Source organism: Streptomyces sp. NPDC020489 (assembly GCF_044386545.1).
Taxonomy (GTDB): Bacteria; Actinomycetota; Actinomycetes; order Streptomycetales; family Streptomycetaceae; genus Streptomyces.
Window position 1 is genome coordinate 284,206 of sequence record NZ_JBIRUZ010000004.1, and the last position, 55,990, is coordinate 340,195.

The following is a 55,990-nucleotide window of genomic DNA, read 5'->3' on the forward strand; positions in this document are numbered from 1 at the left end:
GCGAGCCGGAAGTCGAAGAAGGAAGGAGCCGGAGGCCACCGCGAACGGCGTGGCCGAACGGCTCACCTCAGAGAGCGAAGCGTCACGGCGGGCAGGCGGCGGCGATGGGCGTCATGGGCTCGCGCACGCTCTCTCCTGCAAGAATCGGATCTTCGCCGGGGGCACCGTCGGCCCCGGTACGGCAGTGGCGGGGCAGCGCGGGCCGCCCTCGTCATCAGCAACTCTACCCTAACGTTAGAGTAGAGATCGGTGGGGCCGCACGGGACGCGGCCCGCCACGACGAGAAGGGCCAGGACCACGGGCGTGGACGACAAGCACATGCAGATCGGCGAAGTCGCCGCGCGGACGGAGCTGTCCCTGCGCACCATCCGGCACTACGAGGAGACCGGCCTGGTCGCCCCCTCCGCCCGTTCCCAGGGCGGCTTCCGCCTCTACACCGAGACCGACGTACAGCGGCTCATGGTCATCCGCCGCATGAAGCCCCTCGGTTTCACCCTCGACCAGATGCGCGACCTCCTCGACGCCACCGACCGCCTCGACGCCGACAGCGACCTCGACGCCGTCGAGCGGGAGAGCCTGCTGGACCGCGTGCGTGAGTACGAGCAGGCAGCGACGGAGCAGGTGGAGAAGCTGCGCGTCCAGCTGTCCCGCGCGGAGGACTTCGCGGCCACCCTCCGCAGCCGCCTGGAGCAGGCCGCCCCTGTCGTCCGGTCCTGACCTGGTCTGACTGAGTGTGTATTGCGGTCTATCCGAGCCGAGTTTGGCCGATCTCAGGCTATGGGGCTTCCCGGCGCTCTGTCCGCGAGCCGAGGCTGCATGGGCAGGACACGCAGGACGGCGTCGGGCGAGACCCGTTGCTCGCGAAGCTGACGGTTCTCCCTCTCTGACACATGGAGCGCTGCGACCAGGGCTTCGACATCGGCACGTAGCTGCTTGATCTCCTCCGCGTCCGCCGCTCGAAGCTCCTTGAGCTTGACGACTTGCTTGCGGAGCCGCAACTCCCGGTCGGGGGTGCCTCCTCGAGCGCGGACTTTGTCGTAGAACTCGTTCTTCAGATCGAGGTGCCGCTGGGTGAGGGCGTTGCGGGGCACACCGGCTTCCGTGGCCAGGGCGACGACGGTGAGCGCCCCGTTCGACTGCTCTGGCGTCCCGGCGAGGATGCGGTCCATGGCGGCCCGGATGCGGTCGCGTTCGTCGTGGGCCGGGGTCATGCTGTGGTCTCCTCCAGGTCGGCGGCGCGGTTGCGGTGGTGCTGGTCTGCGAGGTTGCGCAGGCTTTCGGCGCGCTGGCGAAGGCGGTCGGCGAGCGGAGTCGGGACCAGCTCGGAGGCTGCCTGTTTCTCCAGGTCCTCGGCCTGAGCGCTGAGCTGGGCGGCGTGCTGGTCGGTGCGTGCGATGTTCGCGCAGGCGGGAACGCAGCGGTCCAAGGTGGGTGTGTCCCTGGTGCCGACGCGGTGGCAGAGGGCTTTGTCACGGTTGTAGACGCACATCAGGAAGGCGTGCGGGTTGTCGTGGACGGCCAGGCTGGGGTTGCGCAGGATGGCCTTGGCCTGGCGCGCGCTGCGGATCGAGCCGACGAACGTCGGAGCCTGGGCGGCAGCATGGATTGCCCGCCGTGCGGCCGGCCCTGACACCCCGACGCCCGCGGCGAGATCGTCGTGAAGGGCGGCGAGTGTGTCGGCCGTGGCGCGGGCGGTCTCGACGTCGAGGAGGTCGTGGATGCCGTCGCGGCTTCGCGCGGCATAGCCGGCGCTCACGGCGGTGCGCATGTGGCCGTACTGAATGGCCAGGGCGACGAGCCCGCCGGGCCGCCGCGCGATGTGCCAGGCCAGGGTTCGGCGGAACCGCTCGGTGCCGACGGCGCCGTGCGGGTCTTGGGGGATCACTTCAAGGGGGCGGCCGGATCGGACGGCCAGAGCGGATGCCCAGGTGATGAAGTCCTCGATCCGCCGGTTCATGGTGGGCCGGTTCAGCGCTCCCGGGTAGGTGCGGTGCTTGGGGAAGTCGTGGGCGGTCGCGCCGAAGAGGAGACTGTCGGCGGGCACCATCCGTTCGAGGACCTGGATGGCACGCCTGGCCGGCGGGATAGCGACCCAGGGAACATCGCGCATCTGGCCGCGGGAGAGATGGTTGCCGTCCTCGTCGCGGGCGGTCTTGAAGACGTGTCCGTAGATCAGCGGGCGCCCGTCTCCCGGGTCGGGGCAGCAGCCCGTACGCAGTCCGAGGGCCTCTCCGGGACGCTGGCCTGTGAGGTAGGACAGGACGATGAAGCAGGCGGTGCCGAGGTGACGCATCAGGCCGGCGGCTTCGGCGAAGTCGATCGCCTCGGCCCAGGGGCGGCCGTCGATGCGGCCCCAGATCGGTATCGACAGCGGGCAGGGTCCGGGATGCAGGTCCCGGTACCGACTCCAGTGCGGCAACCGGATCCGGTGATTGACCTGGGTAGGCGGGGCTCCGGTGAGCCCGGCGATGTAGGTGCCGGCGGCGACCACCCGGTGGGGGTACTGGATTGCGGGCAGCGGAGCCCCGCGGGCAGCGAGGTCGTTCAGGTAGGCGTCCAGGGCGGCCCGGGTCCTGGCCGTGGCCCTGGCGTGCTGGGCACGGATGTGCAGGCGGCGGTTCTCCGCCCAGGCGGAGAGGATGTCGGGGGCGAAGTCCTCGACCGTGCGAAGGGCCCAGATCAGCAGCGGGCCCATGGTGGCGGGACTGATGGGTTCGGTGCCGTTCTCCCCGCCGCCGGTTTCCGCTGGCAGGTAGTCGTCGATGCCCTCATGACTCCAGGGCGGCTCACAGATCCCGATCGGGCGAGGGCTGGCTGCGTCGAAGACCCAGAGCCGGACCAGGGCGATGAGGTAGTGCTGGACGCTGTTGCGGGTCAGGCCGTGTTCACGGACCAGTTGGGCGCTGTACTCGCGGAACAGATCCGGGGTGCAGGATGCGAGCGTCGGTATGGACCGAGCGGTCAGCCAGTGTGCGAAGTTGGCCCACATGCGGCTGGTCCCGTAGATGGAGCCGGCGCTTTGGCGGGTCCGCCAGGAGGGGTGCCGGCCGATCAGGAACTTCTCTGGAAGCTCCGTGTTGATCATGCGGTGGGTGAGGAGCCGAAGCTCTGCCTCCATGGCCTGGGGAAACGTGGCCCAGTAGATGCGACGGGTTTCCGCGCTGGGGTTGGCGATCAGCGGGTCCAGCGGCCAGACCGGCTCGTCGTAGCGGGCGACGGGTCCGGCGTACTCGGCGACGACCCGATCGGGCTGGATGCTCGCCGTCTCCGGGGACGGCAGAAGAGGAAGGGCGAGGGGCAGGGTCACAGGTCGTAGTGTCCGTTCAGGAGCTGCTCGGTGGCCTCGCGGTCGGCGGCGGTGACGCGGGAGAGGGCCTCTCGCCAGACGTGCGGATTGAGCCGGTTCTTCAGGTCCTCCAGGCGGGCCTGGGCATCGCCCCAGTCGGCAGACCAGATGGCCGGGTCCAGGACGGCCCGCAGACCTTCGATGCCCTGGTGGAGATGGGCGAGCCGGGGATGGTGGGCCGGAGTGACACGGGCGTTCGGGCAGGCGGTGCAGAGCAGGAACGAGGCCCGGCAGCCGGAGCCCCTGCCCGTGAAAGGACTGTGGTGGTAGTCGGTGCAGGCCGCGGTCACCGTTTCCAGATCACCGGGCTCGGCCGCGTCACTAAGCCGGGCCCGCAAGGTGCGGTGAGCATGGTCGAGGGCGTCGGTGATGCCGTCGGCGATCACATCGGCGGCGGCCTGCTGGGCCTGCGGCTCGGACAGCACGTAGACGCTGTCGTGGGTGTCCTGGGTGTTCTGCCCGGGCTCACGCCGGTGCAGGACGTTGACCGTCTTGCGTAGACGCCGCATCGGCGAACCGGACAGCCCGACCAGCTGTCCCCAGACGTAGGGGGCGGTGTGGTGCAGACCGACGCCGATCACGCCGACCCGGAGTTCGTCATCCCGCTTCCCCTGGTAGGGCCTGTTGGTACGCCAGAGGAGCAGCCGGTCCAGATCGGGAGCCTGTTCGGCCACCAGCGTGCGGGCGTGGGCCGTCGCCTCCAGAGCCTTCGTGATCAGCCGTCCAGGCGAGTCGGCGCCGAAGTCGGTGATGTTCCTGGTCTCGAAGTGCTGGCCCGAACCGCGGCGGCGCTTTTCCAGCTCTATCCGATAGACGGGGAATCCGCCCTCGCCCGAGTCAGGGGTCGCGCGAGGAACGGGCAACTCGGACACGGTGGTGGCGTTCAGCCCGTGATCGGTCACCAGCAGCACGGCCGGAGCGACCGCCTCCATGCGGTTCAGAAAGAGCCGTTCCCACGTCGCTGCGGCGTTGTCGCCGCCCAGAGCGAACACGTAGCGCGAGATCACCCTGCGTCGACCTCCGCCGGACCCCACGTACTGAGGGACGTCCCCCGTTCGAGCCAGGCAGTCCAGGGCCTCGCCGATGAGCCACTGGCGCGAGTCGGGCTCCACGGCGCCGGCCCGCCACCGGTGCAGCAGCTCCGTGTTCTCACCAATGCGCAGCCAAGCGGCGCGGAACATCCGCTGTGCGGCAAGGCGGAGCTGCCGGAACTCCTCCGGCGTGAACGCCGTCTCCGCCTTTTCCACCCGAGGGACACGCTTGGCCATGGCCTCACGGACCGGCTCAGACAGATGTGCGTCTTGCCGCAGGAATGCGGCAATCCTCAGGATCTGATTGCGGCCCGACACGCTCCGCGGGCGGCTGATCCGCCAGGTGTTCCAGAGCGCCACCGTCAGCCCAGCGATGTCCTTGGGCGGATGGTCCTGGGCGGCGAGGAACCCGGCGAAGGTCCGCAGTTCCTTCCACGTCGCGCGGCTCGAAGTCAGCGAATCCCAGCCGGCGCCAGGCGCGCATCTGGCGGCGAACAGTGCAGCCCAGGCGTGCTGCATCGGTGGCGCCAGCGGGAGCAGGGCGAAGTCGTAGTCGGCCACCGAGCCCTTCGCGCCGCGGTGGCGGACAATGAGGCCGCTCTGCTCGCGGACGAGGGGGCGGTGGTGCGGCGCATCGGGCAGCGCGGCCGAGCGTCCCCGCCGGCTCACGTGACCTCCATCCGCTCGTCGAGATCCTGGATGCCCTCGCTCTCGCGTGCGATCCGCGCGAACAACGCGGTCATCCTCTCCTGCGTCAGCCCGGCAGCGACGGTCACATCCGCGACAGGCTCGGCCAGCAGCGAGCGCAGCTGAAGATCCGCGACCGGGGCGAGATAGATCTGCCGTGTGGTCTCCAGCTCGGCGTGGCCGAGCAGATCCTGCACCATCCGCCAGGGATCGCCGTAGAGCAGCCGGAAGTCGCGCCGCTCCTCGGCGGTCAGCCCCATCCGCTGGTCCATCAGGTGGTTGAGGACCACGAGCATGTAGAGCGCGAAGCTGTGCCGGGCCATGTGCGGGGTCGCGAACGGCGGCTCGGCCATGACATCCGTCAGCACTGTCTCGCACCGCTGGGAAGCCGTGCGGAAGACGTTCTCCCACGACGCCGGACGAAACGGCAACCCGGACTCGTTCAGCCACAGCCACAACGGCTCGGGCCCCTCCGGCCCTTCGGTGAAGTACCTCATCCGCTCCGCGACGGTGGCCTCGCTCAGCGGTGTCTGGCCGACGACACCGTCCCGGTCGTGCCAGTGCAGCATCCGCCGCAGCCGCCCGCTCTGGTGCGTCACCAGCCGCCACTCGGACAGCCGGTCGTAGCGGCCCCGGACCTGAGCACGGCGTACCACGTCCGCCCGCGAGGACTCCACGTAGCCCTCAACCTCGCCCAGCACCACGGCGGAGGCGTAGTACGTACGGGCCTTCTTCGTCTTCGTCACTGCCCGGGCCAGCCGACCGCCGGAGTATCGGCTCCCCTCCAGCCGCGTGCGGGGAACCTCGAACGTCAACAGCGACGCCGCCTCGGTCAGCCGCATCCCCGACGACAGCAGCAGGCCCGCATAGGCGGCATTGCGATCCTCAAGGCGCCCCACCCACCTGGGATCCGGCCTGCCGTCGGCTCTGTGCCCACGCAATCCGACGTCCATCCACAGCCGGAAAGCCCGGGGCGTCAACCAGCGGACGTTGCTGGCCCTCGCGTGCTTCGCACGAGCAGCCGGTACCGACACGACCTCGCCGTTTCGGCCGATCACCGAACGCATCACGACCGGGTTCACCAACATGTACCCACGGTCGACAGCCCACCCGTAGAGCCTGCTCAGGGCGGCCAGACCGCGGTTCCACCGGGCGCCACCGACCTTGCGGGGGTTGCGCGGTGACCTGGTTCGCCAGTCCTCGAAATCCCACAGGTCATCCGCGGTTGCCTCGTTCCAGTTCTTGCCACGGCCCCACAGGAAGTTGAAGAACACGCAGTAGTCGCCGGTGTAGTTCCGCTTCGTCTCGTGCTCGAGACGGGAGAACGACGAGCGGCACAAGTACAGACTCAGGACGTCGTCGACCCGGTAGTCCGGCGACAGCAGAATCGGATCACCGGGGTGGATCCCAGACCACTCCTCACGGTCTGCCAGGTCCTCCCAGCCCGCCAGGATCGGTATTCGATCAGTCACCACCCGGGTCTTGGATACCCAGTACGTACGCCAACCTGGCACAGAACCACCCCTGTTGCATCAGCTTCAACACGCTGATTCAACAGGGAAGGTGCGCTACTTCTCCCAATCGCCGTGTGCATCCAGGAAGGAGTCGAGCAGGGCGTCGTGGTCGCCGGCATCGGCCAGATAGGCCGGAACCACCTCCGGCTCCGCGCCGGATGATGCGGGCTTGGCTGCGGTGAGGTCGAAGGTGGCGCGGGCCTCGGCGGCGGCGCGTTCGGTGTCGGTCAGGGGCGCCGCGCCGGGGCACATGTCGGCGCCGTGGACCTTCTCGAAGGCGAGCAGGGCCTGGGCGGGTGAGTCGAAGGTGTCGGCGACCTGGCGCAGGTGGTCCTCGCCGTGGAGGTAAACGGACTTGCCGTTGCGGTGGAGGTAGGTGCCGACCGCGACGGTTGTATGGCCGTCGTGGGCGTGGGCGTGGATGAGCAGCTGGCCGTGGCGGATGTCGTCGTGGATCTTCTGGGCCTCGGCTGAGACCTCGCGGATTTCGCTGCGGGTGCACCAGGGCATCGGGTAGTTGGCCCAGGTCCATTCCTCGTCCATGGCCTCGCGGAACCGAGGGGTGATCTCGACGGTGATGCCTTCGGCGGACAGCTGCTTGGCTGCGTCCTCGGCCCAGTAGGGCTCCTCGTGGTCGATGCGGACCAGGATCAGGACGTTCTCGGCGACGACGGTCCAGTCGGCTGCCTCCAGACCCATGAGAGCGATGCGGGCCTGGGTGCCGGTCACGACGGCCGTCACGGCGCTCGGGTGAGTGGGGTGGATATCGAGGTGGACGTGGGCGTCGATGGGGGGAGTCACGTTGGGGTGTCGTCTCTTCTGCCGGTGGCCGGACTTTCGGGTCCGGCCACCGGCGTATTCCGGGTGTTATCGGGTTGCTCGCGCGGTGCCGGCGGTGTGCGCGGCCGTGGTGGTCGGCGGGCCGGCGCGGGTGGTGGGCGCCGGGCGCCGTCGCTGCGGCGGGACCATTCCGGTGGCGTGCTGCCAGCGGGTACGAGCGGCGCCGATGTCGGCGAGGGATCGCCGGGCACCGACGACGAGTTGGAACGGGGTGTTCGCCGGGTCTCCGGCGTACGCCTCGATGCGCCGGCCGGTGTGGTCGGCGGTGGCCAGGAGGGAACGCTGCAGGGCGCGCTCACCCCAGTGCTCTACGGAACCAGCCGGTTCGGCCAGCAGGCGGAGCACTTCGCCCGGGTTGCTTCCGTCGTCCAGCACACCGCGCTGCTGGGCCTCCCACAAGACGGTGACGGGGTCGACGGGCTCGCCGCGACGGGCAAGGGTGGTCAGGCACTGCCACAGACCGGCGTGCAGCGGCAGAGTGAGGTCGTCGGGGAGCAGCCACCGGACGGAGTCGATGTCGGCGGGGTGGGCGGTGGCGGTCGCGAGCAGCAGCTGCTCCTCCTCGACCGCCTCGGTTTGGTCGGGCGCGATGGCTGGCGGCGGTGCCGGGGTGCGGGGCAGGACGCCGGCGCGCGGAGGGAAGCGGCTCGCGATGTCGTCCACGACCGCGGCGAGTGCGTCGGCCTCGGCGAGCACCGTCTGGACGGGGTGCGGGAGGGAGGCATCGTGGACGGTCTGGACGAGGAGTTCGGCGGCCCTCTGCAGGCGGCGGCGGGCGTGTTCTGCCTCGACCATCCGCGCGTAGGCCGGTGTGTGGCGCGGCCAGGGGCAGACCTGGACGAGGGTGTGGAGGTACGAGGCGGTCAGTCCGCGCGCCTGCCCACGTCCCGAGGCGAGCACTTGGTCGAGCCATTTGGTGTTCTTAGCGTGTTCGGTGGGGTCGGGAGGCGGCAGGGTGCTGATCGCGGCGAACAGGGCGGCGTGGGCGGCAGTGGAGAAGGAGTCGGCGGCGATGCCGGTCACGTCGCTGAGACGGTGCGGTTCGAGGAGGAGGGCGCCGAGGAGGGCCTGCTCGACGTGGAACACCGGCTGCGGCGGTGCGATGGCGTCGAGGTCGTCTTCGTCGGGTTCGGGGCCGTGGGGCATCAGGCGGCGAGGGTGAAGTCGTCGGGATCGAGGGTGACGCCGAGGTGCGGGGCGAGGAGGTGGCCGGCGAGCAGCGGGGGTACGGCGTTGCCGATCTGCGAGAACTGCTGGCCCTTGTTGCCGGCCCAGGGGTAGTCGGCGGGGAAGGTCTGCAGGAGACCAGCCTCGCGGGCGGTGATCCGGATCGGCTCCGGCACCGCGGACGCGTCCGTGTCCTTCTCGTCCGTGTCCCTGGGCGGAGCCGAGGCCGGTTCAGCGACCCAGGTGCACTCGTTCGCCCGGTGACCGAAGAACAGCGTGCCTGCCGGCTCGGACAGCGGCCGGACAGTGGCGTTGGCCTGGTTGTTGCTGCGCAGGGACCAGGACCAGCGGTGCGCCTCGGCGGTGAACGTCGGAGCCGGAGCGTCGACGGCCCGGTTCTCGCGTTTGCCATGCCGGGCCTTCCAGCCAGCTCCTTCGCGGCGGGACTGCAGGACAACGTCGTCCGGCCGGGGCATCCAGGTGCCGCGCTCCCGGGCGTCGGAGAGTGTCTTGCGGGAGCCCGACGGGAACGGTTCGGGTCCACCGCCGGGCCCGCCGCCGGCACAGACGGTGGGAACGGGCCGGTCGGTTGCCCCCCACCCGAGTGCCTCGGCCATGCTGACCCAGCGGGCGCGGCCCGGCCCGAACAGTGATTCCGGCTCGGCGACTCGGGAGTGCGTCGGTGGGGGAGGCTGTGCCGTTCGGACCCGGGAGGCGAGGAGGATCGCCCGCCTCCTGGTCTGTGGAACGCCGAAGTCGGCGGCGTTGACGATCCCGTACCAGACGGAGAATCCCCATCCGCGTAGGACGGCCGCGTACTGCTTCCACAGGGGCAGGACGTCCGGCACCTCCTCCATGGCGACCCAGTCGGGCTCGCCGACCGTGTTCAGGGCGTGCAGGTAGCGCATGGGCTCGGCTGCGAGCAGGGAGCGCTCGTCGCGGCACGCGGCGAGGAGGCGCTCGCGGGTGTCACGTCCGACGGCAAGGTCCTCGACCGCCGCGTGCACCAGCGGCTGGTCCACCAGGCCGAGGCGTTTGCCGGCCATGCTCCACGCCTGGCACGGAGGGGACGCGATCAGCCCGCGCGTGCGGCCGATGAAGGGCCACGTCGGATACATCGCCACGTCGGTACGGACCGTCAACTGCCCAGCAGCAACACGGGTTTTGCATGCCCACTCGTCCCATTCCAGACCGATGTCGCGGACGCCGAGGACATGTAGTGCTCTGCTCCAGCCGCCCGGCCCCGCGAAGAGGTCGAGTATCACGTGGCCAGCCCGAAGTCGGACTGCGTCGGCGCGTGCTTCGCCACGGCGCGGGCGGTGATCGCCTTCGAGGCGCGGGCGGACGCTGCGGACAGCGCCTCGGCTCCGGGCTCCAGGTACCAGGGCCGGAGGTCGAGCATCGCGGCCCTCATGCCGGTGGCGAAGCAGAGTGCGGTGCCCTTGGGGAGGGCGCGGATCGCGTCGGCGGGCAGGATCCGCTCCTGCCGCATGCTGACCGAGGTCGACTTGCCGGACTCCGAGTGCGAGGTGGATGTGGTCTCCACGTCGTGGTCGCCGATCAGCCGGGACAGCTTGTCCGCGAAGTCGGGGTCGTCGATACCGGACCCGATCACCTTCACGGTGGAGGCAGACCACATGGCGTCCATGCCCGCATCCCCCCAGACTTTCTGGCCCTGGCGGTAGCTCTGGAGGATCGTGATGGGGATGATGCCGCGGCTGCCGAGGTGGGAGTACAGGTCCGGCAAGTCGCTGATCTTGCACACGTTGGCGGCCTCGTCGAGGATCGCCAGCATCGGCGGGTCGAGACGTCCCCCGGCGCGCTCGGCCTGGGCGGTGGCGGCGCGCATCACCGAGTCCGCACACGCCGCGATCAGCGCCGAGGCCCCGCCGCCACCGTCCTTGCTCAACAGGAACAACGTGTCGGTGGAGGTGACGAAGTCGGCAGGCCGGAACTCGGCGACGTCCTTCTGCGGCGTCACCCACGCGGCGATCTCGGCGTTGAGCAGGGCGGCGGCGTACTGGCGGGCGGTCTCGTAGATGCCGTCGCGCGTCTCCGGGGGGCCCTCGACGGTTCCCTTGAGCTGGGCGGCGACAGCGGCGAAGCCATGGTCGCGGAGGATGTCGAGCGGAGTGCGGTCGGCGGGGAAGGCCAGCCACTGCATGATGTCGGTGATCGGCCGCTCGTCGAGCGCCGCGGCCAGCAGCAACTGGGACAGGATGTTGCTGCCGGCCTTCGACCAGAAGTCGCCCTGCTGCGAGGCGTCCACTGAGGCTGCGAGGAAGTGCCCGGCGAGCCGGTTCGCCCCGTCCAGGGTTCTCGCGCTGGCGAGAGGGTTCCACCACATCTCGCGTGCGGCGTGGGCGATCTGCTGCGGATCCATGATCCACACCGCTCCCGCCTCCGCCCGTGCCTCGTAGGCAGTGGTGAAGGCGTCTCCCGCGGCCTTGTTCGATGTCAGCAGGACCGGGCCGGGCGCGTTGAGCATGGAGGGGATGGCGAGCGAGGTCGTCTTGCCGGACCGGGGCGCCATGATCGCGACGGCGACGTCCTCGAACCCCATCCGTACCTCGTGGCGGCTGCCCTGCAGGTTGCCGAGGAGGATGCCGGTGTCCTTCGCGTCGATGCGCTTGCTGTCTTTCAGGCTTGGGCGCAAGGAGCGGGCTTTGTCGGTGATCGCCTTGGCCATCAGCGGCTCGATGTCCCGGGCCTTGGCCATGTCGGTGATCTTCTTCTTCCGGCCGTCGCTTCGGTTCTTGTGCTGGGTCCACAGGAGGCCCGCTCCGACCCCGAGGGCCAGGAGCAGGACGACGGGGACGATGCGGGCACCGATCAGCAGGGACGTTTCTCCTGCGTCGGGCCAGACCTGCTCGGGATGGAGCAGGGCGTTGGTCGGCTGGTAGGGGGCCCAGGCGGCGCCGGTGAGGTAGGCGGTGATGTTGCCGGACAGCCAGGCGAGGTGGGACAGGGGAACGACGACGGCGAGTACGCCGAGGAGGAGGCGCAGGACGAGGTCGTACCCGTCGGTGTTGCTGTTGGAGGAGGAAGGGGGCAAGGGCTACGTGCTTCCGGGCGGGGACGAGGGGATCAGCGGCGGCGGTTGTTCTTGGTCGGCGGCTGCCGAGAGGGGATGGGGCTCGGCGGCGGGGGCATGTTCACTTCCGTGCCGCAGATCGCTGGACGCGTGAGGGGGCCGGTATGGGCGCCAGGGGTGAACGGGCTCTGTGAGCGGCGGAGTTGATCTCCCGGAGCGCCTTGCCGTGGGTGGCCCAGTCGTCGAGGTAGCTCCACGATTCGGCGTGATGCTCGGCGAGGGCGTCATCGAAGTCGGGGGTCCCGGGCTTGTCGGCGGTGGGGAGAGCGTCTCGGGTCTGGAGCCACTGCTCGTGCAGTTCGTCGAGCCGGTCGAGGGCGGCGTGCAGAACGCCCAACTGGTAGACCCAGCGGCTCTGCACCGTGTTCTCCGGCAGCAGCGCCAGCTGTGTCTCGGCGGTGGCCAGCAGGTGACGGGCGCCGTAGCGGAGCGGCTCGAACGCCGTGAGGGTGTCGGCGTCGCGCTGGCTCGCGCGCATGCCGTAGGCGTGGTCGTCGTGGGGCCAGCCGTCGAGGTCGGTGTGCTCGTCGGAGTAGGCGTCCCAGGCGTCGAGGATCTTCTTGCTGTCGCTCAGGTAGTCGTCGAGGTGGCGGAGGAAGTCGCGGTGTGCGTGGTGGTCGGTGGAGATGGGGTGGAGTCCTGTCGGTTCAGCGGCGAGCGGCCGGGTGGGCTGGGCCGACGCTGGCCGGGGTCGTCGCGGGTTTCGTCTGCTGCCGGCGGGCGAAGCGTGCTTGCGCGCGGAGCGACTTGAGGCGCATGGCGTGGGCCTCGACCACCTGCTGTGGGCGCAGCGGGCTGGGCTCCTGCACGGCGCTGTAGTGGCCGGTGCGGTCGTACATGCCGCGCTGGAGCGGGCTACGGTCGGCCAGTGCGGTGAGGAACGAACCGACCAGGTGGGCGGGGGTGCGCTCGTCGAAGTAGGCGTGCCAGATGCGCGGGCCGGAAAACTCTCCGTGGCCGGGCTCACGGGTTTCGACGTGCCAGGACGGCCGGTCGCGGAATTCGCTCAACGGGCGCAGTTCGATGTGACACATGGAGTCCGGCGAGCGCGCTGTGCCGTCTGAATCGCGGTGCCAACCCGCCGAGGTCACCGGCTGCCACGGGTCCGGCTGCTGTGGCGGCGGGACGATGAGAGCGTCCGTGAAGCCGGCGAGGACCTCGGCGGGCACGAGTTCGCCGAACTCGGCGTACCAGCCGGCCTCGGTATCGGTGGGCTCCGCCTGCAGCCGCCACCACGCGGAGGTGGCGGACTGCGGGTCGAATTGGAGGCGGTGGCGAAGGTCAGGGCTGCGCAGGACGATCTCGGCGCTCAGGGGGTCGGAGACGGCGCGCCATCCGGCGGCGGCCAGACCGTGGGTGACGTGGCGGGCATCCCCGGGGCCGGCGAGATGGCGGGGACTGGTGACGAACGGGATCTGCCAGGCGTGCTTGTCGGCGAAAGCGGCGAGCTGTCGTTCGCTCAGCGGCACCAGCAGCACCCCGGCTCGCTCGCGACGGCGCTGCCGTACAGGTCGCGGAGGTCGTCCACGACGTAGTGGAGGGTGTGCTGGTCGGCTTGCTCCCACGCGGCCGTGCGCAACTCGGTGATCAGAAGGTCGCCCTGGGCGGTGCGTGGGACGTCGGGGTGGTCCTGCAGCGCACGGGCGAGGGCACGCAGGGTATCGGCGAGCTGTACGGGCAGGCCCGTGTACTCGTCGAGAAGGGGCTCGACGAGGGCGAGGGCTTCCACGGGGTCAGGGTTCTCGCGCAGGTAGTCGGTGAGGTCCGACAGCGTTTCGGTCAGGGTGCGGATGGTGTCCGGGGTGAGTGCGGGCATCGGGCTCCTTGGTACGGGGCGGCGGTCAGCGGCGGGTCCGGGCGCTGCCGGTCGGGGTGTAGGGACGGGCGCTGGTGCGCGGCCGGGTACTTCGGGCGCTGTTGCGGGCCCAGGTAGCGGCGCGGGCGGCCGTGATCCGGGCCTGCTGCCACGCACTGAGCTGGGAGGGCTTGACGGAGACCGACCAGGTACGGATCTGCGCGCTGTGCGGAACGCGTTCGCGCAGGCGCATGACGGGGTCGGGGCCGGCGAGTTCGGTGGTGAAGGCTTGCACCAGGTGCATCGGCGTGTTCGGCGTGAAGTTGGCCGTCCAGCCGTTGCCCTGCTTGTCCTGTGCTCCGGTCCACCACATCGCCGAGCCGTCGGCACCCTGGTGGTACTGCATCCACGCGGTGCCGTCGGGGCTGGTCGCCATGTAGTGCTCGCCCTCGAAACGCGTGTGCCAGTTCTGCTCCTGCAACGGCGCCCAGACGTTGGGGGCGTGGGCCTCGCGGGGACGGGTGAGGGCGTCGGTCAGGCCGGCGACGATCTCCACCGGGGTCTGCCGACCCAGGTGCGCCGACCACTCGCCGTTGGGGCCCTTCGCTTTGCCGTGGATGGTCCACCCGCCGGGGAGGACGTAGGGGTCGTAGGCAACACGGACGGTGCGGTCCGGGCTCTCCATGAACAAAGGGCCGCCCGACTTGGACTTGTCACGCCAGCCCGAGGCGCGCAGGAACTCCGAGACGTGCCGGACGTCGCCGCCGCCGGCCAGGGCACGGGGCTGGACGAGGTAGTGCTGCTCGGCCTGCTCGCCCGGCCCCCAGCCCTGCCACTGCTTCTTCTTCATCGGCGCCGCCGGATGACGAGCGGTGCGGGGGCCGGGGGCTTCGCTGCAGTGGTGGCGGGCTGGGTGCCGACGTGCTTCAGGGTGTCTTGGTGTTCGTCCAGGTCGAGGGTGATGTCGTGCAGTTCGTTCGAGGCGCGGCCCAGCGCGAGCCACACCTCTGCGGGGAGTGCACCTCGCTCGGCCTGGTCCTTGGCGAACACGCTGCCGGTGGCGACGAGGTGGGTGACGCCGCCGAGGACTCCGGCGTCCGGGTCGAGGACGCGGGCGATGACCTGGGCGGCCTGGGGCGGGGGGAGCTGGGAGAGGTGATCGGCGAGCTGGCCGAGCTGGCGGGTGATCTCGTCGGCCAGTCTCACCGGGTAGGGGGCGGGGTGGGACATGCTCCTCCGGGTCGGTGGACGGTCAGTGGTGGTGGCGATGCCCGACGCGCTGCGTCTCGGCGAGGACGGCCTCCGGGCGGGCGCCGGCCAGCGGTGAGGCGCGGTCGGGGCCGGTCGGGATGCAAGCGCGCAGGTAACGGCGGAACAGGGCTGTCGCGAGTCGGGGTTTGAGCCGGTTGCTGATCGGTGGGGGTGTGCGGGCTGCTACGGGTTTCTCCGGGGATCGAGCGGTGCGGTGGGCGGCCCCGGCGTGGTGCCGGGACCGCCTTGGCGTCTTACGTGGTGCGACGGGTCGGCGCGGGGCGCGTGCGGGTGCCGACCGGGGCCGGCGGCATGGAAGCTGGGGTGGAGGTGGGTGCGGTCCGGCCTGCGGGGTGCTGCAGAGCCGTGCCGATGCCGAGCCCGTCAAGCTGCGGGCCGATCTCGCGCATGACGCGGGCCTGGGTCTGGGTGTCGTCGCCATTGAGGCGGTAGATGCCGCTCTGCGGGTCCCGGACGAAGCCGTTGGCCACGAGGACGGCGCTGGCGCGGTCGTCGACGGGTGCAGTGGCGACGCTGCCGTCTGGCTGCCAGGTCAGGACGAGCCGGTCCGGCTGGGAGGGCTGGATGCCGCCCAGGGAGTTGTGCCGGACCTGGGCGAGCGCGCTGTCGTAGCGGGCGAGCAGGTCGCCGGCGACCTGCGCGGCGCCCAGGAACGGGTCGTCCGCCAGGGCGATGCCGTTGGGCTCGGGGACGGCGCGGTACGCCTCGTCGGGCAGGGCGCGAGGGGCGACGGCGGCAATGAGGAAGCCGTCGCGCTCGTCATGCCTGTTAAGGACGACGAGTTGGGCGCCGTCCGGGCGGCTCAGGACGGCGGCCTGCTGGAGCGGGTGCTCGGCGAGGGAGGCGGCGACCAGGTCCAGATCCCAGATGCGGTCGGCGAGTTCGGCAAGATCGTCCTTGGCATCGGCCGGCAGGTGGGAGCTGGACCAGCTGTCGGGGAGTTCGCCGGCGAGGACGTCGGCGTACGAGGCAAGGCGCTCGGAGGTGTCGTGGTCGTGCATGGTGTCCTTGGGCGAGGTTGGGAGTCAGCGACGCAGTCCGGCGGCCACCGGGGGCGGCGGAGCCGGTAGCGTGCGCCGCGGGGGCGGGCAGGCGCACACGGCGGAGCGCTCGCGTTCGATGGCGGGGACCTCCCCGCCGCAGGTGCTGCGGCCGGGGTGGGGTGCGTGCCGGTCGGCGAGCGTGTTGCGGGTGTCGACGAGGTCGGTGCGGATGACGCGAAGGTGCTCGTCGGCGAGGTAGCGCAACCGCCGTGCGATGTAGGGGTCGGCCGCCTGGCCGAGCCCGTCGTGGAAGTCGGCGGTGGCGGTGAGGACTTCGTCCAGCGCGGCGAGGATGCCGTCGTGGGCGGCGGTCATCTCGATCAGTGCATCGGCCGCCTCTTCCGTGGTGGTGGCCTCGCGGATCCGGTCGGCGATATGGGCGACGGAAGAGCCCAGCGGCAGGTAACTGGCCGGACGAGAGCCGGTGTTGAAGTCCTCGTCGCAGTCGACGTGATACCCGGTGACCCGGAGGCGGGCGACGGCGTCGGTGGCGAGACGGGACTCGTCGTCCTCGGTGAGGCCCGTGGGGGCGCGGTGGTAGGTCTCGTGGACGCGGACGACAGCGATGAAACCCGCGCGCTGCAGGACGCTGTGCGCCTCGGAGTCACCGCCGCGGGCGAGGAGTTCGTCGGAGTGCGGATCGCGGCGGATGTCCAGGAAGCGGTCGGTACGGGGCAACGAGACGTTTCTCCTACGGCGATCGGTGGGCGGTGTGCCGGGCGGCGGGCGGCACGGTGGCAGCCCGGGGCTGGACCAGGTGGGCTGCGGTGGTGTCCAGGTCCTGCTGGATGGCGTGGAGACGCCGGGCGATCAGCTCCAAGCGGTGCGCCGTGTCGATGCCAGCGGCGCCGGGCTGGCGGGCGATTCGGTGCGCGGTGTGCTCGACCAGTCCGCGGACCGTGGCCAGCGGACCGATCTGCTCGTCGGCGAGCTGCGTGAGGACGCTCGCGAGCTGGGTCGATGCCGTGGGCGCCGGGCGGATGGCGGGCCGTGAGGGGCCGGTGCGGACGGGGATCAGGTGGAGGTCCTGCTTGATGCGGCGCGCCTCGTCCGAGAGGCGCCGCAGGATGTCGGCGGGCGGAGCGTGCCACGAGCCGTCGAGGTGGATCAGGTTGGCGATCACATCGATGCGTCCGGGCTGTGCCTGAACGGCAATCCACCGGCAGCCGTGCTCCTTGCCGGGAATCTCGATACCGGCGGCCCGCGCGAGCCGGTGGGCGACTTCGGCCCACTCGGGGCCGGTCAGCTCCCGGTCGTCCGGGTGAAACCGGACGTCGAGGTGGAGGATGGCCCGCCGGTCGTCGTCCGGGCTGGCGGCGAACGGATGCTCCAGATACGGGTCTTCGAGGTGCTCGGCCCACTGGACGGACGTCCAGATCTTCTGCTCGTCGTCCAGGGTGAAGTAATCCAGGCCCGGCCAGTGGGCGACGATCGTGTATTCCGTCAGGCCCTCGTGAGGCGAGACCGGCCGCCCCAGCGCCTCGGCGAGCGAGTCGTGCGGAGTGTGGGTCCGCTCGTGTAGGCGGGGAATCACCGGCCGCCCCGGATGTCGGCGATGTGCACGAGATGGTTGAGGGCGGTGGTGGTGTACCAGCCGCAGTCGATCAGCTCGTTGCGGTCGGCGTACCGCGGCAGGAGTGCGTCCTCCATGGCTCGCAGGTAGATCAGGCAGTCCGGGCAGTGGCGCGAGAGGTGTACGAGGTAGCGGGGGTGGCCGGTGACGTAGGACTGGGCGCCGCCGGTCGCATCACGCAGCCGCCATCCGTCCTCGTCGGTCGGGGTGTGCCAGGACGGGGCGACGACGCGCATCGCGTCTCCCCACAGTTCACCGCCGGCCACCCCCTTGAGGACGACGACGGTGTCACCGGCCTGGAAGTGCTGGTGCGTAATGTCCCGGTCGGGGGTGAGCGGGTCGGGCGTCGGCGCGAAGGCCGAGGTGGGCGGGGGCTGGGACACGCGGTTCCTTCCACGCAATCGGTGGCGGGGTGGGAGGAACAATGGTCCGGAGGAACGCCGGTTTGGCTAACCGGCGTTTCCCGGCTATGTTCCGCCGCGATCAGCGGAACGGGTTCTCCGTGCCGCGGTCCGCCTCGGTGGCTGCGTCGAGGAGTTCGAGCAGGTCAGTGCCCTCGGCGTCGCGCTGGTCGATCCACCACCCGGCGCGGGTGATGGTGCGAGCCTTCTCTTCCAGCTCCGCCCAGTCCGCCTCGTCCCAACTCCCCTCCATGACGAGCGCGGTGTGCGCGGCCGTCATCAGCTGGTGGCGGGAGCGCTCGCCCCAATCCAGGGCCTTCTCCGGGCCTTCCAATGGCGGCATGTCGAACTGCTTCGCCCACGCAACGGCCGCCTCCTGCTCGGCGGCGCGCTTGGCGGCGAGCCACTCCTCCTTTGACTCGGTATCGGCGTCGCGCGCCCCCTTCCAGCAGTCGGTGCAGTCCTTCGCCGCGAGCCAGCGGGCGAATCCGGCCCGCTTGTCGGCAGGGCGGTTGGACAGGTCATGAACCACCTGGTGGGAGCAGGCGTGCTCCACGGTCCACTGCGTACGGACGGCCATAAACGGATCTCCTCAAAGGGTTGGAAAGTAGGGGTGTTGCGCCCTGATCAGGGCGTCTTGTGCCGGCCTCGGAGCGGGCGGCGATGCCGGCCGCACTGCCGTTGTCCAGTGGGGCCGAGACGTCGGCGCGCGGCGAGAAGGACGGCCAGAGCGAAGGCCGCGCCAGCGGCGGGGAGCGCAGCGCTGGCGAGAGGCTGTTCGGCGAGGCGTCCGGCGAGGGCGGTGCCGGCGGACTGCCCGGCGCCGATCGCGAGGATCAGCCACGCGTACGCCTCGCTGGTGCGGCCGGCTGGAGTGAGGGCGTCGGTGGTGACATAGGCGCAGGCGACGACGATGGTCAGGAACGCACCGGGCACGGTGACCGCGGCGGTGGCCGCGTACGGGCCGGGAAGGGCAAAGGGCGGGAGCCACCCGGCCAGGAACGCGGCTGTGGCGATGATCAGTCGCCTGGTGGTGGTGCCCGACCAGGTGCGGCTTCCGTAGATGAGGCCGCCGAGGAAGCTGCCGGTGGAGAACGCAGCAGGGATGATGCCCGAGAGCATGTCCTGGTGGTGGTGCTCGGCCATGGCGATGGACCACACGTTCATGGCTCCGATCGCGAACCCGATGCCGGTGAGGGAGACGAACAGCAGCAACACGGCGGGAGTGGCCAACTGCTGTGTCTGGACAGCGTCCTGGCCCTCGAAGCGTTCGGGACGCCAGCGCCACGATGGCGGCGCGAGGGCGACCGCGGCGGTGCCGGCCAGGCCGAGGGCGGCGGTGACGGCGAGCGCGACGGCGGGGTTGTACGCGGAGGCGAGCGCGGCCACGAGTAGGGGGCCGACGATGTACAGCAGGCCCTGCGTGCCGGTGTCGAGGGCGAGCGCGGCGTGCCGCAACCGGGGCTCGGGCAGCACGCTCGGCCACAGCGCCCGCAGCCCGGCCTCCAGGGGCGGCGTGGTCAGACCGCCGGCGACGACGATGGCCGTGGCGAGGCCCGGTCCGCCGTACGGTCCGGCCAGGGGCAGGGCCACCAGGAGGGCCGAGTTGAGCAGGGCGGCCGGAAGGTGCACCGCGCTCTGGCCGTGGCGGTCCATGAGGCGTCCCTTGACCGGCTGGGCCAACGCGGACGACAGCCCGTACAGGGCGCTGAGCAGTCCGCCGAAGGCGATGCTGCTGCCGTTCGCGGTGGCCCACAGGAGGATGGCGACGGGTGCCATGCCGTAGGGGAGTCGGCCGGTGAGGGTGCCGCCGAGGAGGCGGGCGACGTACGGGCTGCCCAGCACCGCGCCGTAGGTGATGCGCGGTGCTGGGGCCGGGGGTGCGGTCAGGGACAACGGGGGGCTTTCTCGGTGCTTAGCGGTGGCGGGCTGGCGTGCTCGCGCGCGGCGGCGTGGGTGGTGCGGTGACCACTGCGGGGCGCGGGCGGGCGCGCAGCACGGGGGTGCGGTGTGGCGGCAGGACGGCGACGGTCGCGCCGAGGTCCTCGGCCGCTTCTTCGACTTCGCGGGTGAGGAACTCGATCTGCCGGCCGAGCGCCGAGAGGCGGGTGGCGACCTGGCGGCCCTGCACGGTCTCCAGTGCGCTGGCGAACTGACTGCTCGTTTCCAGGAGTTCCTGGAGACGGACCAGCGGCCCTGCGTCGTAACCGCGCTGAGTGGCGCTGAGGAGCGCGTTGGACGCGTCACCGGCGTGCTGGGCCTCGACGACGTCCCGGGTGAGTTCCTGCAGCGAGATCTCGGGGGCTGGCTCGGGCCGGTTGAACCCTGAGACGTCGGCGCGCAGCACGCCGGGCGGGACCGGGGCAGGCAGGACCTTCCCTGCCTCGTATTCGTGGGCGTAGTGCCCGATCACCTGCCAGCCCGGTGCGTCCGGGTCGCCTCGCAGCGCGACCAGCGTCGAGTCGTCGTCTTCGACCAGGTGGGCGAGGGTGATCGGCTGCCCGTCGGCGGCGTACCACGACTCGGTCAGCTCCAGCTCGCCTCGCCTCTGCGCAGCCTGAGCTAGCTCGGTCCACATCCGCTGTTCCTCTTCGGTCAGCGGAGCCTTGTGGTGCTGGCCATCGCTCTGGTCGGCGAGGTTGCTGGCGATGAAGCTGTGATCCGCCCATGCGGTGAGGTGCGGCCACAGGGCCGAGCGCTGCGCGCGCTCGGCTGCGGAGCCGGGGGCGGCCGGCCAGTCGAGGGCTCGGCGGATCTCGGTGGCGGAGGCGGCCAGGCCGTCCAGCACGGTCCGCCACCCGGCCAGGTGCCGGGCAGGCGGCAGCTCGTGGAGCGCACGGCGGGCGGCATCGAGCAGAGCGTCAGTGTGCGGGGCGAGGTGCGTGGTGTACGCCTCCACCGCCGCCTTGTCGCGCTGGGCTCGAGCCGCTGCCGCGGCGCTTGCGTGGACGGTGCGGCCGTAGCGGTCGCGTGTCATGTCGAGCGCGGTTTCGGTCTCGCGGTCGATGACCGCCATCCGCAGCCGGAAGTCACGTGCAGCGTTGGCGAGCTCGGGTGTCACCGGCCGGGGCCCGTCGGGGGCCGGGTTGCTAGCGGGTGTCATCGGGACCGTCCGCCGCCCGAGGCGGCCAGGTGGACGGTCGGTGCGTAGGTGGGCTTCGGCGGGATCGGCCGGGCGGCCGGCGCGGAGGTGGTGGGCGGTGTGGCGCGACGCTGAGTCGTTCGGCCGGCAGCGGCCTCGGCGAGACGGCTGCGGCGCTCCAGGAGTCCGTTCGCCCGGACCTGGCGTGGTGGGCTGGCGGAAACGGCCGGGTCGAGGCGAATGTCGGCCTGCACAGTGAAGCCCTGGCGACGAAGATCGTGGATGGCCTGACGGGTCCGGCGGGGACCGTCCCGCTCGGACTCGCTGAGCCGGTACAGCCCGGGTTGATCGGGGACGGGCTCGAACTGCTCGCGCTCCAGGTACCAGTGGGCGAGGTGCGTGGGCAGGGAGCAGGTGAAGGAGGCGACGAAGCCGTGTTCCTCGTGGTCGCCGAAGGCGAAGTGGGTGCCGGGTTGCAAGGGGGTGGCGTTCTCCTCACGTTGTCGGGGTGGGGCGGTCAGTGGTTGCGGTGCGCGGGACGGGCCGCGGCAAGGGGGCGGACCGGCGCGGAGACGGGGAGGGCCGGGCGGTGGTGAGGTGCAGTCACGCGGGCCTGGCGCAGGAAGATCTCACCGTCGGTGAGCCAGGTCTCGATGGCCGGCCACGCGCGGGCATTGCGCTCCTGCGACGGCACAGGACCGTTGTGGACCACCTCGTCGAGCAGGGCCTCGGCATCGGTCACGGCGTCGACCAGCTCGCCAAGAGCGGCAGCCCGATCACCGTGGCCGCGGTCGCCCGGCAGGCGGACGTCTCGCGTATCTTCCTCTACGAGCACACCGACGCCCGGAGCATCGTCGCCGCACGCTCCTGACGACGATCCGCCCTCGTGATCGGACTGGGAGGTCTGGACGAATCCCCAGAGGCCACCCGGTCCCTTCCCCTGAACGTGGGGCTGCGCCGTAGCGGGCAAGGGCGGCGACCAGCGAGGATTCCCGACATGACCACCGACCAGACTCTCCATCCCCTGCGCTCGACGCACTCCCTGCCCGTCGTGTTCGGCGCAGGGGCGGCCATCGGCGTGCTGGGAGGGATGATCGGACTGGGCGGCGCAGAGTTCCGACTGCCGCTGCTGATCAGCCTCTTCGGCTTCGCCGCGCTCTCTGCGGTCATCCTGAACAAGGCGATGAGCCTGGTCGTGGTCCTGACGGCGCTGCCCGCCCGCCTGACGGCCGTGTCCGCCTCCGAGGTGGCCGGACACTGGCCCATCGCGGTCAACCTGCTCGCCGGGAGCCTGCTGGGCGCCTGGGCCGGAGCATCCTGGGCGGTCCGCATGCGCTCCACCACCCTGTACAAGGTGCTGGCCGCCCTGATGGTGCTCATGGCCGCCGCCCTGCTGGTCACGCACATCTCCACCCTGGGGACGCTCGACCTGCCGCTGGAGGCACAGGTGCCGCTCGGGGTAGTGGCGGGCTTCGGCATCGGGGTGGTCGCGGCGATCATGGGCGTGGCCGGCGGCGAACTGCTGATCCCGACGATCGTGCTGCTGTTCGGGCAGGACATCAAGACCGCCGGAAGCCTCTCCCTGCTGGTCTCCCTGCCGACCATGCTGGTCGCCTTCGCCCGCTACAGCCGCGACGGCAGTTTCGCGGTGCTGGGCGCCAACCGCCGCTTCGCCCTGGTCATGGTTGCTGGCTCGATCGCCGGGGCCGTCCTGGGCGGCCTGCTGCTCGGCGTGTTCCCCGACACGGTGCTCATCCCCGCGCTGGCCGTGATCCTGCTCATCTCCGCCGTGAAGCTCGCCCGTCACGACTGAGGCTGCGGCCGGCCGCGCGAACTCGCCTGCCTCGCTCACGCGGCTGACGCGCATGTGCACGTCTCCTTTCGCAGCGACTCCAGGTGCTTGCCGTGGTTCCAGGCGAACCGGCGGGCCTGCAACTCCATGGCCGGATACTCGGGCTGGGCCGTCATCTGCTCCGCGTGCTTGCGGTAGTGGTAGACCACGGTCGGCAGCAGAGCACCGCGGGCAGCACCGGTGACGCCGACGAAATAGGCGTAGTCCTCCCCTTGGGGCAGGGCTGCATAGCCACCGCTCGCGCGGACAATCTCGGTGCGTGCCAGGAGCGTCGTCGGGCCGATGGGAATGGTCGAGTCAGGGGACGCCCAGTGGCGCCAGACATCACCAGGTGCATGGAATCCGGGCGGAGTTGAGCAGCGCCAGGTGGTGACCGAGCGGTCGGGGCGAAGGTCTGCAGACCAGCCTGCACACCAGCCCAAGTCGTGCTTCTGCGCGTAGTGGAGGCGCACGGACAACGACTGCGCGGGGAGTACATCGTCATCGTCCGACGTGGTGAGCCAGTCGGCGGTCACCTCGTTCACGGCGAAGTTGCGCGCGGCGCCGGCTCCCACCGGCCTCGGAAGCGCGATGAAGGCCGGAAAATTGCATCGACTGCATGGGAGGTATCGGACCACGTCACCCATCTGCGGTTCGCACGGGCATGGAGGCATAGCGGCTTCACCTTTCTGAGCTGGGCACTTGATCACCGTCATGCATCTGATGCAGGATTCAGGCACCAGGTGCAGGAGGTGTGGGATTGGTGCGACGGGGCTTCGAGGCGCCCGGGTCGGCGCGGTTGGAGCTGGTCTCTGGCGTGCTTCTGCTGCATCCGGAAGATGCCGTCCTGGATGGCATGCTCGACGGCTGGGAGAAGCAGCAGCTCGGCCGGCGGCTGGAGCCCGACACGATCCGCGACCGGCAGTCGGTGGTCCGGCGGTTCGTCGACTTCAGCGGGGAGTACCCGTGGAACTGGACTGCTGGTCATATGGACGATTGGTCGGCAACGCTGATCTCCGAGGGAGGTCGCGCCAAGTCGACCATTCGTGCCTACCAGGGGGCCCTGCGGCTGTTCTGTGACTTCATCACGTCACCCCACTACCGCTGGCCCGAAGTCTGCGAAGAGCGGTTCGGCACCCATCCCGTGCAGGTCTGCCATGAATGGAACACTACGGCTCACCTCGATGAGTACGAAGGCGACGCGGACCGCCGCCCCATGACTCGGGAAGAAATACAGGCGCTCTTCGACTACGCAGACGATCAAGTGGACAGAGCTGTCCGCCTGGGCAGGAAAGGCGCCCTGCCCGCCTATCGCGACGCCACCGTCTTCAAAACGATCTACGGATGGGGCCTGCGGGTCCGGGAGGCATCCCGCCTGGACGTCGCTGACTTCTACCGAAATGCCAAGGCGCCGGAGCTTGGGCGTCTGGCGCTCATGCACGTGCGCTACGGGAAGGGCACCAGAGGATCGGGGCCGCGACGGCGCATGGTGGCCAGTGTGATGCCCTGGGCCGTGGAGTCATTGGACGACTACCTGCAGAACATCCGCTCCCGCTTTCCGGATCGCACCGGCAGGCAAGCTGTCTGGCTCACGGAACGCGGCGGGCGACTGCAACCACGCGAGATTGAGGACCGCTTCGCCACCTACCGGGAGGCGCTCGGCTTCGACAAGAGCCTGGTCCCGCACTGCCTACGTCACTCCTACGTCACGCACCTGATCGAGGACGGTGCCGACCCGAAGTTCGTCCAGGACCAGGTCGGTCACCGTGTCGCGTCAACGACCGCGATCTACACAGGTGTCAGCACGGACTTCACCAACACCATGATGCGAAGAGCGCTGGACCGGGCCTTCCAGGCGGACGGACAGGAGAAGGTATGACATCGAAGCTGGACTACAACTGGCACCTGCGCGAGCTCATGGCCCTGCGCGGCATGTACTCGACGACCGACTTGCGACCGCTGCTCATCGAGCGGGATGTGAACCTGTCAGCCAGCCAGGTCTACCGGCTCGTCACCGAGAAGCCCGAACGACTGAGCATGAAGACACTGATGGCGCTGATCGACATCCTTTCGTGCCGCATGGATGAACTCATCGAACCCGTTGCAGCCGCCGCACCGGTACGCAGGGCAGCTGGTGCCTCGGACGCCGGGGCGGACCTGGACCGCGGCGTCGGGGAGTTTCGCCCGCGCCGTGCGCGCGTCACCCGTGATCCGAAGTGACGTCTGACTCGGCCGACATCCCGACGTTCGTTCTCCAGCCGATGGAGGCCATCGTCGAGGCCGTAACCGGAGCGGAGCCTGAGCTCCCTGTAACGACCATCGAGCAGGTCGCCGCTCAAGTGGCCCCGGCCCGTATGCAACTGCGCCGGCTGGCTCAGGCCCTGACCACGGATCCCGAGCTGCTGACCAGTGGCCGGGGCGAAGGCCCACGTCACGTGGAACTGCTGATCCGCGCGTTGCTTCCTCACGGAACACGACGCCTGGTGTTGCCTCGATGCGCCGGGTGCGGCCGGACGACGTCGCTGGAACACCGGGACGGGACACGCCGACTCTGTTCGCACTGCAAACGCAAGACGTCAGGAGGTGAGCCCCGCGAGCCGTGTGCGGTATGCGGAAAGTCCCTCAAGGTCTTCTGCCACGACCAGGACGGCTTCCCCAGATGCCAGAAGCACCCTCCTGCCGAGGACGGCACAGACGTCATCCTCAGGGTCCTGAAGCAGCTCGACACCGGTCTCGATGAACGGACCGCCACAGCGGCCATCAAGAAGTCGCTGCCCCACGCCCACCAGCGGCGGAAGGCTGCCTCGCAACTCCGCCACCGTCCCAGCTTGCTCACCGGCGAGGGTTCCCAAGGCTCCCCGGCAGTGATCTCGCTGATCAATGGCTTGCTCAGTGCAGGCGCTGCCCAGATTGCCCGCCCTCCGTGCGCCGTCTGCGGGCGGGTAAAGCCCCTGAAATGGCGCAGCAATGACGGTCGCTGCTGCCGAGGCTGTTATGAGGCCGGCCGCCACGAGCCGTGCAGCCACTGCGGCCAGAACAAGCACGTCGCCACACGCACCCACGAAGGCGGGCCTCTGTGTCTCCCGTGCATGCGCCGCGATCCCGCCAACATGAGGACCTGCTTCCTCTGCGGTCGCCTGTGGCCTTGGACCGTCAAAGACGCCGACGGCCGCGCCATCTGCGGATCATGCTGGCGCCCGCCGGTCACGACCTGCTCGGTCTGCAAACGGCAGAAGCCATGTTACTACTCCACGACCGAGGCTCCTCGCTGCGCAGCGTGCGGGGCACGTGGCGCACATGCACCGTGCTCACAGTGCAGCTTCGTCCGAGCCGTGTTCGTCCGTCTGGACAACGGCGACGGGCTGTGCGAATCCTGCGCCCGCCGCCGGGAACCGTGTGTTGACTGCGGGCGAACTATGCGGGTCTACGGCCGTAACGACGCAGGGCCCCTGTGCACATCCTGCTACCGCAAGCACCCCTCGTCGCGACGCCACTGCGTTCAATGCGGAACACACGAACGCCTGCACCACTTCGGGCTCTGCGCCGCCTGCGCGGCCCCACGGCAGCTGTGCGCCGCCCTGGCGAACCACAGCGGAGACTTGCGTCCGGAACTGGAGCCTGTCTACTCGGCGCTGGCCGACTACAAGGCATCGTCGCTGCTGCTCTGGCTCTCCCACCAGCAGCCGAAGCAGATCCTGCGCACCCTGGCGCAGGGAACGGGCCCGGTCACACACGCCACCTTGGACGAGATGCCGGCATCGAGTGCCGTGACCTACTTGCGAGCCGCTCTCGTGGCCACCGAAGTACTGCCCGCCCGAGACGAGCAACTCGCGTCGCTGGAACGCTGGCTGAGTGCGTTCCTCCAACGAGTGGAGGACTCGCAGGAGCGAGCGCTCATCAGCCGCTTCGCCACGTGGGTACACCTGAGGCGTCTACGGTCCCGAGCACGGCGTCGCCCCATCACGCACGGTCAGTGCCAGACCGTGCGGCACGACATCTATGCAGCAATTGCTCTGCAACGCTGGCTGCGTCAGCGCGCAAGCAGTCTGTCGACCTGTGATCAGGCCCAGATCGACGAATGGATGGCTCAGACGGGCCGCAAGCACATACAAGCCCGGAGCTTTTTGATGTGGTCCGCGGCGCGAGGCCACATGCCCACGGTGCACGTTCCCCCGCGCGGCACCTCACGCGGCGCTGAGCTACTCGCTGAAGAGGACGAGCGCTGGCAGATCAGCAGACGCCTTCTCCACGACGCAGATCTCGCCCTGCCCGACAGGGTGGCTGGCTGCCTCGTCGTGCTCTACGGCCAGCCGGTATCCCGCATGGGTCTGATGCAGTTTCGGGTGACAGGTGCGGTCACGCGGCTTGGAGGGCCGGTGTGGTCATGACGGTCTCGAACTCGATGGGGGTCAGCCGACCGAGCGAGGCCTGTCTGCGGCGCCGGTGGTAGGTCCGTTCGATCCAGGTCACGATCGCGATCCGCAGTTCTTCACGGGTGGCCCAGACACGGCGGTTGAGGACGTTCTTCTGCAGCAGGCTGAAGAAGGATTCCATGGCCGCGTTGTCGCCGGCGGCTCCGACCCGCCCTATCGAGCCGGCCATCCGGTGGCGGTCGAGGGCCCGGACGAACTTCCGTGAGCGGAACTGGGCTAGTTCAATTGGTCGTTGCAACACCGGGCTGTTGCAGCAAGCGTAGCTGCTCTTCGAAGACCTCGGCGGGTGTCCGCCAGCCGAGGATCTTGCGGGGCCTGTTGTTGATCGCCATGGCGACGGCTTCGAGGTCCGTGGACGACCACCGGGAGAGATCAGTGCCCTTCGGGAAGTACTGACGCAACAGCCCGTTGGTGTTCTCGTTCGTCGGTCGTTGCCAGGGCGAGTGGGGATCGGCGAAGAACACCTTCGTCCCGGTATCGAGGGCGAACTGGGCGTGGCCGGAGAGTTCCTTCCCGCGGTCCCAGGTGAGGGTTTTGCGTAGCTGCTCGGGCAGCTGCGTCATCGAGGCGGTGAGCGCTGTGTTCATCGCGATCGCGCCATAGCCTCCGAGCGAGGTGCCGTTCTTCACGGGCGGATTCTCGCCCCAGCCCTCGAGCCGGGGCAGGTGCACCAGGAGCGTGGAGCGGCTGCTGCGCTCGACGAGCGTGCCGATCGCGGATCGGCCCGTTCCAATGATCAAATCTCCTTCCCAGTGTCCGGGGACCGCGCGGTCTGCGGCCTCGGCGGGGCGTTCACTGAGGATGACGTCCGCGGTGACATGCCCCTGCGGTTTGTTCTGTGACCGTGCACGGGGAGTCCGCAGCGCTCGGCCGGTGCGCAGGCACGTGACCAGTTCCCGCTTGAGCGCGCCACGGCCCTCGATGAACAGCGCCTGGTAGATCGCTTCGTGGCTGATGCGCATGGACTCATCATCGGGGAAGTCGGCATGGAGACGGTGTGAGATCTGCTCCGGGCTCCATGCCGTCGCCCATCGTCTGTCCTGCCGATGCGGCTTGTTCAGCCCCTTCCACGCGGGCGTCTTGGGACCGGGGACGATCGTGTTGTCGGGGCGGCGGACGCTGCCGGCGAGCCGGTCCTGTACGTACTCACGCAACCTGTCGTTGCCTGTGAGCTTCGCGGTCTTCGGGCGCTTGGCGGCCTGCTGTGCTTTCCACTGGGCGACCGTCGCGCGGTACTCCTGCTTGCCGCTGCGCGTGGCGGCGTTGCGGCGCAGTTCGCGAGAGATCGTTCCGGGGTCACGCCCCAGGGCGCGGGCGATCTCGCGCACGCCCTTGTTCATCGCCCTGAGGATCGCGATCTCCTCGCGCTCCTCGAACGCGAGGTACCGGCCCGTGGGCTCGGCCAATGAGATCGGAGGCATGCCGCCAGCGTGACGAAACCACCTCGCACCCACCGGCCACGACACGCCGACCGCCAACGACGCCTCCACCGTCGTGACCCCCGTGGCGATTAGCCGCCAGAACTGGCGCTGCACGACTCGAGACGGATCAGGCCGCCCCGGCGAACGCATCGCCGGCCGCAACGCACGATCAGCGCGCCACTGCCGACGCCGACCCTCCGGAACATCGCTGGTCTTCAAACTCCAGTCCGCCGTGGCCACGTCGCACACCTCCGAGATCAAAGTGTTGCGACGACCAGTTGAATTCACCCTGCGATCCGCGATCGCTGTGCAGAATGCAGCCGTCGACGTTTCCACGCCTGGCCACGGCGTTTTCCAGGGCGGTCACCGCCAGGCGGGACTTCATCCGCTCGTCGATGGAGTAGCCCACGATCCTGTTGCTGTAAACGTCCTTGATCGCGCAGAGGTAGAGCTTGCCTTGGCCCGTGGCGTGCTCGGTGATGTCGGCGAGCCACAGCCGGTTCACGCGAGTCGCGGTGAAGTCACGGCGGACGAGGTCGTCGTGCACCGGAGGGCCTGCCTTCTTGCCCCGGGAGCGTCTCTTGCCGAACACGCTCCACCAGCGGTTGTCCCGGCAGATCCGCCAGGCAGTCCGGTCCGCCATCACGGCCCCGGCGCCGCGCGCTTCGTCGGCCAGGAAGCGGTAGCCGAACTCCGGGTCGTCACGGTGCGCGTCGAACAGCGCGTTCGCGCGATACGCCTCCTGCAGCATGGCGTCGGTCACCGGTTGGTCCAGCCAGCGGTAGTAGGGCTGTCTGGCGAGCTTCAGCACCCGGCACGTCACCGTGACGGGCACCCCGTCCCCGGCCAGCTCCTTCACGAGCGGGTAGATCCTTTTCCCGGCAGATGGGCCTGCGACAGGTAGGCCGCGGCTCGCCGCAAAACCTCGTTCTCCTGCTCCAGCAGCTTGATCCGCCGACGCGCCTCCCGCAGTTCCGCGCTCTCCTGGCCGGTCGTTCCGGGCCTGGTCCCGTCGTCGATGTCCGCGCGGCGCATCCACTTCCACAACGTCATCGGATGAACTCCGAAGTCGGTGGCCACCTGCTCGACCGTCACACCCGGGTCCCGGTTCCTCGCGACCCTCACGACGTCCTGACGGAACTCTTCCGGATAAGGCTTGGGCACAGCGACATCCTTCCCACCCGCCCCACAGGGCAAGCCAGTTCAGATGTCACCCGATCGTGCGGCAGACCCCTGTACTGGGACAAAAAGCGCAAGGCTCGTGGCTCTTCCGGGGCGGCCGCGCCGGACAACCCATGACCGCAAGCCACCTGACAGTACGGCTGAACAGGGTCGGCATCCGCGCTCGTGCCAGCCGCAACACGGCCCTACTCGACCTCGCAGCTCAGATCCCGGCGTCGGTGCTGAGTGACGTACTGGGCATCTCTATCACCTGCGCCGTGGCCTGGTCCCACGACGCCGGCAACACAAGGCTCGGCTATGCGGCGGACGTAGCACGCAGGAAACGCTAACGATCACGCAATATCCTCCGGGTCTGTGGTTGCAGTACGGCTTGGACTCGCAGTCAGTCAAAGCGGCACCGGCCGTCGGAAAGGACTCCCACAGTTACGACCCGGACGCGGAGATCAACGGACGCAAGCGCCATCTCGTGGCCAGAGCCCAGCGGTGCTGATGGCCATGGTCACCTGGGCTGACCTGGTGACACGCCGCTTGATCCTTCCGGGCAAGAATCCACTGGCCTTGTCCACGAGAACGGCGGACAGCAGACGTTCACGAGATCGGGAGGCGTCTCGCCTGTGACGGAATCGAACTAGCAGGCGGTGGCCTGCCTGTCTTCCGTGGGGTGGAGCTGGCTTGTGCTGAGCTCTCCAGGTCTGGAGGCGGGGCCGGCCAGATACCTGGGCGGCCCCGCGGCGGCCCTACTCGTTGGGAGGTTGACCGTGCCTTCCGAGACAGGCAGGTGCGTGCTCGGAGACCTTTGCCGCCGTCAGCGCGCCCCACGGCAGGTCGCGCCGCTCAGCGCCGCTGACAGTGTTCCGTGCACTACTTAGGAGTGCCGTTGCTGAGGAGCCCTTTTACGATCCCGATGATCCCGTTGATGTTGAGAGTGTCGGCAGCGGACGAGGTCATCCTGCATCGAGGTCCAGGATGTCCGCGAACGTCTTGGTAATGCCGTACTGCCGCAGAATGCCTTCCGCGATCGAGACGAGATCGCTGAGCCCCGGGCTCACCGGGCCCTCGGCGGCGATCTTGTGAGTCGGCAGGGGGGCGGTTTCGGCGGCCTCGGCGGGAGTCGCCAGGAACAGGGGCATAGTCGTGAGGGCGAGGGCGCCCAGTACGGTGCGTGTCTTCATGCCGTGATCAACGGCCCAGCGGATCATGAGACACGCCTTCCGGAAGTTCCTGGCGCCCGCGCCTCGCCCTCCACCAGGCTGGTCCCCGCATGGAGCAAAGAGGCTGCGGCCGCCATACGCCAGCTGATGGCCGAAGGGCTGCTTGTGGGGCGCGGGCAGTACCTCAACCCCTACAGCCCGGAGCAGCATCGCCGGTGCGTGAAGCAGCTGCGCGAACGCGCCAGCGACCTGCGCCGCGACGTCCTCGAACTGATGAGGACAGCGGGGGAGATTGAGCAGGAGCTGCCCCACCGGTGGCGACGCGCAGGCGTCGTAGCAGCCAGCCGACTCGGGCCCGCGACCCGTGTCACGTCACCTCGAACCTGTGACAGCGTGTTTGTAATCCTCGATCGCCTACCTCTCACTCGTATGAGGGGGAAACGGCCGCCTCTTCTCCACAGACGTTCTAGGAATCCCCATGATCGGTGCGTCGTCTTGCACTCACTTGCCTGGAGGCACTGTGCGCATCCGTATTGCGGCTGTCCTTGTCACTTCCGCTTCCATCACCGCGCTCTCCCTCGCGGCGGGCGCGCCCGCTCTAGCTGCCGACCCTCCGGTAGTGGTCGCAGGCCCTGTCTCCTCAAACGGTGGAATCTCTCGCGCCACCTGCCCAGCGGGCACGACGCTCGTCGGCGGCGGTTACGACGCCCGCCACGACATCAACGGCGTCAACAACGTGATCGACGGCCTGGATCTTTTCGCCCCTGACTGGCAAAACGCAAACAGTTGGGTGGCAGCGATGCACACTGGGCAGGTCCGGGCCGTCGCCATGTGCGCCAAAGGCAGCGGACCGGCGCCCCGTGTCGTGGTTGGCCCCGCCGTCAAGGCCGACTACTCCAAGGCCACCTGTCCTGCAGGCACGCAGTTGCTCGCCGGTGGCTACACCTCCACCCCGGCCACGAACGGGCTGGGCCAGTACGTCGACGACGTCGACACCAACTCACCCAACACCGACAACAGCTGGCTGGCCAAGATGGCCATCGGAACTGCGCAAGCATTGGCCTTGTGCGGCTCCTGAACCGCCTGATTCCCGTTGTGATCGGACCAGGTATCTAGCCTGGGACCAGGTGAGCCTCGGACCAAGCTCACTGTGACTCTCCGGTGAACGCTGTTTCCCACGGCCTTCGTACTGGTCGAGTGCCTCTTTAGTCGGAGCAGAGGATCAGACGGAGGCCGTGTTCACCTCGCCGGTTTCCTTGAACGAGCGATTACGTGCGGGACGTCACTCAAGGGCCGGCCATAAAGAACAGGCTCAGGTGCACGCCACTACGGATCAGGGCTGAGGCTGGAGGTTGGTGACGACCCCGCCGCGGGACGTGCCAGGTGGCCTGGAGCTTCCCTGCCGTCTCATCCGGCCCTGTCGACACACCCTTGGCCCTTAGGTATTCCGCAAGTTTCAATAGCCGCACTTGCCAGTAACCTTCACACGGGCGTCCATGCGCAGGACTTCGGGCACGTCCTCCTCGGGCACGCCGTCGAGAGCCAGTACCCATTCCCAGCTCACGTCCTGATCGCACAGGCTCGCATAGAGCGTCAGCAGGTACGCGATTCGGTCCGGGCGCAGCCGCGTGGGCGTGACGACGGCGACTTCGGCATCAGGTGCGGAATGCACGGGTGATCTACCTTCCAGAGCCGCGACGGTTCGCGCGGCGTTAGGCAACTGGTCTTCCACAGCACCCGATTGAGTGGAACGGGGACCGATCAGGCGTGCCGTCACGTACATGTCCGCTACGTTCAATCCCAGGTCACTGGCCACGGAGCGCCTCCGTCGGCCGGAAAACGTCTTGGTACTGGTCCTCGCTCCAGCCTGCACACCAGCCGACCTGGGTCGATTCCAGGGTGTTCAGCCGGACGGACATGGCGTCGTCGGTGAACTCGTCATCGTCGTCCGCCCAGTTCGTATATCGGATTCGAACGTGCGCGCGGGCCAGATTCCGGGCGCAGGCGGCGCCGACCGGGCGGGGCAGAGCAAGCGTACGGACGCGGGGATCCTGTGCGAGCGGGGCAGGCAGACGATCGGGTGAGGCACCGTCGAGCGCGATTATGGCCTCCCAACCCACGGACTGCCGGGTGAGGCTGGCGTGCATGGCGGTCAGGTAGTCGAGCCGGTCTTCGCGCAGACGGCTGGCGATGACCACGGTGATCAGGGGGGTGGTGTGCGGGGGCAGCGAAGGCTCCAGGAAGACGAGGGAAACTAGCGGCGCGTGGCGGGGCGCGGAGCGCCGGCCTTCGCCGGGGATGCGGCGGGAGCGCTCTGGGGCGGCGTGCTGCGCGATGTCCGGATGGCCGGCGCGGGGTCGAGGGAGGACCAGGCTGCCGGGTGGTCGCTGAAGGCGGTGCGCGGGTCGGTGGCCCAGTCCACGACTGGTCCGATGTCCTCGTGGAGGAGGCTGATCACCTCGATTCCCTGCTGGTGCAGGACGTATCCCCACTGCATGTCCTGCGCGTCGGCGGTCTCGTCGGTGACCGTCATACGTACCGGCGGGGAGCCGTCGGGGGTGACCAGGTGGTCGAGCGTGCGGCTGGGCCACTGCTCGCCGCCGGTCAGCGCTGCGACGAGCGCAGGCGGGGCGCCGTCGAGAAGACCGGTGCCCAGCTCGTCCCAGCCAACGGCGATGTCGTCGATGAGGTGACGGGACATGGCCTCCACGTCGCGCCCGAACTTGTACTGGTAGGCGGCCAGGAGCAGGGGCAGGTGGTGGCTGGGCACGCCGTCGAGCTGGACGTGGATGCCGCTGTACCCCGTGCCGTCGGCGGGGCGGGCGATGAAGGAACGTGTGGACAGGGACTTCTCCGCATCGGGTAAGGGGCTGGGGCGTTCGGCGGCCATCAAGGTGGCGCGTGGGAGGGGAACGCGTTTACGCGCGGTCCGACCAGGAGGCGACCGGGGGGCCGGAGGCGTCGGTACGGGCGCAGGTGTAGCCGATCAGGCGCGACGGCGCGGCCTTCGTGGGGACGGTGGCGGCGTCGTTGCACACGAACGTGTATGTGATGGAGGTGCGGGGCACGTCGTGGAGCCAGGCCCGGTCATCCTTGCCGGGGTTGATCTGCAGGCCGGAGTGCGCGACGGCGTCGGTCTGGGTGTGCGTGTGGGAGAAGAGGATCAACGCGCCGCCGTCGGTGGTCTTGAGAGCGTAGGCGTCTTTGTAGCTGTTGACGGCGCCGGCGAAGACGGTGGTGCCCTGGTTCCCGTAGCGGGTGCCGGTCTTGTCATGGACCTCGATCTGCTGCTTGCTCGCCTTGGTCGGCGCGAACACCTTCGTCCCGCTGTTCGCGCCCCCGGTGGCGAAGTTGTCGATCACGCCTGTGCGCAGCAGGTCGGCGCCGGCTGCCAGCTGCTTGTTGCCGTTCGCGGCGACGGCCGTCGCGTATCCGTCCCGGTCGAGGGCGATGCCCGGCAGTTTCTGGCCGTCGAGGTCGACGACGGACACCAGTTCCCAGCGCTTGTGCTGGGGCCGTTCGGCGAACAAGCCCAGACGCGAGGGGGATTTGCCCTTCTGGTCCGAGAGCGCGGCGGCGAACCAGCGGTCCTGCCCGGCGGCCAGGCGCGGGATGTACAGCTTGGCGTTCGCGGAGTCGTAGGACCACGGCTTGTACGGCTTGCGGTCGGCCGCGGGAAGTCCTTCGGTCTCGGTGTAGTCCGAGACGGACATCGAGTACAGCGGGCCGTCCTCGACCGTGTCGAGCAGGCGCCGGTTACGGTCGGCGTTGGCCTCGTTGTTGATCTTCGAGTAGTGGGTGATGACGTCGCGGGCCTGGGCAGCGCTGAGACCCGGGGCGGGCTTCGGGGCGGTGCTGGCGCGGGGCGTCTGCTGGGCGTGGGCGGTGTCGCCTTCGTCAGCGCAGCCGGTGAGGGCCAGGGCGAGGCAGGCAGTGCCGACGACCAGCGGCAGGGTAGGGCGAGCGATGCGGATGGAGGCTCCAAGAATCTGCGGAAGGGGGGATCAGCGCGTGCGGCTGGTTGTTGGTGCGGCCTTCGGTGACGCCGGCGGAAGGGCGGCGCTGGTGGTGGGCGCCGAGTGGCGCAGGTTCACGCCGATGCCCTTGGCCGTGAGCTGCTGGACCACGCCGTGGATGCGGAGGGCGCGACCGCTGTCCCCGTACGCGGTGGGCAGGAGGAACGCTGCTTGGTGCGGGTGGTACTGGAATCCGTGGGCATACAGCGTCCTGCGGGCATCGACCGGCACGCTCTCGTACGGCGCGCCGAGGGCTCCGTCGCTGTACAGGGTCAGGGTGAGGACATGGTCGACCTGCGGCGGGCCGGGCCGGTGCGGGGGGTCGGGCTGGGCCGCCGCGTTGTCGAGGACCTCTTGCAGGGCCTGTTCGTAGTGGGGCAGCACCCGCCGGGCGACGTGTGCCGCGGCCCGTGCAGGGTCCTTGGGAACGGCGATGCCGTTGGGTTCCTCGACCGCGTCGAAGTGGTGGGGCTTGATGTGCGGGCCGTCGGGCGCGAGCGGGGCGACGACGAACTGGTGCGGGTAGAGGGGCCGGTCGGCCACGTACAACCGCTGGTCGGCCGGCCCGTGGAGCACGGCGTCGTGGGTGAGGACGTACTGGCTGACGATGTAGTCGACGTGGCCGGCGTCCCAGAGCTGCTCGGTGCGGGGGAACTGGTCCGCGTACTGCGCGTGGCGCTGGTACTCGCTGGCCCAGGTGCCGGGCAGACGGGCGGCCAGACCGGCAGCGAAGGCGGACAGGTCGGTACGGGGTGAGGTCATGTGTTCCTGGAAGGAGTCGGTGGTCCGGCGTCAGCGCGTGTGCCGCGGCTGTGCTGCCGGGAGGGCTCGCGGGGGGAGGGACGGCGGACGCGCCGGGGCGGACGTGAGCCGCGGGGCCGGCAGGAGCGGGGTCAGTGCCCGCATCCGGTCCTCGGCCACGTGCAGCACCTCTCCGAGGTTGCGGATCTCGGCGGCGGCGTCAGCGAGGTCGTAGGACAAGTCGAAGCCGTCGTCCTCCTCGGCTTCCTTGGCCTTCTCCCCGGCCGCTTCGAAGAACTCCCCGAGCTGCGCCAGCAGGCCGTCGCAGGGCTCCAGGATCTGGTGCAGGAAGGCAGCGGCCTCCGCATGCGACTCGGCTCCGTTGAGCCGGTCGGTCAGAGCGCGGAGCGCGTCGCCGTAGAGGTAGACGGAGGCGCGGCCGGCGGAGTCGGGGACGTCCGGGGCCTCCGGCGCGTGGAGTATCGGCGTAGCGGGGAGCGCCCGGTCTCCGGTCGATGTGGCGGGATTCGGCAGCAGTCCGAGCTGGGTGAGGCGATAGTCGATCGCCTCGACCAGAGGCTCGACGCTGCCGCCGTGGCGAGCCTCGGGCCGCTGGGGAGCATCAGGGTCGGCGGAGGGAGCCGAGTCGTAGACGACCTCGAACAGCGCCTGGTCGTCCGGGTGCTCACGCGTCGCGATCCAGCCCTCCGGATACCCCAATAGGCGGTCGGAGGAGGGCTCCTGCGGCGGACTGATGATCAAGTGGCTTTCGTCGGGGAGCGATACGCGCACGATGTACGCGCTGAGGCCGAACTCGATGTCGCACTCCAGCCCGCGCTGCCGCAGTGGCGTGGTGATGTGCGCGTGACGGCGCCACAGCTCCTGCCACCACGCGGTGGCCACATTGCGATGGTCGGGAAGCGGAGCGAGTGGAGCCGTGCGGTCGCCGGCACGGATGTTTTCGTCGTCAGCGCCCACGGCTCCTCCTGCGGGAGACGGGCGTGTGGTGCGGCGGTGGTGTCCGGTGGGCCGGGCAAGGCTCCGGAACCGGGGTGAAGTCGAATTCGTGCTCGTTGTAGGAGGCGATCAGGTCGTGTTCCATCTGGGCTTCGCGTTCGGCGACCTGCGCCATGAGGTCATCGTGCTCGGCCTGGCAGCGCTGGTACTCGGCCCAGTCGGCTTCGCTGAAATGAGCGGGGCGGTTCAGGGGACTCCTTGAGCTGGTGACGTTGGTTCTTCGAGGCGGGCTAGCGGTGGCGACCGCTCGGCTTGGGCGGCGGGGGCGCCGGGGTTTCCCGGGGCGTGAGCGTCGAGAGGAAGCGGTGGATGCCGAGGTGGTCGTCGAGTTCCTTGGCCGCGTCGCGGAGAGATTCCGACGTGCGCCGCAAGCACGCTCGCGCCGACGCGTGATCGATGACCATGCGGTTCTTGAGGTAGTGCCGGTCGGTCGTGTGGGAGGACCGTGGCAGGGACAGGGCGCTCTCCGCAGTCTCGGTGAAGTGCGGTGCTGCGTGGCTCGACATGGAGGCCGCCGTGGTGAGATGGGCCAGGACGGCACTGCCGGCGCGGGTCGTGCTGTGCGGGCTCCGGGCGAAGTCGGCAGTCAGCCGGAGGACGTCGCGGGAGAGGTCCTGCGCGTCGGCGGCGTGCTGGAGCAGCGCGGTGTAGGAGGGCGCGGCCGGGACGTGGCCGCTCTCGTCCAGCAGCTCCCACTGCTGGGCGGCATCGAGCAGTTTGTCCTTCATCGCGCTGAGCGCGCCGATAAGGTGGACAGCGTCGTCACGCGGTATCAGTTCGCGTTGGGTGTCGGGTTCCACGGGCCTCTTGCTGTTCAGTGCATGCGGGCGTCGGTGTCGAAGAGCGCCAGTTCGTGGCTGTGCAGGAGGTGCTGCACGATGAAAGATCGTCCGGCGACTTTCCACAGGCCACGCCCTCGGTTGAGGTGCGCGATGGCATCCATCTCGACGGAGGTCAGGCCGAGCAGGGAGGCCGCGGCGTGGAGTTGGTCGGTCTCCTGGCGGTAGATGATTCGGGTGCTGCAGTCGGCGAGGAGCCCCTCGGCCAGAGCGCGGCCCTGTGATCCGGCGTCGCCGGCGGTGAGCAAGTCGCTGAGCCGGTGGATCACCATGAGGTTCGCGATGCCGAGGCCGCGGGAGAGCTTCCACTGGGCCTGCATGCGCTGCAGCAGGCCGACGTGCCGCATCAAGCGCCACGCCTCGTCGTACACGATCCAGCGCCGGCCGCCGTTCGGATCGGAGAGTGCGGATTCCATCCAGGCGGAGGCGCAGGTCATCGCCAGGACGAGGGCGGTGTCGTCGCCGGAGCCGCCGAGCCGGGAGAGGTCGATGGTGAGCATTGGCGCGTTCGGGTCGAAGGCGACGGTGGAGGGGGCGTCGAACATGCCGGCCAGGTCACCGTGGACGAGGCGTCGCATGGCGTGGGCCAGGTCGCGTGCGGCGTCGCCGAGTTGGCCCGACATCATCCCGGCGGCCTCGTCGAGCGCACTCGCGTTGTTGAGTGTGGCGGCGACATCGCCGAGCAGCGGGGTGCGGCCCGTGTCGACGGCGCGGGTGACAACGGCGTCCAGGGCGACGTCCAGGGCGGTGTGCTCCATGGGCATCAGGTCCCGGCCCAGGACGGTCCGGGCCAGGGAACCGAGCAGGAGCAGGCGCCGTTTGCGGATCTCGCCGACCCAGTCGGCCTCGGAGACGCTCTCCGGGCGCGGGGCCGCGTCCAGGGGGTTCAGCCGTCCGGGCAATCCGGGACCGAGCGCGACGGACCGGCCGCCGAGGGCTTCCGCCACCGGCGTCCACTCGCCCTTCGGGTCGCACGGCACGTAGACGCGGTATCCGAAGGCCACCGAACGCAGGGCGAAGCTCTTGGCGAGCGCGCTCTTGCCCTGGCCGATCACCCCGGCGAGCAAGAGGTTCGGGTTGGTGAATCCCTCGACCTTGCCGTACAGGGCGAACGGGTCGAAGACGAAGGACGCTTCCGCGTGGACGTCGCGCCCGATGTAGATGCCCTCGGCGCCGAGTCCGCCTTCGGCCAGGAAGGGGTACGCGCCGGCGGCCACGGCCGTCGTCATGCGGTGGGCGGGCAGCTTCAGCCGGTTGTTACGCGCGGAGGCGGGTCCGGAACGTCCGCTCGGTGGGTAGAGCGCGGCGGGCATCTCGTGCTCGGCGGACGTGCCCTCTGGCTGGTGGGCGCTGGCTTCCGCGCGGGCCTTGGCGGTGGCCTCGGCGAGCTGGCGACGGGCGGCCTTGCGGCTGGCGCGGTCGGTGCCATGGGGGGTGAACAGCGGGCTGGCGGACGCGCGGCGTGCGCGACGGGCGGGCCGGTGGCTCATCGGTGGCCCTCGTTTCTGCGGGTGGTGCTCATCGCACGCAGGCCGTGGTGTGCGGGCGGAGGTCGGTGGGGGTGGTCTTGCGGCGGATGATGTGTCCGGCGGCGAGGTGGCGCTGGCAGATCGTGAGTACGGGCGGTCCCTCGGGCAACAGCTCTGGATGGCATGCGCTCGACTCGGCTTCTGCTGCTGTGTTGTTGGGCAGCAGGTGGTAGGCGGAGTGGACCTCGCTGGTGGCCTGCCAGAGGCGGGTGTGCGCGGTGGCGAGGTGGCGGCCGGCGGCGGGGTGCGGTGGCCGGGTGTTGTCGGCGAGCCGGTCCAGGAGCTGGTGCAGGGCGGTGAGGTGGGCGTGCAGCACGTCAAGGTGCAGCCGGTCCGCCGGCCGGGGCGGGTTCGCGGCTGACGGCGTTAGGGCCCGGGTGTGGTGGCGGACTCCGGCGCTCGCGGCGCGGAGGTAGGGGTGCGCGTCGTCCGGACGCGTGGGAGAGGTCAAAGGTGGTGGTCCTTCCTGCCGGGAAGCAGGGGTGGTGACGGATGGTCGAGGAGCAGCGGGCGCCACGGTGCTGACCGGCTGGGACGGGCCCGGCTCACAGGGCGGTCCGGGCAAGCGGGAGCGCGGTGAGGGCGAAGGCGTCTGGCTGCTGGTAGTTGAGCCGTCGCAGATCGACGCCGGAGGTGACGGCGTGGGTCTCGATCTGTGCGCAGGCGGCGTCCAGGAGGGCGTCGGTCTCGGCGGTGACGGTGACCAGGCCGGTGAGGGCCACGTCCGCGTGCCCGGCGATGAGCTGGCGCTCACGCTGCTTGACGTCGGCGTACTCGACGGAGTCTTCCTCGCTGTCGACCTGCCCCCGGCGGGCCCGTTCGTTGGCGTCGGCGATGATCGCCGCCTTCTTCCTCTGGACGTCCCGCAGCGCGGACTCGAGCCCCTGCGGCACGTATATAAGGGAGAGGCTGCGCCGCACTCCGGCCGTGAACATGATCCCGTGCAGGAACCCGGCTCCCATTTCTGTGCGCGGCCAGTTCTCCACCCAGTACGTCGCGTGCCGTGCGCTGTCGGTGGCGAGGCGGTCGTACTCCTCGAACTGGACGACGGGCCCGGCGGCTGCGGGGTCGGCCTCGGCGCGGCCGGTCTCGGACCACTGCTGGAGGGCCGCGAGGGCCTTGGGATCGTAGGCGGTGCGGATGACGGCGGCGATCTCTCGCGAGGTCAGCCACCCGGTGACTTGGAGTCCGGCGTTGCGGGCGGCCTGGGCGATGGAGGCGGTGGTCTGCTCCATGACGGTGAACGCCCCGGGCAAGCCTCCGCCGGCCTGGCTGATCAGGCGCCGGGCGGCTTTGAGGTCGAGGGAGATGGCGAGGTAGGTCTCGTGCGGGGCTGCGGCGGGGCCGGCCGAGGAGACCAGTTCGGAGTAGATCTGTCCGGCGACGGGGGTCTGGGGCTGCCCGTTCTGGGTCCAGTGGCGGGTGAGGGTGTCGCCGCTGTCGGGGACGGTGCGCTCCAGCACCTGCACGGTGGCGATATGACCGGTGCGGGCGATGCCTGCGAGCGCGCGTCCCCAGCTGCTCACGTTGTGGTTCTGGGTGGCGGGGTCGAGGAGGGCGAAGGCGCGGCTGCTGACGCGGGCGATGGCGGTCAGGGTCTGCTGGTGCGGGTCGTGGACTGCCGCGGCGCCGTTGGCGGAGTCGCCGGGGGTGACCACTTTGAGGGAGGCGGTGGTGCCGGGCAGGTGGAGGACGCCGTCCTGCCGGGGCCGGGTGACGGGCCGGGCGAGCCAGAGGGTCTGGCCGGTCCGGCGGCGGTGTGCGTAGCGGGTGACGATCGGTGCCCAGTCGATGAGGGAGCGGCCGTGTCGGCGGATCGTGACGAGGGCACCGGAAGCTGCCCACAGCGGGGTCAGGGCGATGGCGCCGAGCAGTCCCGTGGAGACCACCGTCATCAGTAGCACCGCCAACGTGCAGGAAACGAGCATGAGTTGGGGCAGGGAGAGGCCGAGGAGGATGCCGCGGCGGGTCCGGTGCGGGAACTTCACCGTGACCGGGGCGACGGAGAGAACAGTCAAGGGGCGGGTCCTGGAGGCGCGGGTGGAACCCGGGGGCGGGAGGTGCAGTGCACGTCCCGCCCCCGGTAGGCGGGCAGGGGATCAGAGGCCGGTCGGAGGCGGCGGAGGTGAGGCCGACCCGCTCGACGTGGCGTTCTGTGAGCCGGAGGACGGGGGTGCGCCCTGCGGCGGCGGAGTCGTGGTCGGTGGAGCGGACTGCCATCCGCCGCCCTGGCCGGACGCGGCATTCGCGCCGGATCCGCCCGGCCCCGGGCTGCCGCCCACCTGACTGCTGGTGTCGTCGGACACGCTCGTCGGCGCGGGCTGAACGGCCTTCTCCAGACCGGACTTGACGGCATCGGCACCGGGCGAGACGCCCGTTCCGCCGCTTTGTGAACCTTCGTTGCTCTCGCCACCGCCGGTCGGGTTGGCGGCGATGTCGCCGGGGAAGCCGCCCCCGCTGGCGTCGGGGCCTTGCGGCGCGGCGCCTGCTCCGGCGGCAGCGCCGCCGGTTCCAGCAGTGGCTGCAGCTGCGGCTGCCTTGCGGGCGGCCTTCTCGGCATGCGCCTTCGCGATCTGCGCTCCGGCGCCGCCGGCACGGTGGATGGACTCTCCGTCGGTGCCATCGGCTGCCCAGTGGACGAACTTGAAGACGGCGTACGGGCAGAGCAACACCAAGACCATGATCACGATGCCGGACATGACGTCGGCCAGAGCGGCGATGCCGTCCTTGGCCTCGGTTTTACCCATGGCGGCGATACCGAGCACGAAGATCACGGTCATCAGCAGCTTGGAGACCACGAGGGTGGCGGTGGCTTCGATCCAGCCCTTGCGCCAGCGCCGGGCGACCTCCCAGCCGCCGCCGGCGGACGCGAAGACGGCCAGTGTGACCATGACGAGGATGCCGACCTTGCGGACCATCATCACGCACCAGTAGAGGAAGGCGCCGATGGCTGCGCCGAGGCCGGCGACGACTGGCACGAGCCAGCCCAGGCCGGACAGGCCGCCGATCTGGTTGACCTTCACGATGCGGCGCACGGCCGACTCGATGTTCAGGTGCGCGGTCTTGAACAGGCCGTCGCTGACGGCGTCGACCACTTCGACGGCGACTGTGGTGAAGGCGATGGCACAGAAGGCGAACAGGACGCCACTCATGGTGCCGGTGAACGCTTGTGTCAGTGCTTGTCCGTCGCGTCGGACGGCGGCCCGGACCAGCTGTGCGCAGAATGTGGCGACCAGCAGGACCAAGCCCAGTGGCAGCAACATCTCGTAGTTGTCGACGAACCACGTCGCGTTGAGGTCCACTTTTGTGGTGGTGTTGACTGCCTCGGCGGCCAGATCGGCTGCGGCGGCTGCCAGTTCACCGGCGGACTGCGCCATCCAGTCACCGATGGCCTTGCCGGGGTCCGAGGCAAAGTCCACCGCGTCGCCGACGGCGCACAACTTGTCTGCCAGGGGAAAATCACAGAAACCCACGAGGAGTTGCTCCTCCTTTCTTGTCTCAGGCGCGGGTCACTGCGTGACGCTCGGTGCGATGGCAGCCAGGGTGCAGTCGTGGTTCGGGCGGCACTGGATGGCGAGGGTCACGGCCCGCTCCTCGGCTCCGCCGCCGCCCTTTTTCCAGCTGAGCGTTTGCTTGCCGTTGACGGTGACGACGTAGATGTACGCCTCGGTGATCGCGGACGGGTCGTCGGCCAGGGCCGCCTTGAACGCGGAGGGGTAGTGGCCCTCGGTGACGCTGGCGGTGGCGTGCTGGTCCTGGTCGGCCATCCGCGACCACAGCACCGGATCGGGCACCTGGCCGGACACCGAGGCCCAGTCGGCGTACGTGGTCTCGGTCGTCATCCAGGCGCGCATGCCGGCGAGCTGCTGGTCGCGGCTGGTGTCGCGGGTGTCGTAGGACCACAGCATCTGGGCCGCCACCTTGGCGTAGGCGACCGGTTCGGCGATCTGCGGAGGCTTGGGCACCGATCCGGATCCGGAGGAAGGCTTCGGGGCGGCCTCGGAGGAGGACGGGCTGCCAGTCGGGGCGGGCGCGGCGGTATCTGGAGTCTGGTGGCCGTTGCCGCCACCGGTCAGCAGGGCGACGATCCCGGCGATGGCGAGCAGGACGGCGACGACGGAGGCGACGATCGCGATGCGCCGGTTAGCCGACCAGCCCGCGCCGTACGAGGACAGCGAAAGGGAGGGGAATCGGTTGGGCATCAGTGGACCTGAGACCCGAGGGCCGAGAAGAACGCGACGATGCCGTTCGCGGCACCCAGACCGAGGGCGGCGCCCGCGGCCACGACCGCGCCCTTCTTACCGTTGGCCTCGGCCTGGTGACCACCGGTGTGGTGTCCCCAGGCCCATACGCCGAGCGAGACGGCGAGGGCGCCGACGACGGCGATGATCCCGAACATGTTGATCGAGTTGACGACGTTCTTCAGCACACTCAGCCCGGGCAATCCGCCGTCCTTGGGTGAGATTCCTGGGTCGTAGGCAAGCTGGATGACGCGGTCTGCGAGAGGGACGGACATAGGTGTGGCAAAGCTCCTTGCATACGCGGGCCAGGCGAGGACCGGCGGGAAAGGGGGAAAGCGGAGGGGGAGGTGCGCTCGGAGCGCGGAAGTGGCCGCGGCGGCGCCCCGCCCGGACCGACCTCGGGCAGAGGCGGGGAGAGGTCACTCCTCGGGCCGGGGCGCGGCTTCGAAGCCGCTTTTTCGGCTCGGGGCCAGGGAGGGCTGCCGGGGCGTTCTACTTCGGGATCGACGGCTTCGGCGCCGGGTTCGACTCGTACGGGTTGGCGCAGTCGTAGATCATGTATCCGCGGATCTTCTTGCCGTCGGACTTCCGGGTCACCGTGCCGCGGGTGTACCAGGTCTTCTCTGCGCGCTTGTACGCGAACTGGTCATAGGCGACCTTGTCGTGCCGGTAGGCGATGCCCACGACGGTGGACTTCTTCGAAGGATCCTTGCGGACCTTGACCGCCTTGCACGAGATCGTCGTGTGGCCGGTGTCGTACGCCTGGGCTGTGGAGGCGCTGGCGAGGCCGCCGGCCGCAACTGCGAGGCCGATCGAGCTGGCCGCGAGGGCGCGCCGGACGCGGGAGTGGATTGTCACGTGGATGCTCCGGGGTGTTGGTGGACAGGGAGTGGGCCGTCGGCTCGTCCTGCTGGGCGACCGTCGGGCGAAGCGATTGAGGGAGATGGGGAGTTGGCCACCGAGCCCAGCTATCGGGGAGACCACCGGCGAGGTTCCTGGTGACGGCGGCTCGCGGGCCTGCGGGCTGACCGGGATCAGATGACGCGGCGGGCGGCGAGGATCGTCCAGTCCTTGATCGGGGTGATCCGGACCGGCTTGGTGGTGCGCGGCGCCTCGATGACGAGGCCCTCGCCCATGTACATGCCGACGTGCTCTGGCCGTTTGGCGGTGCCACGGCTGAAGATCAGGTCACCGGGCTTGAGTTGGGCGGGCGAGACCGCCTTGCCCTCGTTGACCTGCGTGTACGTGCTGCGGGTGAGCGTGACGCCGACATGCGCGTACGCCTGTTTCATCAGGGAGCTGCAGTCGCAGCGGCCCATGGGGTCGGGGCCGTGCGAGTTCGTGCAAGAGCCGCCCCACTGGTAGAGCGTGCCGAGCTGGTGCATCGCCCACTCGATGGCCTTGCGCGCCTTCGGATCGGCGTTCTTGGGGATCGCGTAGCCCTTCGGGACGCTTCCCTCGGGGATGCGACCGAAGCCGGAGCCGTCCTGGCCCGGCGCGCAGCCGGTCGTACTGGTTGACGGTTGCTTGCCCTGGTCCGCGTCCTTGCCGTCCGTGTCGTTGCCGCCGCCTGGGAAGGTCTTGGCGATGGCGTCCTGCAGCGCGGTGGCCAGGTTCTCCCACTGCGCGTACGCGTCCGGCAGGCCGGACTTCTGCACTGCCTGGGCGGCCTGGGTGACGGTCATCTGCTGCCAGCCGCTCACCTTGAGCAAGTGCTTGTAGAACTGCTCGGAGGCGTAAACCGGGTCACGGATCTGCTGGGCGCTGCCCCATCCCTGAGAGGGACGCTGCTGGAACAGGCCGAGGGAATCCCGGTCGCCGTAGTTGAGGTTGCGCAGCCGGCTCTCCTGCATCGCCGTGGCGAGCGCGACGATCTGTCCCTTCTTGGGGACGTCGAGCGAGAGTCCGGCGGCCACGATCGTCTGGGCGTTGGGGACCTGCTCGGCGGGCAGATCAAGGCCCTTGATGTGGACGTTCTTGCCGGACGCCCCGTCGAGGATCTTGGTGACCTGCTCGGCGACCTTGTCCGTGTCGATGTTGGTCAGGCAGCTGCTGAACGAGCCGCTGCTCTGCACGGCGTCGGCGGAGGAGACCATCATCATGCCGGTGCCGGCGATCAGGATCGGGGAAAGAAAGACGACGCCGATGCCGGCGGCGAGCGCCTTCAACCGGAGGGGATCGCTCGCCGGTCAGCGTTTTCGGGCATGGGTGGGTAGCGAGACGTCATGAGCGTGTCCTTCGGAGTGCGGTGTCCGGCGTGCCGCGTGCGCGAGGCGTGATGGAAGGGCGCGGCGGCCGGGGTGGGCGATCGGGACGGACCGGCGCGGGCGAGTTGCCGCTCGCTCCGCGTGGCCGGGCTATGAGCTAGGTGTGCCGGGGCAGGGGGTATCTCCGTGGGATGTGGCAGGAAGTAGCCAGCGGCGGTGTCGCCGGGCGGTTCAAAAACAGTAGGCGCGGATCGGCGGTTGACCAAAAAGTCGGCGTGAGGTATCGGAATCCGGCACCTCAGCAACGCACTTCTTGGTCGTCGGCGGATTCGCCTCTACAGTTTTTGGACTCCCCCTCGCCCTCCTCGGTCTGCGGCCCTGGGCTTCTGCATGCCCACTTCCGGCCCGCGAGGACTCCTGCGCGAGGCGGCTACTTCCCTCCGCGATTCCGCACCCGAATAGGGGTCCCTCTTTGCCTTTTTCCCTGCACCAGGGCGACGCCCTCAGTGTTCTGGCTGGCCTTCCGGACAGCTGCGTCGACTCCGTCATCACCGATCCGCCGTACAACTCCGGCGGTAGGACCGCGAAGGAGCGCACGACCCGCTCCGCGAAGCAGAAGTACACCTCCGCCGATTCCAAGAACGACCTCGCCGACTTCACCGGCGAGAACATGGACCAGAGGTCCTACTCGTTCTGGCTGACGCAGATCATGACCGAAGCCCACCGTCTCACGAAGACCGGCGGGACCGCGCTGCTGTTCACCGACTGGCGCCAACTGCCCACCACGACGGACGCGATCCAGGCGGCTGGCTGGCTGTGGCGCGGTGTGCTGGCCTGGCACAAGCCGCAGGCCAGGCCGCAAAAGGGCCGGTTCACCCAGAACTGCGAATTCATCGTCTGGGCCAGCAAGGGGGCCATCGACGGCTCCCGGAACCCGGTCTATCTGCCCGGCTTGTACTCGGCCTCGCAGCCCTCGGGCGCGAAGCGCCAGCACATCACGCAGAAGCCCGTCGAGGTGATGCGCGAGCTGGTCAAGATCAGCCCCGAGGGCGGCACGGTGCTCGACTTCTGCGCCGGCTCCGGCTCCACGGGCGTCGCAGCTCTACTGGAAGGCCGGGACTTCATCGGCGTGGAGAAGACCGAGCACTACGCGTCGATCGCGGCCGACCGGCTCACCGAAACGATCCGCGAGACCCTCACGCAAGACGACGTGATTCTCACCGTCTGAGCCGCGAGCGCGCTTCCCGTCAAGGTGACCGGCGCCGTAGTCGGCAATCTGACGAAGCGGAGCTGTAACTCGCTGGCCGCTCCGCACGTCGCCGCTTTCGCCCTTCTCTCATTCCGCGTCTCGTAGGAGGTCCAACTCTTTCATGCCCGAATCCATAAAACCCCCTGACGACGGGGAGTTGGAGCCGATACGTATTTCCGATCCGCAGCTGGAGGGAATCGAGGCGAGCGTCCGACGGCTCATGGAGCAGTCGGCGCAACAGGCGCAGCAACTCGACCACCTCGCGTCCGCCCCGGAGCCGAACGGATCGCCGTTCGCCGCGTTCGGCATGCCGGGGCTCGGCGGGCCGCCCGCCGCCGCTCCGCCGGAGCCCCGCCCGATCCTGGAACTCGACGGGGAGGAAAGGGAGGACGAACTCGACGCCTTGTCGGACTGGGTCGACGACTTCTTCCTCCCGGTGTACGGGTCGGAGGTCACCACCGCGGCGCCCTGGTGCCTGCAGTGGCAGGAGCACGACGACGTCGTGGCCTGGCTCCACGCCCTGTGGCTCGCCTACCAGCAGCACAAGGACCCCGAAGCCGGATTGAGCGGCCTGTTCGTGTGGCACCGGGACTTCCTCACCCACGCCGTCGCGGCGATCCGCGCACCGGGTGGACCGCTGTCGGCCTGCATGACCTCCCCCGACCGGCCCGCGCACCGCCTTCTGCCCGGTCCGCCGCCGTCCGTACGCACGGAGACGGCGGCCACGGCGGAAGCCGCCGGGCCCACCGAGCCGGACGAGCCGACGTCATGACCGCGGGAGTGGGACAGCCCGCCTTCGGACTGAGCTTCGACCCCCGCGCCCTGGCCGACCTTCTCCAGGCCCCCAGCGATATCCGAGACCTCACCCTCGTCTACCTGCAAGAAGTCGTGAACGCGCAGCGCTTCGGGCTACGCCTCGACGGCGACCTGGAGGGCTATCGCAAGCTGTTCGTGGACTCGCGCAAGGACTGGCGCGTTGTCTACGGCGTCCGCCCGGCGCCCGCGGAGTTCGCACACCCGAAGGAGATCCACGTCGTCGCGGTCCGGCCGCGTGCGGGCAACGACGTCTATGACGAGGTCGGCCGCCGCCTGGGGATGACCCGCCGGCCGCTGAGCGCCCGCACCCACGCAGCACGCTCCCGCTCCCCGCAGCTGACCACCCGAGGCCCCGCACCCCGGCCCGGTCCACCTCCCACCGCACTGCCGGGTCTGCCCCGTCCCGCACACAACCCCGCGCACCATCACACCCGCTGAACGCACGGAGCCCCGCCCATGCCCCCTGAACCCACGCCGGCACCAGCCCGGCGTGTGGTCTCCCCGCTGGACCACCGCCTCGAAGCCGTCACCGGCCACGACATCGACACCCTGTGGGCCTACCGCGACCGCGGCGTCCTCGACGAGCCACATGCCCACTTGGTCGACCAGCACCGCGAGTTGGCCAAGACCCAGACCGGCGTCACCTTCTACCTCCGCCTCCTCAACCGCCTCTCCAGCGGCGAGTTCGACGTCGATGACGCCCTGCTCACGCGAATCGACCGCACCGTGGACCAGCTGGAGGAGGCCAGCGATGCACGGGACGCCGCTGCCCGGCAGGTGCTCGCCGCCCTGGAGCCCATCGAGGCCGCCGCGGCGGCCTCCGCGCCCGACGCGAAGCAGCTCTCGACGGACGACCAAGCGGCGCTGCTCGCCATCGCTGGCGGCGCCAAGCTCTACGAACACCTGCTGACCGGCCGGATGTCCGTCACAGCCGCCTCCGGCACCCGCATCCCTCACGCCAAGCTCCAGCGACTGGAGGACGCCGGCCTGGTCGTCCGGGATCCCGACCACCCGGTGCACGCCGGCCAGCCAGTCGCCCTCACCGGCGCCGGACGCGCCGCACTATTCGCCGCCCGACGGACGCCTACCACCCAGGCGCCGAAGGTCCCGGCCCGCCCCGGCACATCGCCGTCCACTCCGACGCAGCGGCGCTGAACCCCACCGAAAGGCCCTTGTTGTCACCCACCGAACCGGCGCCGGCCCGGAAGTCCATCCCCCAAGTCGACTTCGAGCTCGACGACTTCGACGCCGACGAGGAGAAGTACCTCGACTTCTACCGCCAGGTCGCCGTCCGCGAGGACATGCTCGTCCCCCTCGCCGAACACCACACCCCCAACGGCGCACACAGCTACTACGTCCTCTTCGACCGCACCGCCACCTACGGGCACCCGGGCATGCCGCAGTACGTCGCCGTTCACCTGAAGCGGGACCGGGAGAAGGACACGTTCGACTTCGAGCAGGCCCTGCTGCCGCTGCCCGCGATGGCGCAGTCCTGGCTCATCCACCGCGGCTGCCCGCACGACGCCATCGTCCTCGACTCCGAGCTGGGGCCACCGCCGGCGGACGAGGCCACGCGTGCGCTGGAGCGGCGTCTCGCGTACGACGGCGACCACTACGCCATGGGCTACTCCTATACCGCCGACGACCCGGACGACATGGTCACCGTCGTGGCGCTGCGCGCCCTGGACGAGCGAGCCCCCAGCCCGTTCCGCGTCGTGGTCGAGGAGGTCGACACCGACGCGTGGACGCACACTCTGCGCGAGGGCGGCTTCGACACGGTAGGCCAGGCCCTGCAGTGGTGCGACGACCGGCTTACCGGCGAGGCCGGTCCCCTCCCGCCGGTCCGCCCGGCAACCGCAGCCAGCCGCCCCTCTGGTGTGGCGAAGGCCCCTGCTCCGGGCCCGCCCGGCCGTTCGCGCTGAGCGCCAAAGCCGACGCGGGCAGCGAAACATAGCCGACGATCGCCGGTTAGCCAAACCGGCGATTCTCCGGACTCTTTATACAGCCGCCGGGACAACTCCCGCGGCGCCATTCCACACAATCCCTATGCCTTCACGGAGGTTCCTTCCGCATGCGCTCCACCCGAATTGCCATATCCGCAGCGATGCTTGGCGCACTCGCGCTGCCGGTGCTGTCCGTCACCGCCGCCAGCGCGGCCCCCGCCGCCGTAACTGCGGCATCCACGAGCGGCTGCTACGACCTGCCGCCGCTGCCGTACGCGGTGCACGCCAAGGCCGTCACCATCCGGTCCAAGGCCAGCTCGAAGTCCACCGCGGTCGGCGTGCTCTACAAGAGCCACAAGTTCAGCGTCTCCAAGAAGAGCGGCAACTGGCTCTACATCAAGGACAAGACGACCGGCGTTAAGGGCTGGGTGTCCGGCACTTACGTCTACCGCGACACCCGCATGTGCCTGGACTGACAGGAATTCAGCACATGCCCGTAAGAGGCTGAGCTGCCGGGTACGGCCGCCTCTCACATTTTCCCAGGCATCGGCCTTTCCAGAACAGGAGTTTCCCCTTTGTCCGACGGCATATCCGATGACGCTGAGGATGTCGTGGGCGTGCTCACCGAACGGATCGAAGCCCGCTTCGCCATGGACATGGACCAGTTGAAGGCCGCGGTCGCAGCCGCGCCGACCGCGAACCCTGACGCCACCGATGTCGTCAAGTGGCACGGCCTCCTCGTCCAGGCCCAGTCCGTGCTCGACCGCGCGGAGGACGACCTCCTCGCCGCGCTGGAAACGCAGCCCAGCGAGGTCGACGACCCGACGATGGGCCTCGCCCACCGCGTCAACGCCGCCGTCACCGCACGCGACGGCCGGGCCATGGTTGTGCGATGGCTTCTCGACCCGGACGCTCCGGGCAAGAAGGACCTCGCCGCCGAACGACTCGCCCGCCTTCGCCCCCGAATCGGGCCGGCGGTGCAGACCAGCGCTCCCCAACGACCCCTGGGGACACCTGCGCCGACGTCGGCATGGCGGGCGGGAAGGTCCGTCCGTTGAGCCGGGTCAAGACCAGCACCATGGACGGCGACCTGGAGCAGGTATTCGGGAACCCGGTCCCGGAGCTGTACGAGGCGGCCGTCGGCCACGATGGCTCGCCCGCCCTCGCCCGTGCCCTGGAACTGCACTCCTTCCTGGCTCTGACCGAGGAACAGGTCGCCCGCGTCCGCGACCGCGTGCACGCGGACATGGATCCGGACCGCGACATGGGCGAACTGTCGGCGGACAAGCTCCGCTTCGACGCGCAGTGGCTGGAAGCGGCGCTCGACGCCCGCGACGGCTACCGCGCAGCCCTCGGCGAGTTGCTGCGCACCATGCCTCCGCCCGACCAGCGGGCTCGCCCCGTCCGCACGGCACAACTCAGGGCCACCGCAACCCTGCCCCCGTCCGCCGCCCCGGCACCCCAGCGTGCCGGGGCGGCCCGGGCCCGCCGACCGTGAAAGCCCCCGCTTGCCCCACCTCACGTCCACCGAGATAGCCGGACGGATCGAGGACCTGTACGGCGCGCCGCTCGCCGACCTCGAAGCCCACGCCCAGGACCAGCCCGGCATGCTCTCCGCCCTGCTCTGCATGCACGACGCCCTCGCCCTCGCCGAGCGCAGCATCGACTTCCACCGCGACCACCTCGCCCCGCTCATCCACCCCGAGCGGCAGATCGGCCCACACGAAGTCTCCCATCTCCTCGACGGCTCCCGCCGGCTCGCTGAGGCGGTCGCAGTGCGCGACGTGCACGCCAAGTCGGTCGCCGCCGTTCTGCAGAGCCTGGCCCGCGTCCCGGCCCCAGCGTCGTCACCGCCGACACCCTCGCCGCCCGTTCCGGCTCCGCCTCTTCCGGCCCAGAGCACGGCGCCCAGCCGCTGATCCGCCGGCGATTTCCCTTATTCACACAGGAGTTCCTCCCTTGGCCATCACTGCTCTGCCTCCCGACACCGACGCCGACATCGCCCGGGTCACCGAGGCCCTCGCCATGATCACCCCGCGCTGGAACGTCCGGATCCTGTTGGCACTCTCCGGCCCGTCGCTGCGTTACAGCGAGCTGGCGGCCAAGGTGTCCTGGCTGCAGAACGGCCAGCTCCACCCCAAGCTCAAGGCGCTGTGCGACGCGGGCCTTGTTGAGCGCACCGAACACACCGCACGGCATGTGACCTACGGGCACACCGAGCGTGGTGTCGCCCTGCTGCTGGTGCTGCCGATGATCGTCACTTGGGCCGAGGATCATCTGGAGACCGCGGCCCGCCCGCTGCCCGCGATCGAGCAGATCGAGGACAGCCTCACCCTGCTCACCCGGCGGCACGCCGCCGCAATCCTGTGGGTGCTCAAGTCCCGTGGCGAGGTCAGCGGGCGGGCCCTGGCCCGGATCGTGATGCCCAGCAGCGACTGGACCAATGTGTACCCGCCGCTGCGGCAGCTCGTCGCCGACGGCCTGGTCGACACCGAGGGCATCGGCCGGCCCTACCGGCTGTCCGCGGCGGGCGACGGCCTGAGTCCCGTTCTCGGCGCTCTGTCCGCGTGGTCCGCCGGGCAGCCCCTCAGCCAGGCGGGCCAACATCCGGTCTGGGGGCACCCGCAGGCGAAGCCCGCGCCGAGGCCGTGGGTCAGCAGCCAGTCCCGGCCAGCCCCCACAACCCTCCCGCGTGGGACGGGGGAGTCCTCTCCGGCGTGGCACAACCGCGATCTCTTCTCGCACGCCATGACCGCCCGACCGAAGGCGGTCATCCCGGCGGGAGGTCCGCGCCGATGACCACCCTCTTCACCTCTGCCGAAGTACGCAACGCTGTCGAGCTGCTGGCCTCGCGCTCCTTGATCCGCTTGGTCACCGAGATCGACGACAACGGGGCGATACCGCCGCGACGGCTGGCCGGTACCCTCCCTGACCTCTCATCGCACCAGCTGCGCCGCGCTGCGGAAGCGGCCCGCGCCCACGGTCTCGTCCGGACCGCACCCGGCGCCGGCCTGGAACTCACAGCGTCGGGCTCTGACTTGGCCGACCTGTACGACGCGGCTGCGCGTTGGGCCCGACGCCACGCCTACCCGGCACCGATCTGCGAGTTCAGCAGCCGCATCCGCCACGTCCTCGACCTCCTGACGTCCTCGCTCGTGACCGAGCGCGCCGACGGCCTCTCGCGGCCGTCCGCCGCGCGCCTGCCCAACGCCGAGGCCGAGGCGGAGCTTGCCCGTCCCCGCGCTCTGCTGATCCAGTGGCTGGCTGGCAACCCCCTGGTCACCCGGGTGTCCGAACCCGAGCCGGTCGCGTGAGCGAAGCGGTCACACCCCGGCATGCACGCCACACCGCCGGGCTGATGCGCACCATCTACCTGCCGCGCACGGCGGACGCTCTCGCGTTCGCGATGTCCACCTACGGCATCCCGCTGCTGGTCCTGGCGACCACGCGCTCCGCCGCGCTGACGGGAGCGGCGTTCGCGCTGGAGTGGATCCCGCGTCTGGCGGCGTTCGGGTGGGCCGGATCGATCGTCGACCGGCGCGGGGCGGCCGTCGTCTTCCATCTCGCCTCCCTGGGACGCGCGCTGGCCCTCGCCGCCGGCGCGGTCCTGCTCCACCTCCACCCGTCCGGCACCGTCGCGAGCGCGACCGTGATGGTGCTCGCGGCGACGACCGGCGTGCTCACCGAGTTCAGCTACGTCGCGACCGAGACCGCAGGCGCCGCCGCCGGCCGCCGCGCGGGGGCGCGGGCCCACCGCGTCCAGGCCGTCCTGCTCGGCATCGACCAGACCGCGACGCTGGCCGGCCCGGCGCTCGCCGGGGTACTCCTGCTCGCAGGCCCGCCGCCGATGCTCGCGGTGATCACCGTGCTCTCGCTTCTCGCCGCGCTGCTCGCCCTGCGTACACCCCCCTCGCCCGTCGCCCCTGCCCGCGCGCCAAAGGGGAAGTCCGGGGCCGGATTGCTCACCGGGTGGCGCACCATCCGCTCGCTTCCCGCGCTCGGCTGGCTCGTGACCGGGCTGACCCTGTCCAACCTGGCCACCGGGCTTCTCCAAGCAGCCGGACCCGTGATCGTCGTCCAGCACTTCGGGCAGTCCACCACTGCGGTCGGCCTGGTCTGGTCCGCCGCCGCGGCGGCCACCCTCGTGGCCGTCACCGTCTGCCGGTTCTCGCTCGACCGTCTGGGCCTGTGGCCGGTCGGCGCCGCCTGCGCCGCCCTCGCTTCGCTCGCCTGTCTCGCCGCCGCCCAGGCCCCCGACTACCTGTCCTACCTGGTCCTGGTCGCGGTCCTCATGGCGGCCGATGGCGGCATGACCGTCGTCCTGCGCACCCTGCGCTCCCGCCTGATTCCCCCCGAGCAGTTCGGCAGCACCCTGTCGGCGACCATCCTCATCCTCCTGCTGCCTTTCCCCGTCGCCGGCGTGCTCACCGCGCTCACTCCGCCCGACGCCCTGGGCCACGTCATCACCGTGTGCGCAGCCCTGCAGGCCCTTGGCCTCTTCTGCGCGTTTGCCCGCTTGCGCACCGACCCCGCCCTGCGTGCCTGACCCTGCTGCATCCCCAGCCTGTGGAGACCCTCATGCCCACCGCCGTCCTCGAGACGAACCGCGCGAGCGGTCGCACCACCACCGAACAGTTCCACGCCTTCGACGCGCACAACTCGCACGTCTACCGCGCTCTGGAACGCATGGTCGCCCGCCGCCTGGCCGCCGGTGCCACACGGGTCAGCCTCAAGGACCTCTTTGAAGACCTGCGCCGCCACCTCCCGTACGGAGTCGCCGGGCTGAACAACAACTTCACCGCCCTCTACGCCCGCCGCTTGATCGAAGACCACCCTCACTGGGCTGGGGCGTTCGAGCTGCGCCGTCGCCGCGCCGCCTGAGACACCCCTTCTCTCTTCTCTCGTAATGCCGTCCATCGATACGGAGATCCCCTTCTTGTCCGCTCGTCCCCTCGTGCTCGTCGTTTCTCCCGGCGACGAGACGTATCGCGGCTACTGTCTTGAGCAGGTGGCCGCTGAGTACGACGTCGTCCTGCTCACCGGCGCCGAGCCGTCGTGGGAGAAGCCGTTCATCGTCGACCACGCCGTCGCCGACCTGAGCGACTACGCGGCACTTCTCGCCGCCGGCCGGGCCCTGTCCGAGCGCCACGACCTCGACGGTGTTGTCACCTGGGACGAGTGGCATCTCGTTCCCACCGCCCGCCTCGCTCGCGCGCTCGGTCTGTCCTCGACGTCCGTCGAGGTGATGCGTGCTTGCCGCAACAAGGCCACCGCCCGCACCTTGTTCGCCCGCCATGGGGTGCCGTCGGCCGCCTCGATGAAGGCGCGGACCCTACTGGAGGCCGGCCTTGCGACGATGACGTTGGGCTACCCCGCCGTCATCAAGCCCGCCGCGTTCGCCGGCAGCATCGGCGTGATCCGCGTCGACCATCCCGAAGAACTACCCGCCGCGTTCGCGTTCGCCTCGGCCAGCGCGAGTCGCAGCCGCGAGGACACCGGCGTCTTGGTCGAGGAGTACCTGGACGGGCCAGAATTCTCGGTCGAATGCGTCACCTACCGCGGCGCGACCACCGCAGTCGCCGTGACCCGCAAGCACCTGGGCCCCGCACCGTACTTCGACGAGACTGGCCACACTGTCGATGCCACCGACCCGCTCCTGGCCCAGGTCGCCCCGGCCGCCGCTGCTGCGGTCAAGGCCCTGGGGATCACCGACGGCGTGCAGCATGTCGAGCTGCGCCTGGTGGACGGCCGGCCCCGGCTGATCGAGGTCAACGCACGCGTCGGCGGCGACATGATCGGCCATCTCGTCCGCCTCGCCACCGGCATCGACCTGCCCAAGGCCGCCGCCGCCCTCGCCTGCGTCCGAGCGCCGGACCTCACCCCGACCCGCAGCGGGGCCGCAGGCATCCGCATGCTCTACCCAGACGCCTCCGGCATCCTCACCGCACGGCACATCAACCAGCCGTTCGCCGCCCACACCCCCTGGCTGCGGCAGATCCAGTGGATCCGCGAGATCGGCGATCCGCTCCTCCTGCCGCCCGACGGCGACCTGTTCACCGCCCGGGCCGGGTTCTACATCGTCACCGGCCGCACCACCGCCGAGGTCACCGAACGCCTCGACACCGCCGCCGACGAGATCACTGTCGCCACGAGGGCGGACCGATGAGCCACCAGCCCGATCCGCGCCGCGACATCGACGGCGACGTCCATGTTTCCCCGCGCCATCTCGCGTCCACCACCGGGATGGTGACCCCGCCCTCGCCCCGTTGCTCGACCTCGGCTGGGACCTCCAGTGCGACGAGGACTCCAACGTGTACGTGAGCGCTCCCGACCGGCGCGTGCGCCTTGGCTACTTGCCCGAAGGTGAGGACGACGGGCTCTGGCGCATCAACGCTTACAAGGACTCGTTCGGGCCGCCGGCGTGGGGCGTCTGTTTCAACGATCGCGTCCCCACCGAGTTCGTGCAGGCATTCACCACGGTCCTCGCCACGGCGTACGAGCAGGGGCCGGACGCCTACCTGGCGCGGCC

62 protein-coding genes and 5 pseudogenes (1 of these 67 cut by a window edge) are annotated in these 55,990 nt (G+C 69.9%); 23 read left to right on the forward strand and 44 right to left on the reverse strand.

What is annotated here, in order from left to right; translation table 11 throughout:
- Positions 1-303 precede the first annotated feature (303 nt).
- Positions 304-717: a MerR family transcriptional regulator gene (locus ACH41F_RS11725; RefSeq protein ID WP_398834581.1), complete on the forward strand. Its 414-nt coding sequence runs from the start codon at positions 304-306 to the stop codon at positions 715-717.
- A 53-nt stretch (positions 718-770) separates the two neighbouring features.
- On the opposite strand, the gene ACH41F_RS11730 is transcribed toward ACH41F_RS11725, so the two are convergent.
- The 22 genes and pseudogenes from ACH41F_RS11730 to ACH41F_RS11835 all read right to left on the reverse strand — a co-directional run bounded on the left by ACH41F_RS11730 (position 771) and on the right by ACH41F_RS11835 (position 21,539).
- On the reverse strand, positions 771-1,211 hold the full coding sequence (locus ACH41F_RS11730; RefSeq protein WP_398834584.1) for a hypothetical protein: 441 nt from the start codon (positions 1,209-1,211) through the stop codon (positions 771-773).
- Entirely contained in the window at positions 1,208-3,307 is a 2,100-nt protein-coding gene (locus tag ACH41F_RS11735) for an integrase (RefSeq protein ID WP_398834587.1), read from the reverse strand. The genes ACH41F_RS11730 and ACH41F_RS11735 overlap by 4 nt, the downstream gene beginning before the upstream one ends.
- A complete protein-coding gene (locus ACH41F_RS11740; RefSeq protein WP_398834590.1) occupies positions 3,304-5,046 on the reverse strand; it encodes a hypothetical protein in 1,743 nt (580 codons plus the stop codon). Before ACH41F_RS11740 ends, ACH41F_RS11735 begins: the two co-directional genes overlap by 4 nt.
- Complete coding sequence (locus tag ACH41F_RS11745; protein WP_398834593.1) at positions 5,043-6,536, reverse strand: tyrosine-type recombinase/integrase; 1,494 nt, start codon at positions 6,534-6,536, stop codon at positions 5,043-5,045. The genes ACH41F_RS11740 and ACH41F_RS11745 overlap by 4 nt, the downstream gene beginning before the upstream one ends.
- Before the next feature lie 99 nt (positions 6,537-6,635).
- Positions 6,636-7,379, reverse strand: a pseudogene (locus ACH41F_RS11750) (hypothetical protein); the annotation flags it as partial.
- A gap of 66 nt (positions 7,380-7,445) precedes the next feature.
- A complete protein-coding gene (locus ACH41F_RS11755) occupies positions 7,446-8,564 on the reverse strand; it encodes a DnaB-like helicase N-terminal domain-containing protein (protein WP_398834596.1) in 1,119 nt (372 codons plus the stop codon).
- Complete coding sequence (locus ACH41F_RS11760) at positions 8,564-9,850, reverse strand: DNA cytosine methyltransferase (protein ID WP_398834599.1); 1,287 nt, start codon at positions 9,848-9,850, stop codon at positions 8,564-8,566. Before ACH41F_RS11760 ends, ACH41F_RS11755 begins: the two co-directional genes overlap by 1 nt.
- Positions 9,847-11,640: a type IV secretory system conjugative DNA transfer family protein gene (locus ACH41F_RS11765; RefSeq protein WP_398834601.1), complete on the reverse strand. Its 1,794-nt coding sequence runs from the start codon at positions 11,638-11,640 to the stop codon at positions 9,847-9,849. Before ACH41F_RS11765 ends, ACH41F_RS11760 begins: the two co-directional genes overlap by 4 nt.
- A 100-nt stretch (positions 11,641-11,740) precedes the next feature.
- A complete protein-coding gene (locus tag ACH41F_RS11770) occupies positions 11,741-12,157 on the reverse strand; it encodes a hypothetical protein (RefSeq protein WP_398834604.1) in 417 nt (138 codons plus the stop codon).
- Positions 12,158-12,326: 169 nt separating this feature from the next.
- Positions 12,327-13,148: a DUF317 domain-containing protein gene (locus ACH41F_RS11775; protein WP_398834606.1), complete on the reverse strand. Its 822-nt coding sequence runs from the start codon at positions 13,146-13,148 to the stop codon at positions 12,327-12,329.
- Positions 13,139-13,495 (reverse strand): hypothetical protein, encoded by a 357-nt coding sequence (locus ACH41F_RS11780; protein WP_398834609.1) that lies wholly within the window; start codon positions 13,493-13,495, stop codon positions 13,139-13,141. Before ACH41F_RS11780 ends, ACH41F_RS11775 begins: the two co-directional genes overlap by 10 nt.
- Before the next feature lie 25 nt (positions 13,496-13,520).
- On the reverse strand, positions 13,521-14,324 hold the full coding sequence (locus ACH41F_RS11785) for a DUF317 domain-containing protein (RefSeq protein WP_398834612.1): 804 nt from the start codon (positions 14,322-14,324) through the stop codon (positions 13,521-13,523).
- Positions 14,321-14,704, reverse strand: a complete 384-nt coding sequence (locus ACH41F_RS11790; RefSeq protein WP_398834616.1) for a hypothetical protein — start codon at positions 14,702-14,704, stop codon at positions 14,321-14,323. Before ACH41F_RS11790 ends, ACH41F_RS11785 begins: the two co-directional genes overlap by 4 nt.
- 275 nt (positions 14,705-14,979) lie before the next feature.
- Positions 14,980-15,747 carry a hypothetical protein gene (locus tag ACH41F_RS11795; RefSeq protein WP_398834619.1) on the reverse strand — a complete coding sequence of 256 codons (768 nt, stop codon included), beginning with the start codon at positions 15,745-15,747 and terminating at the stop codon, positions 14,980-14,982.
- Positions 15,748-15,771: 24 nt separating this feature from the next.
- Complete coding sequence (locus ACH41F_RS11800; RefSeq protein ID WP_398834622.1) at positions 15,772-16,467, reverse strand: hypothetical protein; 696 nt, start codon at positions 16,465-16,467, stop codon at positions 15,772-15,774.
- A 13-nt stretch (positions 16,468-16,480) separates the two neighbouring features.
- Complete coding sequence (locus ACH41F_RS11805) at positions 16,481-17,323, reverse strand: relaxase/mobilization nuclease (protein WP_398834625.1); 843 nt, start codon at positions 17,321-17,323, stop codon at positions 16,481-16,483.
- Complete coding sequence (locus ACH41F_RS11810; RefSeq protein ID WP_398834628.1) at positions 17,320-17,745, reverse strand: hypothetical protein; 426 nt, start codon at positions 17,743-17,745, stop codon at positions 17,320-17,322. Before ACH41F_RS11810 ends, ACH41F_RS11805 begins: the two co-directional genes overlap by 4 nt.
- A gap of 100 nt (positions 17,746-17,845) precedes the next feature.
- On the reverse strand, positions 17,846-18,343 hold the full coding sequence (locus ACH41F_RS11815) for a hypothetical protein (RefSeq protein ID WP_398834631.1): 498 nt from the start codon (positions 18,341-18,343) through the stop codon (positions 17,846-17,848).
- 47 nt (positions 18,344-18,390) lie between these two features.
- Complete coding sequence (locus tag ACH41F_RS11820) at positions 18,391-19,659, reverse strand: MFS transporter (protein ID WP_398834634.1); 1,269 nt, start codon at positions 19,657-19,659, stop codon at positions 18,391-18,393.
- Positions 19,660-19,678: 19 nt separating this feature from the next.
- Positions 19,679-20,866: a hypothetical protein gene (locus ACH41F_RS11825; protein ID WP_398834637.1), complete on the reverse strand. Its 1,188-nt coding sequence runs from the start codon at positions 20,864-20,866 to the stop codon at positions 19,679-19,681.
- The gene (locus tag ACH41F_RS11830; RefSeq protein WP_398834640.1) at positions 20,863-21,324 is read right to left on the reverse strand and encodes a hypothetical protein; all 462 of its coding nucleotides are present in this window, start codon (positions 21,322-21,324) and stop codon (positions 20,863-20,865) included. The genes ACH41F_RS11825 and ACH41F_RS11830 overlap by 4 nt, the downstream gene beginning before the upstream one ends.
- A 38-nt stretch (positions 21,325-21,362) precedes the next feature.
- Entirely contained in the window at positions 21,363-21,539 is a 177-nt protein-coding gene (locus ACH41F_RS11835; RefSeq protein WP_398834642.1) for a hypothetical protein, read from the reverse strand.
- Positions 21,540-21,548: 9 nt separating this feature from the next.
- Between ACH41F_RS11835 and ACH41F_RS11840 the strand changes: the two genes are divergently transcribed.
- A complete protein-coding gene (locus ACH41F_RS11840) occupies positions 21,549-21,716 on the forward strand; it encodes a hypothetical protein (protein WP_398834645.1) in 168 nt (55 codons plus the stop codon).
- Between the two features lie 126 nt (positions 21,717-21,842).
- Entirely contained in the window at positions 21,843-22,658 is an 816-nt protein-coding gene (locus tag ACH41F_RS11845) for a sulfite exporter TauE/SafE family protein (protein WP_398834647.1), read from the forward strand.
- 35 nt (positions 22,659-22,693) lie between these two features.
- Here ACH41F_RS11845 and ACH41F_RS11850 read toward each other — a convergent pair whose 3' ends face one another.
- Entirely contained in the window at positions 22,694-23,392 is a 699-nt protein-coding gene (locus tag ACH41F_RS11850; protein ID WP_398834649.1) for a glycosyltransferase, read from the reverse strand.
- 101 nt (positions 23,393-23,493) lie between these two features.
- On the opposite strand from ACH41F_RS11850, the gene ACH41F_RS11855 reads away from it, so the two are divergent.
- From ACH41F_RS11855 to ACH41F_RS11865, 3 genes are all read left to right on the forward strand, one after another.
- Complete coding sequence (locus tag ACH41F_RS11855) at positions 23,494-24,555, forward strand: tyrosine-type recombinase/integrase (protein ID WP_398834652.1); 1,062 nt, start codon at positions 23,494-23,496, stop codon at positions 24,553-24,555.
- Complete coding sequence (locus tag ACH41F_RS11860; RefSeq protein ID WP_071265855.1) at positions 24,552-24,896, forward strand: helix-turn-helix transcriptional regulator; 345 nt, start codon at positions 24,552-24,554, stop codon at positions 24,894-24,896. The genes ACH41F_RS11855 and ACH41F_RS11860 overlap by 4 nt, the downstream gene beginning before the upstream one ends.
- Before the next feature lie 1,379 nt (positions 24,897-26,275).
- Positions 26,276-27,064: a hypothetical protein gene (locus ACH41F_RS11865; RefSeq protein ID WP_398834655.1), complete on the forward strand. Its 789-nt coding sequence runs from the start codon at positions 26,276-26,278 to the stop codon at positions 27,062-27,064.
- Here the strand turns inward: ACH41F_RS11865 and ACH41F_RS11870 are convergent.
- The 4 genes and pseudogenes from ACH41F_RS11870 to ACH41F_RS11885 form a co-directional block, all read right to left on the reverse strand.
- Positions 27,033-27,326: pseudogene (locus ACH41F_RS11870) on the reverse strand (integrase core domain-containing protein); the annotation flags it as partial. The gene ACH41F_RS11865 and the pseudogene ACH41F_RS11870 overlap by 32 nt on opposite strands.
- 4 nt (positions 27,327-27,330) lie before the next feature.
- Positions 27,331-28,530: an IS30 family transposase gene (locus ACH41F_RS11875; protein ID WP_398835365.1), complete on the reverse strand. Its 1,200-nt coding sequence runs from the start codon at positions 28,528-28,530 to the stop codon at positions 27,331-27,333.
- Between the two features lie 169 nt (positions 28,531-28,699).
- Entirely contained in the window at positions 28,700-29,389 is a 690-nt protein-coding gene (locus tag ACH41F_RS11880; protein ID WP_398834657.1) for a DDE-type integrase/transposase/recombinase, read from the reverse strand.
- Entirely contained in the window at positions 29,386-29,694 is a 309-nt protein-coding gene (locus ACH41F_RS11885) for a transposase (RefSeq protein ID WP_398834660.1), read from the reverse strand. The genes ACH41F_RS11880 and ACH41F_RS11885 overlap by 4 nt, the downstream gene beginning before the upstream one ends.
- Positions 29,695-30,082: 388 nt before the next feature.
- Here ACH41F_RS11885 and ACH41F_RS11890 point away from each other — a divergent pair.
- A pseudogene (locus ACH41F_RS11890) lies at positions 30,083-30,181 on the forward strand (IS5/IS1182 family transposase); the annotation flags it as partial.
- 475 nt (positions 30,182-30,656) lie between these two features.
- Here the strand turns inward: ACH41F_RS11890 and ACH41F_RS11895 are convergent.
- Entirely contained in the window at positions 30,657-30,911 is a 255-nt protein-coding gene (locus tag ACH41F_RS11895) for a hypothetical protein (RefSeq protein WP_398834663.1), read from the reverse strand.
- A gap of 472 nt (positions 30,912-31,383) precedes the next feature.
- On the opposite strand from ACH41F_RS11895, the gene ACH41F_RS11900 reads away from it, so the two are divergent.
- Entirely contained in the window at positions 31,384-31,941 is a 558-nt protein-coding gene (locus tag ACH41F_RS11900; RefSeq protein ID WP_398834664.1) for a hypothetical protein, read from the forward strand.
- 378 nt (positions 31,942-32,319) lie between these two features.
- On the opposite strand, the gene ACH41F_RS11905 is transcribed toward ACH41F_RS11900, so the two are convergent.
- The 16 genes and pseudogenes from ACH41F_RS11905 to ACH41F_RS11980 form a co-directional block, all read right to left on the reverse strand.
- Positions 32,320-32,679 carry a hypothetical protein gene (locus ACH41F_RS11905; RefSeq protein WP_398834666.1) on the reverse strand — a complete coding sequence of 120 codons (360 nt, stop codon included), beginning with the start codon at positions 32,677-32,679 and terminating at the stop codon, positions 32,320-32,322.
- Between the two features lie 25 nt (positions 32,680-32,704).
- Positions 32,705-33,070, reverse strand: a pseudogene (locus tag ACH41F_RS11910) (glycosyltransferase family 2 protein); the annotation flags it as partial.
- 47 nt (positions 33,071-33,117) lie between these two features.
- Positions 33,118-33,633: a hypothetical protein gene (locus tag ACH41F_RS11915; protein ID WP_398835368.1), complete on the reverse strand. Its 516-nt coding sequence runs from the start codon at positions 33,631-33,633 to the stop codon at positions 33,118-33,120.
- Between the two features lie 148 nt (positions 33,634-33,781).
- On the reverse strand, positions 33,782-34,576 hold the full coding sequence (locus ACH41F_RS11920) for a hypothetical protein (protein ID WP_398834669.1): 795 nt from the start codon (positions 34,574-34,576) through the stop codon (positions 33,782-33,784).
- A gap of 291 nt (positions 34,577-34,867) precedes the next feature.
- Complete coding sequence (locus ACH41F_RS11925; RefSeq protein ID WP_398834671.1) at positions 34,868-35,641, reverse strand: hypothetical protein; 774 nt, start codon at positions 35,639-35,641, stop codon at positions 34,868-34,870.
- Between the two features lie 30 nt (positions 35,642-35,671).
- Positions 35,672-36,598, reverse strand: coding sequence for a hypothetical protein (locus ACH41F_RS11930; protein ID WP_398834674.1), 927 nt, complete (start codon positions 36,596-36,598; stop codon positions 35,672-35,674).
- The gene (locus ACH41F_RS11935; RefSeq protein WP_398834677.1) at positions 36,588-36,752 is read right to left on the reverse strand and encodes a hypothetical protein; all 165 of its coding nucleotides are present in this window, start codon (positions 36,750-36,752) and stop codon (positions 36,588-36,590) included. Before ACH41F_RS11935 ends, ACH41F_RS11930 begins: the two co-directional genes overlap by 11 nt.
- A 115-nt stretch (positions 36,753-36,867) precedes the next feature.
- Positions 36,868-37,437, reverse strand: a complete 570-nt coding sequence (locus tag ACH41F_RS11940) for a hypothetical protein (RefSeq protein WP_398834679.1) — start codon at positions 37,435-37,437, stop codon at positions 36,868-36,870.
- Positions 37,438-37,451: 14 nt separating this feature from the next.
- Complete coding sequence (locus tag ACH41F_RS11945; RefSeq protein WP_398834682.1) at positions 37,452-38,966, reverse strand: VirB4 family type IV secretion system protein; 1,515 nt, start codon at positions 38,964-38,966, stop codon at positions 37,452-37,454.
- A 28-nt stretch (positions 38,967-38,994) separates the two neighbouring features.
- A complete protein-coding gene (locus ACH41F_RS11950) occupies positions 38,995-39,456 on the reverse strand; it encodes a DUF6238 family protein (RefSeq protein WP_358714647.1) in 462 nt (153 codons plus the stop codon).
- Positions 39,457-39,550: 94 nt separating this feature from the next.
- Positions 39,551-41,023, reverse strand: a complete 1,473-nt coding sequence (locus ACH41F_RS11955) for an SCO6880 family protein (protein ID WP_398834685.1) — start codon at positions 41,021-41,023, stop codon at positions 39,551-39,553.
- An 81-nt stretch (positions 41,024-41,104) separates the two neighbouring features.
- Positions 41,105-42,478 (reverse strand): ATP-binding protein, encoded by a 1,374-nt coding sequence (locus ACH41F_RS11960; protein WP_398834687.1) that lies wholly within the window; start codon positions 42,476-42,478, stop codon positions 41,105-41,107.
- Positions 42,479-42,514: 36 nt separating this feature from the next.
- Entirely contained in the window at positions 42,515-43,207 is a 693-nt protein-coding gene (locus ACH41F_RS11965) for a hypothetical protein (RefSeq protein WP_398834690.1), read from the reverse strand.
- A complete protein-coding gene (locus ACH41F_RS11970) occupies positions 43,207-43,521 on the reverse strand; it encodes a DUF6112 family protein (RefSeq protein WP_398834693.1) in 315 nt (104 codons plus the stop codon). The genes ACH41F_RS11965 and ACH41F_RS11970 overlap by 1 nt, the downstream gene beginning before the upstream one ends.
- Before the next feature lie 217 nt (positions 43,522-43,738).
- Positions 43,739-44,104, reverse strand: a complete 366-nt coding sequence (locus ACH41F_RS11975; RefSeq protein WP_398834695.1) for a hypothetical protein — start codon at positions 44,102-44,104, stop codon at positions 43,739-43,741.
- Between the two features lie 176 nt (positions 44,105-44,280).
- A complete protein-coding gene (locus tag ACH41F_RS11980) occupies positions 44,281-45,414 on the reverse strand; it encodes a C40 family peptidase (RefSeq protein ID WP_398834698.1) in 1,134 nt (377 codons plus the stop codon).
- Positions 45,415-45,925: 511 nt separating this feature from the next.
- Here ACH41F_RS11980 and ACH41F_RS11985 point away from each other — a divergent pair.
- The 15 genes and pseudogenes from ACH41F_RS11985 to ACH41F_RS12055 form a co-directional block, all read left to right on the forward strand.
- A complete protein-coding gene (locus ACH41F_RS11985) occupies positions 45,926-46,681 on the forward strand; it encodes a site-specific DNA-methyltransferase (protein ID WP_358282846.1) in 756 nt (251 codons plus the stop codon).
- A 241-nt stretch (positions 46,682-46,922) separates the two neighbouring features.
- On the forward strand, positions 46,923-47,474 hold the full coding sequence (locus tag ACH41F_RS11990) for a DUF4913 domain-containing protein (RefSeq protein WP_398835370.1): 552 nt from the start codon (positions 46,923-46,925) through the stop codon (positions 47,472-47,474).
- Entirely contained in the window at positions 47,471-47,956 is a 486-nt protein-coding gene (locus ACH41F_RS11995; protein WP_398834700.1) for a hypothetical protein, read from the forward strand. Before ACH41F_RS11990 ends, ACH41F_RS11995 begins: the two co-directional genes overlap by 4 nt.
- 18 nt (positions 47,957-47,974) lie before the next feature.
- Positions 47,975-48,673, forward strand: coding sequence for a hypothetical protein (locus tag ACH41F_RS12000; RefSeq protein WP_398834703.1), 699 nt, complete (start codon positions 47,975-47,977; stop codon positions 48,671-48,673).
- Positions 48,674-48,690: 17 nt separating this feature from the next.
- Positions 48,691-49,440, forward strand: a complete 750-nt coding sequence (locus tag ACH41F_RS12005) for a hypothetical protein (RefSeq protein ID WP_398834706.1) — start codon at positions 48,691-48,693, stop codon at positions 49,438-49,440.
- Positions 49,441-49,622: 182 nt separating this feature from the next.
- Entirely contained in the window at positions 49,623-49,937 is a 315-nt protein-coding gene (locus ACH41F_RS12010) for an SH3 domain-containing protein (protein ID WP_398834708.1), read from the forward strand.
- A gap of 99 nt (positions 49,938-50,036) precedes the next feature.
- A complete protein-coding gene (locus ACH41F_RS12015) occupies positions 50,037-50,519 on the forward strand; it encodes a hypothetical protein (RefSeq protein WP_398834711.1) in 483 nt (160 codons plus the stop codon).
- The gene (locus ACH41F_RS12020) at positions 50,516-50,959 is read left to right on the forward strand and encodes a hypothetical protein (protein ID WP_358714636.1); all 444 of its coding nucleotides are present in this window, start codon (positions 50,516-50,518) and stop codon (positions 50,957-50,959) included. Before ACH41F_RS12015 ends, ACH41F_RS12020 begins: the two co-directional genes overlap by 4 nt.
- Positions 50,960-50,969: 10 nt before the next feature.
- A complete protein-coding gene (locus tag ACH41F_RS12025; protein WP_398834714.1) occupies positions 50,970-51,380 on the forward strand; it encodes a hypothetical protein in 411 nt (136 codons plus the stop codon).
- Positions 51,381-51,420: 40 nt separating this feature from the next.
- Entirely contained in the window at positions 51,421-52,260 is an 840-nt protein-coding gene (locus ACH41F_RS12030) for a winged helix-turn-helix transcriptional regulator (protein ID WP_358714634.1), read from the forward strand.
- Positions 52,257-52,775: a regulator gene (locus tag ACH41F_RS12035; RefSeq protein WP_398834717.1), complete on the forward strand. Its 519-nt coding sequence runs from the start codon at positions 52,257-52,259 to the stop codon at positions 52,773-52,775. Before ACH41F_RS12030 ends, ACH41F_RS12035 begins: the two co-directional genes overlap by 4 nt.
- A complete protein-coding gene (locus tag ACH41F_RS12040; RefSeq protein ID WP_398834719.1) occupies positions 52,772-54,007 on the forward strand; it encodes an MFS transporter in 1,236 nt (411 codons plus the stop codon). The genes ACH41F_RS12035 and ACH41F_RS12040 overlap by 4 nt, the downstream gene beginning before the upstream one ends.
- Before the next feature lie 32 nt (positions 54,008-54,039).
- Complete coding sequence (locus tag ACH41F_RS12045) at positions 54,040-54,342, forward strand: hypothetical protein (RefSeq protein ID WP_398834721.1); 303 nt, start codon at positions 54,040-54,042, stop codon at positions 54,340-54,342.
- A gap of 55 nt (positions 54,343-54,397) precedes the next feature.
- Positions 54,398-55,627 (forward strand): ATP-grasp domain-containing protein, encoded by a 1,230-nt coding sequence (locus ACH41F_RS12050; protein ID WP_398834723.1) that lies wholly within the window; start codon positions 54,398-54,400, stop codon positions 55,625-55,627.
- A pseudogene (locus ACH41F_RS12055) lies at positions 55,624-55,990 on the forward strand (DUF317 domain-containing protein) (it continues 505 nt past the right edge of the window). The gene ACH41F_RS12050 and the pseudogene ACH41F_RS12055 overlap by 4 nt, the downstream one beginning before the upstream one ends.

Coding starts and splice junctions, on each gene's coding strand:
- ACH41F_RS11920 (WP_398834669.1), bottom strand. CDS start 34,576: ATGTCCGTCTCGGACTACACCGAGACCGAAGGACTTCCCGCGGCCGAC.
- ACH41F_RS11935 (WP_398834677.1), bottom strand. CDS start 36,752: ATGGCGCAGGTCGCCGAACGCGAAGCCCAGATGGAACACGACCTGATC.
- ACH41F_RS11945 (WP_398834682.1), bottom strand. CDS start 38,966: ATGAGCCACCGGCCCGCCCGTCGCGCACGCCGCGCGTCCGCCAGCCCG.
- ACH41F_RS11995 (WP_398834700.1), top strand. CDS start 47,471: ATGACCGCGGGAGTGGGACAGCCCGCCTTCGGACTGAGCTTCGACCCC.
- ACH41F_RS11860 (WP_071265855.1), top strand. CDS start 24,552: ATGACATCGAAGCTGGACTACAACTGGCACCTGCGCGAGCTCATGGCC.
- ACH41F_RS11815 (WP_398834631.1), bottom strand. CDS start 18,343: ATGGCCGTCCGTACGCAGTGGACCGTGGAGCACGCCTGCTCCCACCAG.
- ACH41F_RS11845 (WP_398834647.1), top strand. CDS start 21,843: ATGACCACCGACCAGACTCTCCATCCCCTGCGCTCGACGCACTCCCTG.
- ACH41F_RS12000 (WP_398834703.1), top strand. CDS start 47,975: ATGCCCCCTGAACCCACGCCGGCACCAGCCCGGCGTGTGGTCTCCCCG.
- ACH41F_RS11875 (WP_398835365.1), bottom strand. CDS start 28,530: ATGCCTCCGATCTCATTGGCCGAGCCCACGGGCCGGTACCTCGCGTTC.
- ACH41F_RS11790 (WP_398834616.1), bottom strand. CDS start 14,704: ATGTCCCACCCCGCCCCCTACCCGGTGAGACTGGCCGACGAGATCACC.
- ACH41F_RS11925 (WP_398834671.1), bottom strand. CDS start 35,641: ATGACCTCACCCCGTACCGACCTGTCCGCCTTCGCTGCCGGTCTGGCC.
- ACH41F_RS11755 (WP_398834596.1), bottom strand. CDS start 8,564: ATGCCCCACGGCCCCGAACCCGACGAAGACGACCTCGACGCCATCGCA.
- ACH41F_RS11730 (WP_398834584.1), bottom strand. CDS start 1,211: ATGACCCCGGCCCACGACGAACGCGACCGCATCCGGGCCGCCATGGAC.
- ACH41F_RS12035 (WP_398834717.1), top strand. CDS start 52,257: ATGACCACCCTCTTCACCTCTGCCGAAGTACGCAACGCTGTCGAGCTG.
- ACH41F_RS11850 (WP_398834649.1), bottom strand. CDS start 23,392: ATGACGGTGATCAAGTGCCCAGCTCAGAAAGGTGAAGCCGCTATGCCT.
- ACH41F_RS11970 (WP_398834693.1), bottom strand. CDS start 43,521: ATGTCCGTCCCTCTCGCAGACCGCGTCATCCAGCTTGCCTACGACCCA.
- ACH41F_RS11990 (WP_398835370.1), top strand. CDS start 46,923: ATGGAGCAGTCGGCGCAACAGGCGCAGCAACTCGACCACCTCGCGTCC.
- ACH41F_RS11825 (WP_398834637.1), bottom strand. CDS start 20,866: ATGACACCCGCTAGCAACCCGGCCCCCGACGGGCCCCGGCCGGTGACA.
- ACH41F_RS12045 (WP_398834721.1), top strand. CDS start 54,040: ATGCCCACCGCCGTCCTCGAGACGAACCGCGCGAGCGGTCGCACCACC.
- ACH41F_RS11965 (WP_398834690.1), bottom strand. CDS start 43,207: ATGCCCAACCGATTCCCCTCCCTTTCGCTGTCCTCGTACGGCGCGGGC.
- ACH41F_RS11770 (WP_398834604.1), bottom strand. CDS start 12,157: ATGCGCGCGAGCCAGCGCGACGCCGACACCCTCACGGCGTTCGAGCCG.
- ACH41F_RS11780 (WP_398834609.1), bottom strand. CDS start 13,495: ATGCCCGCACTCACCCCGGACACCATCCGCACCCTGACCGAAACGCTG.
- ACH41F_RS11795 (WP_398834619.1), bottom strand. CDS start 15,747: ATGCACGACCACGACACCTCCGAGCGCCTTGCCTCGTACGCCGACGTC.
- ACH41F_RS11895 (WP_398834663.1), bottom strand. CDS start 30,911: ATGATCCGCTGGGCCGTTGATCACGGCATGAAGACACGCACCGTACTG.
- ACH41F_RS12010 (WP_398834708.1), top strand. CDS start 49,623: ATGCTTGGCGCACTCGCGCTGCCGGTGCTGTCCGTCACCGCCGCCAGC.
- ACH41F_RS11785 (WP_398834612.1), bottom strand. CDS start 14,324: ATGAAGAAGAAGCAGTGGCAGGGCTGGGGGCCGGGCGAGCAGGCCGAG.